At 67.1% G+C, this 57671-nt stretch carries 52 protein-coding genes, 3 tRNA genes and 2 pseudogenes (2 of these 57 running past the window's edge); 33 read left to right on the top strand and 24 right to left on the bottom strand.

Features of this window, described 5'->3' with window-relative positions:
* Both AWB95_RS09600 and AWB95_RS22950 read left to right on the top strand, forming a co-directional pair.
* Positions 1–623, top strand: the 3' portion of a protein-coding gene (locus tag AWB95_RS09600; RefSeq protein WP_062539416.1) for a calpain family cysteine peptidase. It extends 706 nt beyond the left edge of the window; the window shows 623 of its 1329 coding nt (coding positions 707–1329); the start codon falls outside the window, past its left edge; the stop codon is at positions 621–623.
* Positions 624–1502: a hypothetical protein gene (locus AWB95_RS22950; protein ID WP_139818474.1), complete on the top strand. Its 879-nt coding sequence runs from the start codon at positions 624–626 to the stop codon at positions 1500–1502.
* 83 nt (positions 1503–1585) lie between these two features.
* Here the strand turns inward: AWB95_RS22950 and AWB95_RS09595 are convergent.
* A pseudogene (locus AWB95_RS09595) lies at positions 1586–1978 on the bottom strand (FIST C-terminal domain-containing protein); the annotation flags it as partial.
* Positions 1979–2358: 380 nt separating this feature from the next.
* Here AWB95_RS09595 and AWB95_RS09590 point away from each other — a divergent pair.
* The 6 genes and pseudogenes from AWB95_RS09590 to AWB95_RS09570 all read left to right on the top strand — a co-directional run bounded on the left by AWB95_RS09590 (position 2359) and on the right by AWB95_RS09570 (position 7645).
* On the top strand, positions 2359–3408 hold the full coding sequence (locus tag AWB95_RS09590) for a C40 family peptidase (protein ID WP_169714657.1): 1050 nt from the start codon (positions 2359–2361) through the stop codon (positions 3406–3408).
* Positions 3409–3420: 12 nt separating this feature from the next.
* A pseudogene (locus AWB95_RS24090) lies at positions 3421–4140 on the top strand (BadF/BadG/BcrA/BcrD ATPase family protein); the annotation flags it as partial.
* 87 nt (positions 4141–4227) lie between these two features.
* Positions 4228–5130 (top strand): N-acetylmuramic acid 6-phosphate etherase, encoded by a 903-nt coding sequence (locus tag AWB95_RS24085; RefSeq protein WP_169714662.1) that lies wholly within the window; start codon positions 4228–4230, stop codon positions 5128–5130.
* Between the two features lie 75 nt (positions 5131–5205).
* Positions 5206–5757, top strand: a complete 552-nt coding sequence (locus AWB95_RS09580) for a YceI family protein (protein ID WP_085168083.1) — start codon at positions 5206–5208, stop codon at positions 5755–5757.
* A 58-nt stretch (positions 5758–5815) separates the two neighbouring features.
* The gene (locus AWB95_RS09575) at positions 5816–6838 is read left to right on the top strand and encodes an ABC transporter substrate-binding protein (protein WP_085168081.1); all 1023 of its coding nucleotides are present in this window, start codon (positions 5816–5818) and stop codon (positions 6836–6838) included.
* 606 nt (positions 6839–7444) lie between these two features.
* Entirely contained in the window at positions 7445–7645 is a 201-nt protein-coding gene (locus tag AWB95_RS09570) for a hypothetical protein (RefSeq protein WP_085168079.1), read from the top strand.
* A gap of 9 nt (positions 7646–7654) precedes the next feature.
* On the opposite strand, the gene AWB95_RS09565 is transcribed toward AWB95_RS09570, so the two are convergent.
* Entirely contained in the window at positions 7655–9187 is a 1533-nt protein-coding gene (locus tag AWB95_RS09565) for a molybdopterin-dependent oxidoreductase (protein ID WP_085168102.1), read from the bottom strand.
* A gap of 153 nt (positions 9188–9340) precedes the next feature.
* On the bottom strand, positions 9341–10501 hold the full coding sequence (locus tag AWB95_RS09560; protein WP_085168077.1) for an FIST signal transduction protein: 1161 nt from the start codon (positions 10499–10501) through the stop codon (positions 9341–9343).
* Between the two features lie 61 nt (positions 10502–10562).
* Here AWB95_RS09560 and AWB95_RS09555 point away from each other — a divergent pair, with 61 nt between their 5' ends.
* The 3 genes from AWB95_RS09555 to AWB95_RS09545 all read left to right on the top strand — a co-directional run bounded on the left by AWB95_RS09555 (position 10563) and on the right by AWB95_RS09545 (position 14596).
* Positions 10563–10805 (top strand): type II toxin-antitoxin system Phd/YefM family antitoxin, encoded by a 243-nt coding sequence (locus AWB95_RS09555; protein ID WP_062539418.1) that lies wholly within the window; start codon positions 10563–10565, stop codon positions 10803–10805.
* Positions 10806–10832: 27 nt separating this feature from the next.
* A complete protein-coding gene (locus tag AWB95_RS09550; protein WP_238600887.1) occupies positions 10833–11222 on the top strand; it encodes a PIN domain-containing protein in 390 nt (129 codons plus the stop codon).
* Between the two features lie 74 nt (positions 11223–11296).
* Positions 11297–14596: a DEAD/DEAH box helicase gene (locus AWB95_RS09545; protein ID WP_084707033.1), complete on the top strand. Its 3300-nt coding sequence runs from the start codon at positions 11297–11299 to the stop codon at positions 14594–14596.
* An 18-nt stretch (positions 14597–14614) separates the two neighbouring features.
* Here the strand turns inward: AWB95_RS09545 and AWB95_RS09540 are convergent, their stop codons facing one another.
* Positions 14615–15850, bottom strand: coding sequence for an ATP-binding protein (locus AWB95_RS09540; RefSeq protein ID WP_062539420.1), 1236 nt, complete (start codon positions 15848–15850; stop codon positions 14615–14617).
* A 201-nt stretch (positions 15851–16051) separates the two neighbouring features.
* Between AWB95_RS09540 and AWB95_RS09535 the strand changes: the two genes are divergently transcribed.
* On the top strand, positions 16052–17728 hold the full coding sequence (locus AWB95_RS09535) for a patatin-like phospholipase family protein (RefSeq protein ID WP_085168100.1): 1677 nt from the start codon (positions 16052–16054) through the stop codon (positions 17726–17728).
* Positions 17725–19155: a serine hydrolase domain-containing protein gene (locus AWB95_RS09530; protein WP_085168075.1), complete on the top strand. Its 1431-nt coding sequence runs from the start codon at positions 17725–17727 to the stop codon at positions 19153–19155. Before AWB95_RS09535 ends, AWB95_RS09530 begins: the two co-directional genes overlap by 4 nt.
* A 64-nt stretch (positions 19156–19219) precedes the next feature.
* Here the strand turns inward: AWB95_RS09530 and AWB95_RS09525 are convergent, their stop codons facing one another.
* Positions 19220–19654: a hypothetical protein gene (locus AWB95_RS09525; protein ID WP_062540117.1), complete on the bottom strand. Its 435-nt coding sequence runs from the start codon at positions 19652–19654 to the stop codon at positions 19220–19222.
* Between the two features lie 296 nt (positions 19655–19950).
* Entirely contained in the window at positions 19951–22503 is a 2553-nt protein-coding gene (locus AWB95_RS09520) for an SEC-C metal-binding domain-containing protein (protein ID WP_420799425.1), read from the bottom strand.
* A gap of 167 nt (positions 22504–22670) precedes the next feature.
* On the opposite strand from AWB95_RS09520, the gene AWB95_RS09515 reads away from it, so the two are divergent.
* On the top strand, positions 22671–22916 hold the full coding sequence (locus tag AWB95_RS09515; RefSeq protein ID WP_062538662.1) for a type II toxin-antitoxin system VapB family antitoxin: 246 nt from the start codon (positions 22671–22673) through the stop codon (positions 22914–22916).
* Entirely contained in the window at positions 22913–23311 is a 399-nt protein-coding gene (locus AWB95_RS09510; RefSeq protein WP_062538663.1) for a type II toxin-antitoxin system VapC family toxin, read from the top strand. Before AWB95_RS09515 ends, AWB95_RS09510 begins: the two co-directional genes overlap by 4 nt.
* Positions 23312–23320: 9 nt before the next feature.
* Here AWB95_RS09510 and AWB95_RS09505 read toward each other — a convergent pair whose 3' ends face one another.
* Positions 23321–24037, bottom strand: a complete 717-nt coding sequence (locus AWB95_RS09505; RefSeq protein ID WP_062538664.1) for a TVP38/TMEM64 family protein — start codon at positions 24035–24037, stop codon at positions 23321–23323.
* A 31-nt stretch (positions 24038–24068) separates the two neighbouring features.
* On the opposite strand from AWB95_RS09505, the gene AWB95_RS09500 reads away from it, so the two are divergent.
* On the top strand, positions 24069–25004 hold the full coding sequence (locus tag AWB95_RS09500; protein WP_062538665.1) for a class I SAM-dependent methyltransferase: 936 nt from the start codon (positions 24069–24071) through the stop codon (positions 25002–25004).
* On the opposite strand, the gene AWB95_RS09495 is transcribed toward AWB95_RS09500, so the two are convergent.
* The 5 genes from AWB95_RS09495 to recC all read right to left on the bottom strand — a co-directional run bounded on the left by AWB95_RS09495 (position 25001) and on the right by recC (position 35315).
* Entirely contained in the window at positions 25001–25840 is an 840-nt protein-coding gene (locus tag AWB95_RS09495) for an NYN domain-containing protein (protein ID WP_062538666.1), read from the bottom strand. The genes AWB95_RS09500 and AWB95_RS09495 overlap by 4 nt on opposite strands.
* A 158-nt stretch (positions 25841–25998) precedes the next feature.
* Complete coding sequence (locus tag AWB95_RS09490) at positions 25999–26796, bottom strand: SDR family NAD(P)-dependent oxidoreductase (RefSeq protein WP_062538667.1); 798 nt, start codon at positions 26794–26796, stop codon at positions 25999–26001.
* Positions 26797–27100: 304 nt separating this feature from the next.
* Complete coding sequence (gene recD, locus AWB95_RS09485; RefSeq protein ID WP_062538668.1) at positions 27101–28813, bottom strand: exodeoxyribonuclease V subunit alpha; 1713 nt, start codon at positions 28811–28813, stop codon at positions 27101–27103.
* The gene (gene recB, locus AWB95_RS09480; protein WP_062538669.1) at positions 28810–32067 is read right to left on the bottom strand and encodes an exodeoxyribonuclease V subunit beta; all 3258 of its coding nucleotides are present in this window, start codon (positions 32065–32067) and stop codon (positions 28810–28812) included. The genes recD and recB overlap by 4 nt, the downstream gene beginning before the upstream one ends.
* A complete protein-coding gene (recC, locus tag AWB95_RS09475; protein ID WP_062538670.1) occupies positions 32067–35315 on the bottom strand; it encodes an exodeoxyribonuclease V subunit gamma in 3249 nt (1082 codons plus the stop codon). Before recC ends, recB begins: the two co-directional genes overlap by 1 nt.
* A gap of 46 nt (positions 35316–35361) precedes the next feature.
* Here recC and AWB95_RS09470 point away from each other — a divergent pair, with 46 nt between their 5' ends.
* The 3 genes from AWB95_RS09470 to AWB95_RS09460 are packed head-to-tail and all read left to right on the top strand — an operon-like array spanning position 35362 to position 37611.
* A complete protein-coding gene (locus AWB95_RS09470) occupies positions 35362–36144 on the top strand; it encodes a class I SAM-dependent methyltransferase (protein WP_062538671.1) in 783 nt (260 codons plus the stop codon).
* 16 nt (positions 36145–36160) lie between these two features.
* Entirely contained in the window at positions 36161–36619 is a 459-nt protein-coding gene (gene cynS / locus AWB95_RS09465; RefSeq protein WP_444542992.1) for a cyanase, read from the top strand.
* On the top strand, positions 36616–37611 hold the full coding sequence (locus tag AWB95_RS09460; protein ID WP_062538673.1) for a patatin-like phospholipase family protein: 996 nt from the start codon (positions 36616–36618) through the stop codon (positions 37609–37611). The genes cynS and AWB95_RS09460 overlap by 4 nt, the downstream gene beginning before the upstream one ends.
* Positions 37612–37618: 7 nt before the next feature.
* Here the strand turns inward: AWB95_RS09460 and AWB95_RS09455 are convergent, their stop codons facing one another.
* The 3 genes from AWB95_RS09455 to AWB95_RS09445 all read right to left on the bottom strand — a co-directional run bounded on the left by AWB95_RS09455 (position 37619) and on the right by AWB95_RS09445 (position 39948).
* Positions 37619–38314: a crotonase/enoyl-CoA hydratase family protein gene (locus AWB95_RS09455; RefSeq protein WP_062538674.1), complete on the bottom strand. Its 696-nt coding sequence runs from the start codon at positions 38312–38314 to the stop codon at positions 37619–37621.
* Positions 38315–38340: 26 nt separating this feature from the next.
* Positions 38341–39168, bottom strand: coding sequence for a hypothetical protein (locus AWB95_RS09450; protein WP_062538675.1), 828 nt, complete (start codon positions 39166–39168; stop codon positions 38341–38343).
* Positions 39169–39231: 63 nt separating this feature from the next.
* Complete coding sequence (locus AWB95_RS09445) at positions 39232–39948, bottom strand: MBL fold metallo-hydrolase (protein WP_062538676.1); 717 nt, start codon at positions 39946–39948, stop codon at positions 39232–39234.
* Positions 39949–40052: 104 nt separating this feature from the next.
* On the opposite strand from AWB95_RS09445, the gene AWB95_RS09440 reads away from it, so the two are divergent.
* From AWB95_RS09440 to rplA, 12 genes are all read left to right on the top strand, one after another.
* Positions 40053–40271: a type II toxin-antitoxin system VapB family antitoxin gene (locus tag AWB95_RS09440; protein WP_062538677.1), complete on the top strand. Its 219-nt coding sequence runs from the start codon at positions 40053–40055 to the stop codon at positions 40269–40271.
* Positions 40272–40405: 134 nt separating this feature from the next.
* Positions 40406–40478, top strand: a tRNA-Thr gene (locus tag AWB95_RS09435).
* A 30-nt stretch (positions 40479–40508) separates the two neighbouring features.
* Positions 40509–40582: transfer RNA gene (locus tag AWB95_RS09430), tRNA-Met, on the top strand.
* Positions 40583–40617: 35 nt separating this feature from the next.
* A complete protein-coding gene (gene rpmG / locus AWB95_RS09425) occupies positions 40618–40785 on the top strand; it encodes a 50S ribosomal protein L33 (protein ID WP_003898538.1) in 168 nt (55 codons plus the stop codon).
* Between the two features lie 39 nt (positions 40786–40824).
* Complete coding sequence (gene hadA, locus AWB95_RS09420; protein WP_373280749.1) at positions 40825–41274, top strand: (3R)-hydroxyacyl-ACP dehydratase subunit HadA; 450 nt, start codon at positions 40825–40827, stop codon at positions 41272–41274.
* Positions 41261–41689 carry a (3R)-hydroxyacyl-ACP dehydratase subunit HadB gene (gene hadB, locus AWB95_RS09415; protein ID WP_062538679.1) on the top strand — a complete coding sequence of 143 codons (429 nt, stop codon included), beginning with the start codon at positions 41261–41263 and terminating at the stop codon, positions 41687–41689. The genes hadA and hadB overlap by 14 nt, the downstream gene beginning before the upstream one ends.
* A 2-nt stretch (positions 41690–41691) precedes the next feature.
* Entirely contained in the window at positions 41692–42192 is a 501-nt protein-coding gene (gene hadC, locus AWB95_RS09410; protein ID WP_062538680.1) for a (3R)-hydroxyacyl-ACP dehydratase subunit HadC, read from the top strand.
* Between the two features lie 133 nt (positions 42193–42325).
* Positions 42326–42398 (top strand) — tRNA-Trp (locus AWB95_RS09405).
* A 127-nt stretch (positions 42399–42525) separates the two neighbouring features.
* On the top strand, positions 42526–42951 hold the full coding sequence (secE, locus tag AWB95_RS09400) for a preprotein translocase subunit SecE (protein ID WP_062538681.1): 426 nt from the start codon (positions 42526–42528) through the stop codon (positions 42949–42951).
* A 31-nt stretch (positions 42952–42982) separates the two neighbouring features.
* Positions 42983–43714: a transcription termination/antitermination protein NusG gene (gene nusG, locus AWB95_RS09395; protein WP_062538682.1), complete on the top strand. Its 732-nt coding sequence runs from the start codon at positions 42983–42985 to the stop codon at positions 43712–43714.
* An 84-nt stretch (positions 43715–43798) separates the two neighbouring features.
* Positions 43799–44227, top strand: coding sequence for a 50S ribosomal protein L11 (gene rplK / locus AWB95_RS09390; RefSeq protein WP_062538683.1), 429 nt, complete (start codon positions 43799–43801; stop codon positions 44225–44227).
* A 61-nt stretch (positions 44228–44288) separates the two neighbouring features.
* On the top strand, positions 44289–44996 hold the full coding sequence (gene rplA, locus AWB95_RS09385; RefSeq protein ID WP_062538684.1) for a 50S ribosomal protein L1: 708 nt from the start codon (positions 44289–44291) through the stop codon (positions 44994–44996).
* Between the two features lie 75 nt (positions 44997–45071).
* On the opposite strand, the gene AWB95_RS09380 is transcribed toward rplA, so the two are convergent.
* From AWB95_RS09380 to AWB95_RS09340, 9 genes are all read right to left on the bottom strand, one after another.
* Entirely contained in the window at positions 45072–46286 is a 1215-nt protein-coding gene (locus AWB95_RS09380) for an RNA polymerase sigma factor (protein ID WP_085168073.1), read from the bottom strand.
* 3 nt (positions 46287–46289) lie between these two features.
* Positions 46290–46991 (bottom strand): YciI family protein, encoded by a 702-nt coding sequence (locus AWB95_RS09375; protein WP_062540445.1) that lies wholly within the window; start codon positions 46989–46991, stop codon positions 46290–46292.
* A 92-nt stretch (positions 46992–47083) separates the two neighbouring features.
* Positions 47084–48013: a hydroxymycolate synthase MmaA4 gene (gene mmaA4 / locus AWB95_RS09370; protein ID WP_373280784.1), complete on the bottom strand. Its 930-nt coding sequence runs from the start codon at positions 48011–48013 to the stop codon at positions 47084–47086.
* 53 nt (positions 48014–48066) lie between these two features.
* Positions 48067–48930 carry a cyclopropane mycolic acid synthase family methyltransferase gene (locus tag AWB95_RS09365; RefSeq protein ID WP_085168071.1) on the bottom strand — a complete coding sequence of 288 codons (864 nt, stop codon included), beginning with the start codon at positions 48928–48930 and terminating at the stop codon, positions 48067–48069.
* 117 nt (positions 48931–49047) lie between these two features.
* Positions 49048–49947, bottom strand: coding sequence for an alpha/beta fold hydrolase (locus tag AWB95_RS09360; protein ID WP_085168069.1), 900 nt, complete (start codon positions 49945–49947; stop codon positions 49048–49050).
* Positions 49947–51293, bottom strand: a complete 1347-nt coding sequence (locus AWB95_RS09355) for an ABC1 kinase family protein (RefSeq protein ID WP_062540446.1) — start codon at positions 51291–51293, stop codon at positions 49947–49949. The genes AWB95_RS09360 and AWB95_RS09355 overlap by 1 nt, the downstream gene beginning before the upstream one ends.
* Positions 51294–51374: 81 nt before the next feature.
* Entirely contained in the window at positions 51375–52316 is a 942-nt protein-coding gene (locus tag AWB95_RS09350; RefSeq protein ID WP_062540418.1) for an alpha/beta fold hydrolase, read from the bottom strand.
* Positions 52303–52905: a DinB family protein gene (locus AWB95_RS09345; RefSeq protein ID WP_062540419.1), complete on the bottom strand. Its 603-nt coding sequence runs from the start codon at positions 52903–52905 to the stop codon at positions 52303–52305. The genes AWB95_RS09350 and AWB95_RS09345 overlap by 14 nt, the downstream gene beginning before the upstream one ends.
* A 13-nt stretch (positions 52906–52918) precedes the next feature.
* Positions 52919–53488, bottom strand: coding sequence for a nucleotidyltransferase (locus AWB95_RS09340; protein ID WP_062540420.1), 570 nt, complete (start codon positions 53486–53488; stop codon positions 52919–52921).
* 18 nt (positions 53489–53506) lie between these two features.
* Here AWB95_RS09340 and AWB95_RS09335 point away from each other — a divergent pair, with 18 nt between their 5' ends.
* A complete protein-coding gene (locus AWB95_RS09335; RefSeq protein ID WP_062540421.1) occupies positions 53507–54286 on the top strand; it encodes an endonuclease/exonuclease/phosphatase family protein in 780 nt (259 codons plus the stop codon).
* 9 nt (positions 54287–54295) lie between these two features.
* On the top strand, positions 54296–57671 hold the 5' portion of the coding sequence (locus AWB95_RS09330) for a glycoside hydrolase family 38 N-terminal domain-containing protein (protein ID WP_085168067.1). It continues 776 nt past the right edge of the window; only the first 3376 of its 4152 coding nucleotides appear in the window; it begins with the start codon at positions 54296–54298; the stop codon falls past the right edge of the window.

Below are 57671 nucleotides of genomic sequence, written 5' to 3'. Positions count from 1 at the left end.
CAGGAATGATCGAGGCCGGCCCGGATGGGAAATACTATGTAACAGGACTGCAAGACCCGTTAGGCAACACATTAAGTCATTATCCGGTTACGGATAAAGATATACAGGAAGTGTTATCGCATCATCCTGGGCAGAAAGTGCTGTGGCCGGTAGTGCTGGAAGCCGCAGAGGCTAAGGCCCGAGGCGGTGGTGATGTGGCAAGTGGGCTGTCTGCCATGGGTGGGGGCGGCTTTCCTGGGGACGGACTCCAGCAACTGGCAGGTAAGGCTTCCTACAATTGGTTTCCCGGTGGCGGTCGGGATGAGACGGATTTGATCAACGCACTCAATTCGGGAAAACCGGTCGTAATGGCAACGTCACCATCGGCAACGCCGATCGGTATAGATCCCCACCGCGATGGCCTGGTAGGAAGACATGTATACGCATTGAGCAGCGCCCACCGCGATCCCGACGGGACGGTATGGGCAGAGATTATAAACCCGTGGCAATACAACTTGGGGCACGGAGATTCTGGGGTGCCGGGTGTAATTATTGATCCGGCCACCCCTGGACGGGCCTGGTTGAATCTGTCTGGTGCGCTATCGCACCATGGAGTTACAGCGTTTGTTGTTGGTGGCGGATAGATGGGAAGAATCGCAGGACGCTTGGGCAAGTGGCAAAAATTGCTGCTCCTTGCTGGTGTTGCTTTAGTCGCAGTAGTTGTGGCTATACCTTGGCTCTTGAGGACGCATCCTGATGAGAACCCGTTGTCGCATCCGCCAGCGCCCAAAGGCCCGCACACGACCGTGACCGCCGGCGAAGACTGCGGCTCCTACTACCCTCCTGGAGCCAAAAAGGGCAAGGTCGATATTCGCGACACGAAAATAGTTGTCAATCGAGGATCGACTACCTGCGGTGAGGCCACAAGAACCGTGACTAACGCATACAACGATGCCGCCCAGGCGGATGTCGATTTCCCGGTGGGAGATGGGTGGAACTGCGTCTCCTTCGACGGTTCTGAGGCGGCCTTGGCCGGGTACAAGCTGAAATGTGACAAGAATGGGACCGAGATTAGGCTGGTGTTTGTCTTGAACCGCGATGAGAGCAATAGCGTAGATTTTAGGCTATACCGAACCCCGCCCGGCGCGCCCGGCATCCGCGGCGAGGCATACGCATTTTCCTCCCCGGAAAAGAACATCTGGTGCCAGATAAGCCTGGGTGATTCTCGGACCGTCAGAGATGTCGTATGCCAAGGCGCACTTCCGCCCGACGCGCCGTTGGTAAACGGTTCGAAACCAAACTCGGTCGTATTGGAAGCTGCTCCAAGCAACCTCGAAGCCCATTTTGCTGTACTGGATCGAATCATTGATTTTGTCCCGCCGCTACCGATCGGTGCGTCTATCCAGGTCGGAGCTGTGGAGTGCGTTGCTACAGGGCCCGACGAGTTAACATGCACGGCAAATAGGGGCACTTCTTATGAGCACGGCTTCACAATCTCCCCGCATAAATACGCATTCCATTGACGGCATTGAGACGCAAAGTGCGCCTCTGGCTAAACTGCGTTGAACATTAAATGGGTTCCTGGCGCCAGTGCAACGGCAGCGACTCATTCGACGAACAACGCCATCGAAGCGGTAAACCCGTGCAGCGCATTATGTCCCGCGATCGGGCCGATCTCTCCGGCGGCGAAGAAGCCAGCAAGCGGAATCCCGCCCAGAAGGTCGCAGATCGTCGACGCGTCGTGATCGGCGACCCCGAACATCCGCCGGGCCCGCCCGTTGCAGGTGAACAACAATGCGCCCACCGGACGCCCGGGCAGCTCTGCCCCAGCCCGTTCTACAGTCAGGCGCAGGTCCTTGTCCGCCCCAGCTGCATCACGGACCTGAAACTGCACGGTCGCGCCTACTTCGACCACGTCACCGATCTGGATCGCCCCGGTCGACGGGTCGGCGCCAAGCAGCCCGCGAATGATGAAGTCGCCCTGGCCCGGAGCCGCCAAAGCGACAACTGAAGATCCTCCGACGCACCGCCGCAAATTGTCGCTATCAGGCGGGCAATCCGACTAAGCCGAATGCCGAGTGAAGTGTTATGCCGCAAGGCGGGCGGCCCAGGCGTGAACCTGGGCATCGCTACCGATGATTTGGGTCTTGATCGTCATGGAGGGCGCGTAAAGCGTGCCCACCCAACGTCCCATCTCAAAGTCCACCCGCAGCACCCCACCGTCGGGCAATCTGTGATGCCCAATGTGCGTCGCTATGCCCATTGGCCACTCCGATCAGTGTCGCTGCGGCGGTGAGCCGCTCTCATAGAGATATACGTCAGAAAATGCGGGCGAGTTCACCGGAGCAAAGTCAGGTGGCTCGGATAACGTCGACGCACGTGACCGGCACCGCGACCCGAACAGTGCTTGCCGGTGTCTTGTCCATCGGGCTGGCGGCAGTATCCGTAACCGCTGACCCTGCCAACCTCTCCGCGTCGCCGGCGGCGCGCAGCGCTTATGTCGCAGTTTCGGTGGCCACGGTGTGGACCACGCCGCAGAGCCCGCGTCCGGTCGACCATCCCGCCCTGACAAATCCCGTCGATATTCGCGGCTGGCTGTCCGGGATGACGCCGGCCCAGCGGGAGGCGCTCATCTCGGGCAATCTCAGCCAAACGCAGGCCCTCTTCGGCGACCGCGTCCTTGTGGTGGGGGAACAGGGCGACTGGGACCAGGTACTGGTCCCAAGCCAGCCCACACCGAAGAACGCGCTGGGCTATCCCGGCTGGATTCCCAAGGCGCAGTTGGCGACTGACCAGGGCTACGGCGCACTGAGGGAACACGCGCCCTTCGCGCTGGCCGATCGCAGCACCACCACCTGGCTGTACCGCGAATCCGGACTCTCCAATCACGACCTCGAGATCAGCACCAACACCAGGCTTCCCGTCCTGAGCCGCACCGACAAGGCCGTTCAGGTGGCCACCCCCGATCGCGGCCCGAAGTGGCTAAATGCCCGAACGGTCGCGGTCTACGAAAAGCCCACGGACATACCGCATCCCACCGGAGCCGATCTGGTCCGCTACGCCGCCACGTTCGTCAACGTGCCCTACCTGTGGGGCGGGCGTGCCGGCTTCGGGTTCGATTGCTCCGGCTTCACCTCCACCATCTACCAGGTGTACGGCGTCACCCTGCCGCGCGATGCCGGCCCGCAAGCCGCCGACAGCCGGGGCCGCGCGATCGACAAATCCGCTTTGCAACCCGGCGATCTGCTGTTCTACTCGCACGGCGGCAGGGACCCCGCCAATCCCGACGCGATCTACCACGTGGCCATGTATTCCGGGAACGGCGAGATGATCGAGGCATTCGACAAGACGACACCAGTGCGCATCACCCCGGTTCGCCTGGCCACGGACTACTGGGGCGCACGCCGCTACCTCGAGCAACCGCGGTGAAAGGGTGGTGCTGTGATCCTCGCCGTCGATCTCGGCAAGACGTCCTGCCGAGCCGCAGCAGGCGCCCGACGGGCTGAGGGTCCGGGCGCGCCGGGGCTCGCGGCGCCTGGCGGCGTGCGGGCCGCGGAGGCGGCGATCCTTGCCGTCGCGCGCGATCTCGGTCCCCTCGACGAGGTGATCGTGGGCGCCGCCGGGGCGCTGGCGGCGCCCGATGCAGCGCGCGCGCTGGGCCATGCGCTGCTGACTTCGCTGCCCGCCCAACGTATAGCGGTGACCAGCGACGCCGTGATCGCACACGCCGGCGCGCTGAACGGCGAACCGGGCGTCGTGCTGATCGCGGGCACCGGCGTCGCGGCACTGTCGATCGACGCGGACGGCGCGCTACGGACCTTCGATGGCTGGGGCCCGTGGCTGGGCGACGAGGGCGGTGGCGCGTGGATCGGCGCCGCCGGGCTGCGCGCGGCGCTGCGCGCCCACGACGGACGCGGCCCGTCCACCGCGCTGCTCGACGCCGCCCGCGCCCGCTACGGCGCGCCGCAGACCTGGCCCACCCAACTCACCGATGCCGCCGCGCTGGCGTCCTTCGCGCCCGACGTCCTCGCTGCCGACGGCGATGCCGCGGCGCTGGCCATCGTCCGCGCCGCCGCCGAGGCGCTCGCCGCGACCGCCCGCGCGGCTGGGGACGGACCGGTGGCGATGGTCGGCGGCCTGGCGGGCTTCGAGGCGCTGCGTAAGCAGCTCGACCTCGTCCCGGCCGCCGGCGACGCGCTCGACGGCGCGCTGCGGCTGGGGGCGATCCACCAGCCGCACGTGATCCGCGTGCAGGCGGCCCCCAAAACCCTTGCCCCGCAAGCGCTCGACGCGCTGGCCACCGAGGCGGTGCGCTCGGACCTGGACGACCTCGACGCGCGGCCGATCGGCGAGGTCGTCGCGTTGCTAGTCGCCGCCGAGGGTGAGGCGCACCAAGCAGTGGCGGCGGCGGTCCCGCGGATCGCGGCAGCCGCCGAGGCGATCGCCGCACGGCTCGAGAGCGGCGGCCGGCTGATCTACGCCGGCGCCGGAACACCCGGGCGACTCGGCGTGCTCGACGCCGCCGAGTGCGGGCCCACGTTCGGCACCGACCTCGTGCGCGGCGTGATCGCCGGCGGGCCGGCGGCGCTGACCGAGGCGATCGAGGGCGCGGAAGATACTTTCGACCCCACCGATCTCGCCGACCTGACCGCCGCCGACGCGCTCGTCGGGATCACGGCGTCGGGCCGCACGCCGTACGTGCTCGGGGCGCTTGAGCACGCGCGCGCGGCGGGTGCGCTGACCGTCGCGATCGTCAACAACCCCGGCAGCGAGGCGTCGGCCGACCTGATGGTCGAATTACTCACTGGCCCTGAGGTTCTCGCCGGCTCCACCCGGCTGACCGCGGGGACGGCCCAGAAGGTTGTGCTCAACGCGCTGTCGACGAGCGTGATGATCGCGCTCGGCAAGGCCTACGGACCGCGGATGGTCGACGTGCGCCCGACCAGCGCGAAGCTGCGTCGCCGCGCGGTGCGGATCGTCCGCGACGCGGCCGGCGTCGACGAGCAGGCCGCAGCCGCCACGCTGGCCGCCGCGGGCGGTCACGCCAAGACCGCGATCGTCGCGCTCCTCGCGGGTGTCGACGCGGCCGAGGCCGCCGTCCGGCTCGACCGGGCGCGGGGACGCGTGCGGGACGCACTCGGTTGGACATGACCACCGGCGGGAATAATCCGGACTATGGTCCGGTTGCCCGTGGTACTTGGCAGTCCAACTCGAAGGAGATTCAGCATGACCGCAGCCGTGGGGACTCAGAAGCTCAGCGCCGGGACGTGGGCGATCGACCCGGTCCACTCGTCGATCAACTTCTCGGTGCGCCATCTGATGGTCGGCAAGATTCACGGCAGATTCGATCGGTTCAGCGGCGCGATCACGGTCGGTGAAGACGGCACTCCGTCCGTCACCGCCGAGATCGACGTGAACTCGGTCGACACCGGCAACGAGCAGCGTGACGCTCACATCAAGGCCGCCGACTTCTTCGACGTCGCCCAGTTCCCGACCGCGACATTCGTGTCCACCGTAGTGCGGCCCGACGGGGACGACTACGTGCTCGACGGCGATTTCACGCTCAAGGGTGTTACCCGGCCGGTCGCGCTGACGCTGGTGTTCAACGGCGTCAACCCGGGGATGGGACGCGGCGAAGTCGCCGGGTTCGACGCCTCGGTTGTGTTGAGCCGCAAGGACTTCGGAGTTGGCGCCGAGCTGCCACTCGACGGCGGTGGCACCATGGTGGGTGACAAGGTCACGATCACGCTGGCGCTCGAGGCCCTCAAACAGGCCTGACCGGATGGCGGGCGACGTCCGTGAAGGCCGGTGTGCCTGCAGCCGACACGCTTAAGTTGTGAGCGTGGCAGTTCGCGCCGTCCTGGTTACCCCACTGTCGGGGCCGCTGGCCAGATTCGGGAAAGCCGGGGCGAGCGCCCTCGCTCTCTGGGCCGAGCGTTCCGGAGTAAGTCTGGACGTGATCGACGGTTACCCCTCCGTGGCGTCCGCAATACGGGCCGCCGAGGCCAGCCGGCCCAACGTGGTGTTCGGACCCTACGGTTCGGGGCCGGCGCTCGCGGCGGCGGCCGCGGCCAAAGGGGTCGTCTGGAACCACGGTGGCGCTACCGCCCGGCTGTCGCGGCCGACCTATCCGGGTGTCGTCAACGTGGAGTCTCCCGCTTACCGCTATCTCGCCGCGGTGCTCGAAACCCTTGCCGCCGAAGGTCTTCGCGAGGGGTCGGAGGTGGTGATACTCCACGTCGACACGGGGTTCGGCCGCGAGGTGGCCGAAGGGGCGGCGGTGGCGGTCCGGCGACTCGGTCTCCTGCCGCGGTCGGCCAGCTTTCGGCCAGCTCGGGCGAGAGAGGTGCTGACGCAGGTCCCGGCGGGCGATGTGCTGTTATCGGCCGGTTCCTTCGACGATGACGTCGCCATCGCGCAGTGGGCCAGCGAACGCCGTTGGCGCGCAGTGGGATTGGTCGCCGCAGGCGTCGACGAGCTCCGGCACGCCGTCGGTGATCGCGTTGAGGGGCTTTACGGACCGTGCCAGTGGTTCGACGACGGGACAGATGATCCCGCGGACGGACCCAACAGCGAGTGGTTCAGCCACTGCTACCGGGACGCGAACGGTACTGAGCCGCCCTATCCGGCTGCTGCGGCCTTCGCCGCGGGTGTCGTTTGGCAGCGCTGCGTCAAGGAGGCCGGAACGGTTGAACCGTTGCCGGTGCGGGCCGCGTCCCAAGGACTCGACACCACAACCTTATTCGGTCGGTTTCGCGTCGACCCGGTCACCGGCGTGCAAACCGGCCATCAGATTCGCGTCGTTCAGTGGCGAGGTGGACAGCGGGTGCTGGTTGATCGCCAGCTTCGTCGGACGTGAGCGTCGAACCGGGATCAGCCCGTTGAACGCTCGGCCCCAACGGTTTTACTGTTGCTTTACCCGGATAGGCGTAGACTCAAAGAGCGGATCCACGGCAGACCAAGGTCGGACCGGAAGAGAAGATTCCTCCTCTCGGCTGTGGCGCCAGCACGAGCATCAGGCACCCACGCAAGGCAAAGCCCATCAACTGGGCACAGCGTGGTGGGCTTGCGTCAGGCGGCGGAAGTGTCTCCTGACGCCGAGGCCACATTTCACCGCGCGTCATGCACGCTTGTTAACCAGGTGGTTCGTGCTTGGACGGCGCTCCTTTCGTCAGGAGCGCCGTCCGAGTTGTGTAATCGCAGGTCAGTGGGCCGAATTGTGCTACGATGAACACCTACGAGAAACAGGAAAAATGAATAGTCGTCTTGAAAGTTTATGGTACGCAATACAACATCCGCTGGGACCGTCGCGAGAACTGGGTTCATACGCAAACCACCAGACGAGCGTGGAGAAATTGACTCGGGAGATGAACGCAAGACGTCCATCCTGATTACTTCTTCTGTTGCCTGCGCGGTCTGCTGGGTCGAGGCGCGACATCCCCTCTCCGGCGCTTAGGATCCCTATATGCGAAGGGCTTTCGTCGCTACATTCGCGATCGGGTTGATCGTCGCACTGCTCGGTCTGATCTGGGCGCTCCAGGGATTCGGAGTGCTTGGTGGTAGCCCGATGAGCCACACCACGACCTGGTCCATCATTGGTCCGATCACGGTGCTGATCGGCATCGTGATCGCGGTATTCAGTTGGCGGAAACTCTCGTCGAAATAGTGCTCATGGCTACGCCACGGTGAAGTCGACCGTGTGCCAGCCGGTGGCGCCGTCAGGGACGGCACCAACCCGATCCGCCGTTTGGGTAGCTCCGGTGTTGTCGGTGGCGCGCACCGTGATGGTGTGTTTCCCAGGGCTTTTCGCCTGCCAGGGAAAGCTCCACAACCGCCACGTCTGGTTGGAATAGCTCGCGCCCTGTTGCGCGGGCTGCCACCCGCCGTCGTCGATGAGGACCTCCACGGCTCGCACGCCACGATTCTGTGCCCACGCGACACCGCCAAACACGACGGGACCCATCGGCACCTTCTGGCCGCCTTTCGGCACGTCTATCCGCGATTCGGTTTTGACCGGTGCACGCGGCGCCCAACCCTGCCGCGTCCAGTACGCCTTTGCTCTGTCGAAGCGGGTCAGCTCCATGTCGACGACCCACTTGGTGGCCGACACGTACCCGTAGAGCCCGGGCACCACCAGCCGGGCCGGGTAGCCGTGCTCGATCGGCAGCGGCTGCCCGTTGAGGCCGACCGCCAGGAGCGCGTCGCGGCCGTCGGTGAGCGCTTCCACTGGTGTGCCGGCGGTGAACCCGTCGATCGACGTCGAGAGCACCATGTCGGCGTCCGCGTGCACGCCGGCCGCTCCGAGCAGATCAGCCAGCCGGTAGCCGGTCCAGACGCCGGTCGAAATCAAGTTGCCTCCAACGGGATTCGACACGCAGGTCAACGTCGTCACCGTTTCGACGACGTCGAAGTGGGCGAGGTCGTCGAAGCTGTAGGTGGCTTCGCGGTCCACCATGCCGTGAATGCGCAGCCGCCAGTCGCCGCGGCTGAGTTGGGGAACGACGAGCGCGGTGTCCACCCGGTAGAAGTCGGCGCTGGGGGTGATAAAGTTCGGTAGCGCAACGCCTTTCGGTTGAACATCAGCAGGTATCGGTGGCGCCGACGTGCGGAGTTGGGGAAGCGCGAAGCTGTTGCGATCAGCGGCCACCGAATGCACCAACCGCGTGACGACCGCACTCACTACGCCGCTCGCTACTCCGAATCCGAGCAATCCGAACACGACCAATCTGCGCCTGCCGGCATCCGGCTCGTCGTGGTCGGCTTTGTCTCCCGGACCGGCCTGGAACCGGCGGGTGAGCAAGCGCAGGACCGCCACGCCGCAGGCGGCACCGGCGACGGTGGGGATGGTGTCGAGTGCCGTCGCACCCTGCCGCGACAGCACAGCGATGCATCCCAAGACGCCCGCCGCTGCGATCACGGCGCTGCCGAGCGGTCGGCGCCGAGTCTCGAGGGTGCCGGCGATTGCGGCGATCGTCGCGATCACCACGAGCACGACGACGGCCAGGAAGAGTTTGTCCAGAGAGCCCAGGGTCTGAATCGCCCATTCTTTGATGGGCCCCGGTGTCAGGTCGACGGCCACTGAGCCGATGGCAGCACGCGCATCGGCCTGCGCGCCGAACGGGATGCCCACCAGCTGGGCTACCCCGAGCGCGATGGCCGCGGCCGCGACCCCCGCGATCATCCGCTCATTCGATGGAGCGACAGCCATCGGAGCTACTCTACTCGCGTTCCGCTCAACGACCGCAAACACCTTGCCGTGCAGGCGAACCGGCGGCATCGGCACGCTGCCGTCGACCCGCGGCGCGGTACCGGCCATCCAGCGTGCCGCTGCACTGACGCGCCAATACGTCGGCGCACCAGCTCATTTCGTGTCGTCGACAAACAGCGCCATCGACGCGGTAAACCCATGCAAGGCGTTGCGTCCCGCGATCGGGCCGATCTCCCCGGCGGCGAAGAAGCCGGCGAGCGGAATCCCGCCCAGCAGGTCGCAGATCGTCGACGCGTCGTGATCGGCGACCCCGAACATCCGCCGGCCCCGCCCGTTGCAGGTGAACAACAGCGCGCCCACCGGAGGTCCGTGCAGCTCGGCCAAAGCTCGCTCCACGGAAAGCCGCAGGTCCTTATCCGCCCCAGCTGCGTCACGGACCTGAAACTGCACCGTCGCACCAACCTCGACAACCTCGCCGATCTGGATCGCCCCAGTGGAGGGGTCGGCGCCCAGCAGCCCGCGAATGATGAAGTCGCCCTGGCCCGGAGACGCCAAGTGCTCGTCGACGACAATCCCCACCTGCAGGCCACGGCTGACCAGCTCCTGCTCGTCGAGCGGCAGGCCTTCCACGATTTCCCGCAGCCGCACCAGCGGCGGGCGGCCGCCCAGCTCGGTGATCACCGCGCCGTCCGCGCCGGTGACGATATACGGGTGCCCGATCGGCCGGCAGCCTTGCGACACGATCGGCACACACTGCACGCCGGGCAATCGCACGCCCACCAGGCCGGCGCTGAGCACGTCGTGATCGCGGAACAGCCGAGTGTCGCCACGTCCTCGCCCCCCGCTCACCAGGCCGCCCACCGCGGTCGTTCCCGGCAGGTCGCTGTTGAGGTGATCGACGAGCAGATCCGACGGGAATGTGTACGGGTCCGGCAGCAGCAGGTGCAGATCCTGCGCGGTCCGGTCGAATCGGTAACCCGTGATCAGGCCACCCTTGTCTGTGCGCACGAAGTCCATGTGGAATGTCTCGGCGGCCAGGCCCGACGCCAGCCACACCGCCACGGCCGGCTCGTGCTCGATCTCGTGGCGGCCGGCGACGATCCCCTGTGCGACGCAACCGATCAGCGCGGGCGGCTCGATGACCTCCTGCACCCCCTTGAGGATGTGCACCGCCTTGTCGGTGTGCGCTCGCGATCCCAGCAGCACGGCCAGCGACGGCGCCGCACCGGCGAGCCCGTCGCGCGCGTGCGTTGCAGCCTCCACCGCGGCATCCTGTGCGTCAGGCACGGTGGAAACCCCCACTCCGATCCGCACCCTTCCATCATGCGCCGCGCTGGCACAATCAGCTCGGTAGCAATTCTGCTACCATCGCACCATGGCGACCATTCCCCAGAAGGAGCTTCGCAACAACGTCGGTGAGGTGCTGCGCCGAGCGGAAGCGGGCGAGGAGATCACAATCACGGTTGCAGGCCGGCCGGTTGCGCAGCTTGGCCCGGCCATGCCGAGGCGATGGGTCAGCGGGCCTGCATTGCGCGCGGTCTGGCGCGGTCCTGCCCCGAAAACGCTTGGCGCAGATCTCGAACGGTTTCCCGCTTCGATTGCCGACCCGTTCGAGTAGCGGATGCGCGCAGTCCTTGACACCTCCGTGCTTATCGGCGAGGAACCGCCATCGCACGTCGAAGCCGCAATCAGCGTCGCCTCGATAGCCGAACTCCATTTCGGTGTCCTTGTCGCCCGCGATGACGATGAACGGGCAGTTCGTACCGAGAGGCTGGGCGCAATAGAATCCGCGTTTGACCCGTTTCCGATCACGGTTGAGGTCGCCCGGGAGTGGAGTAGGTTATCAGCGGCTGTCAGTAATCGGGGCGGCCAGCCGCGGCGTCGCTCAATCGATCTCGTAATCGCTGCCACCGCAAACGTTTACGACGTGCCGCTGCTCACCCACAACACCGGCGACTTTCACATCATTGGTGATCTCGTCGACGTTCGTCATCCATCGGAGGTCGGGCCGCCTGAGCCGGGCGCGTTCGTGTAACCACGGACGGTCCGGCCACGCGCCGCGCGGCGTGGCTGAGCGCTCTTGTCGGTCCTCGTCGTTACGGTGCGGGCATGCAGTCGCTGATGTATCCGTCGATCGACCTCGACAGCACGTTCGATGAGCTTGACGCCGGTACGTGGCGCCGTGGCGTCTCGTACGCGCGGGAGGGACGGGTGCTGGGCTGCCGGTGGGACCCGAGCCTGCACAACCTTTCCGGCAGTGTTTGCGGCAGCCAAGCCCGCCCCTACACCACCACCGTGCAGCTGGTGCCGGTAGACGCCGACACCTGGTGCTTCGACAGCGGGTTCTGCAGCTGCCCGGTGCACGTGAACTGCAAGCATGTCGCGGCAATCGTCATCGCGGCCGCGGGAACCACCATCATGCCCGCCCAACCTCTGCCGCCGCCGGCTCCTCCGGCATGGCAGCAGTCGCTGGACGCGGTGCTTCCCCCACCCTCGGCGAACGATCGCGTCGAGACACTACTGGCCATCGAGCTCAGCCTGTCGGTGAGCGGGCCCTCAACGACTCTGGACGCGCGGCTGGTGCGGCCGGGCAAGCGCGGCGGCTGGGTGGCTGGTGACCTGAGCTGGGGCAAGTTGCACATGCTGTGCCACAGCGGTTATCCGGCCGCGCAGGTTCGGCTGCTGCAGGAACTCTACGCGACCTACCGGGCGTCGAGCTCGAATTCGACTGGCTACTACAGGTATTCATACGCGGGTTACTCGTACGGCGACGAGAAGACGATTCCGCTGCTGCGATTCGAATCTCCGCAGCTGTGGCCGCTGCTGGACGAGGCGCGTCGAGTCGGATTGCGGCTGCTGCAGGCACGGGAATGGCAGGAGGTGCCGGCGTACGTCCCGGCGCGGCTGTGCCTGGACGTGACTGCCGGCAAGACGGGCGAGCTCACCGTCACGCCCGTGCTTCGTCTCGACGGCGCCGCGACACGACCCGTGGCGTTCGTCGGATCGTCGGGTCATGGTGCGGTGTATGAAAACGACGGGCTAAGGCTCGCGCGACTGGACAAGCCGGTGCCAGAAGCGTTGCAGCGCATGGCGCTCGGTGGTAAGCCGCTGGTCATCCCGGCGGACCAGGAACCGCGGTTCGCCACCGAGTACTATCCGCGGTTGCGCCACATCGCGGCCATCACGTCGTCGGACCAGTCGTTCACGCCGCCCGAGATTGTCGGGCCGATGCTGGTGCTGCTGGCTCACTACCAGGCCGACCATGAGCTCGAGTTGAGCTGGGAATGGCGATATCGATTAGGCAACAACGAGTTTCGCGCACCCGTAGGCACGACGGGGGAGTATGCCGCCTACCGCGACCTGGGGGCGGAGAACATCCTCGCCTCGGGCATCGACGTGCCGTTAAAGCAGTGGGGGCTTCGCGCCGCCGACGGCACGCTCACCGCAACCCGGCTGTCCGGGCTGGACACCATGCGATTCGCCACCGAAGTCCAACCGCTGCTCGCCGCGCTTCCCGATGTCGCGTTGGAAGTGGCCGGCGACCCGGTGGACTACCGGGAGGCGGGCGGCTCGCTCGTTATCGCGGTGAGCACGGACGCAGTGGCCGGCGAGACGGATTGGTTCGACCTGGGCGTCACCATCAGCATTGAAGGCAAACCGGTCCCATTCGTCAGCGTGTTCACCGCGCTCGCGTCCGGCCAGTCGCACCTGCTGCTTGCCGACGGTGCCTACTTCGCGCTAGATAAACCGGAGCTGGTGAAGCTGCGCCGGCTCATCGAAGAGGCCCGCGCGCTCACCGATGCCGATGAGGGGCCACCCCGGATCAGCCGCTTCCAGGTCGGGTTGTTCGACGAACTGGCCGAACTCGGCGTCGTGACGCGCCAGGCCAAGCAATGGCGGCGCCAGGTCGGGGCGCTGCGCGCGTTGCAGGGTCTGGAACCAGCGCCGGTGCCGGCCGGTCTGCGCGCCCAGCTCAGGCCGTACCAGGTCGAGGGGTTCTGCTGGCTGGCGACCCTGCACGCCCACGGGCTCGGTGGGATTCTGGCCGACGACATGGGACTGGGCAAGACCCTCCAGTCGCTGGCGTTGATTTGCCACGTCCGCCAACAGAATCCGGGCATGGCACCATTTCTGGTCGTCGCGCCGGCCAGTGTCGTCACGAACTGGTCCGCCGAAGCTACCCGGTTCGCACCCGAGCTTTCGGTCGTGCCGATCGTCGACACGCTGCGCCGCGCCGGGGCCAACCTCGCCGAGCTGGCAGCGGGCGCCGACATCATTGTCACCTCTTACACGCTGTTTCGGCTGGACTTCGACGCCCACGCAGCCCGAACGTGGTCCGGGCTGATCCTGGACGAAGCCCAATATGTGAAGAACCATCACGCCAAGACCTACCAGTGCGCACGCCGGCTGCCCGCACCGTTCAAACTTGCGATCACCGGGACACCAATGGAGAACAACATCATGGAGCTGTGGTCACTGCTGTCGATCACCGCCCCGGGCCTGTTCCCTCACCCGGTGAAGTTCGCCGAGTTCTTCGCCAAGCCCATCGAAAAGACCGGGGATCCCGAGCTGTTGGCTCTGTTGCGCCGCCGGATCAAGCCGTTGGTCAAGCGGCGCACCAAAGAGCTCGTGGCCGCCGAGCTGCCGGCCAAGCAAGAGCAAATCCTCGATGTCGAGCTGCCGGCGCGGCACCGTGTGCTCTACGACAAGCGGCTGCAACGCGAGCGGCAAAAGGTGCTTGGCCTGTTAGACGACATGCAGCGTAACCGGTTTACGATCCTCAAGTCGCTGACCGTGCTGCGCCAGATGGCGCTGCACCCCGGGCTCGTCGATCCCGCACACGACACGCTGGCCAGCGCGAAGATCGACGCGCTCATTGAGCAGCTGCGCGACGTCATCGACGGCGACCATCGTGCGTTGGTGTTCAGTCAGTTCACTCGTTTCCTCGGCCGGGTTCGCAATCGCCTTGACACCGAGGGAATCGGCTACTGCTATCTCGACGGGCGAACCCGTAACCGCGCCAACGCGATACAGCGATTCAAGGAGGGGAATGCACCGGTTTTCCTGATCAGCCTCAAGGCCGGTGGGTTCGGGCTGAACCTCACCGAGGCCGACTACTGTTTCCTGCTCGACCCGTGGTGGAACCCCGCCGCCGAGGTCCAGGCCATCGACCGTACCCACCGCATCGGCCAGACCCGCAACGTCATGGTGTACCGGCTCATTGCCCACGACACCATCGAGGACAAGGTGCTGGCCCTCAACGCGCGCAAAGCCAAGCTGTTCGCCAGTGTTATCGACGACGGCGACGTGTTCGGCTCGACCCTCACCGCCGACGACATCCGGGGACTGCTCGCCTTAGCGGACCACTATGCCAGCGGCAGCGGTTCATTCCACGACCAGCGCCATTGACGCGGTAAACGTGCAGGGTCAGCGGAGCCAGAGCGTGCTGACAGGCAGCGCCGCAAGCTTTGGGCCGAACGGCGTGGCTTCTGGCGCCGCCGTGAGGAGGACGCCGAACTGGAAACGATCACCGAGCCTTTCGGCGAGATAGCGCAGACCACGAAGATCCTCGGCTCGCGGCGTACTGGTCGCTTTGACTTCGATGCCGCAGACCCGACCGTCGGGATGTTCGAGCACGAGATCAACTTCGGCGCCGCCACGGTCGCGAAAGTGCCAGAGACTCGCGCCCTCGGCTGACCAGGTGAGTTGCTTCCGAATTTCATTGGCCGCGAACGTTTCTAGAAGCGCGCCGAGGGGGCCGCCGGGACGATCCAGTGTTGCGGGGGTAACACCGAGCAGGTGGCAGGCTAGCCCGCTGTCCGACACGACCAGCTTTGGTCTGCGAATGACCTTGCGGCTCAGGTTGGTCGACCAGGCAGGCACTCGGTGGATGAGGAAGGCTGCTTCCAGCAAGGCCAGGTAGCCATCGGTGGTGCGGGCCGGGATCGACAGCTCGTTCGCCAACGCACTCACGTTGAGCTCGTTACCAGTCCGCGCCGCGCATAGCCGAAGTAATCGCGGAATTTCGGCAAGTCGCTCGATCGCCGAGAGCTCGCGGATTACCGACTGTGCCGCCGTGGTGAGGTAGTTGTTGAACCACGCCCGGCGCCTCGACGGCGCGCGGGCGACGATTTCAGGGAAGCCTCCGGTGGCGATTCGTTCGACAAGGTCGGCGCGCCGCATATCGGAGTTATGGATCAGTTCACGTGGTGCGGTGAACAGTAGGTCGACAAAGTTGTCGGCGAATCCGGCGAGTTCGCCTTGTGAGAACGGCCAGAGCTCGATGATCTCGACTCGGCCGACCAGTGCGTTGGCCATGTCGGGGGCTGAGAGAAGCCGCGCCGAACCCGTGAGCAGAAAGCGGCCGGGTCGGTGATCGCGATCAACCTCGGCCTTGATTGCCCGGAACAGTCCCGGTTCGAGCTGTGCCTCGTCGATCACTAGCGTGTCCACCGGCCGCGAGATAAATGCGCGGGGATCGTCGCGAGCAGCATCGCGGCTGGCGGCGTCATCGAGCGAGACGACCTCGCTTGACCCCGGGTAGGTGAGTCGCGCGACGAGGGTCGTCTTCCCGACCTGACGTGCACCGTTCACAACTACGACCGGAGTGTCGCCGAGGGCGGCCAGCACAGAGGGGGCGATCGCGCGAGCGACTACAGCCATTCGGCCACGATACGCTGCGGATCTGTCGGCATGTATATTGCGGATCCGTCTCGCATTGAATTGCCATTTTGTCCATGGCCATGTTGCCGATCTGTCCGCCAGCAATGTGCGGATCTAGGGGCCCCGCAGCTGGAGCTCGGCCTTGTGCGGTCACTGCCGAGCCGTGAGGTCACCGAAGCCGACGCCAGTAGGTTGATCCTCATGCAGATCCCGTTTGCCGACGCGGTGCTCGGCCGCCTCGCCCGCCGCGAGGCCGCGCTCGAGGCCGTCGAGGAGATCGAGGACGAGACCGTCGACGCCGACGTCGCCGAGCTGCCACCGGCCGAGCCGGCCCTGCTGTTGCAGAAAATGGAAAACCGGCTCCTCCGCCACCACCTCGACAACCCCGACGTGCTGAGCGCCGAGGACCTGCGGCGGCTGCGCTACATTCTCAACTTCGCCCGGCTCGCCGACTTCGAACCGGGCGCCGCGGGTCCTGGCGGGAGCCGCGGACGCGGGGACATCTCCGTCGGCGCCGAAATCGCGCCGTGGCGGTCCCGGGTCGGCGACGCGCTGTACGGGCCGCTGCGCGAGGAACCCGATCCCATCACCGCTCTCACGACGGCGCGAGAAGCATTGGAGTGTCTGGCCGCCGATCAAGACGACCAGCGCCGAGTCCTCATCGAGCGCCACGGCAACGACTTCTCGGCCACCGAACTGGACGCCGAGGTCGGCTACAAGAAGCTCGTCACCGTCCTCGGCGGCGGCGGGGGAGCGGGTTTCGTCTACATCGGCGGCATGGAGCGGCTGCTGGAGGCCGGCCAGGTGCCCGACTACCTGATCGGCTCGTCGTTCGGGTCGATCCTGGGCAGCCTGGTGAGTCGCGCCCTGCCGGTGCCGATCGAGGAGTACATCGCCTGGGCGAAAACGGTGTCGTATCGGGCCATCCTCGGGCCCGAGCGGCTGCGCCGCCGTCACGGCCTGGCCGGCCTATTCGCTTTGCGCTTCGACCAATTCGCCGACGCCCTGTTTCGCCGCGAGGACGGCGAACTCATGCGCATGTCGGACCTGGCGATCCCGCTCGACCTCGTGGTCGCCGGGGTGCGCAAACAGCCGTATTCCACGTTGCCGTCGCGGTTTCGTCGTCCCGAATTGGCGGCGCTGCAGTTGCGATCGCTGCCGTTCATGCCGATCGGCATCGGCCCGCGGGTGGCGGCTCGCATGTGGCAGGTGGCCGCGTTCATCGACCTGCGGGTCGTCAAGCCGATCGTCATCGGCGACGACGTCCCGGGCCGCGACATCAACGTCGTCGACGCGGCGTCCTTCTCGTCGGCCATTCCCGGTGTGCTGCACCACGAATCGCGTGATCCGCGCATGCACCCGATGCTCGACGACCTGTGCGCCGACGAGGACGTCGCTGCTCTGGTGGACGGCGGCGCGGCCAGCAACGTGCCCGTCGAACTGGCGTGGAAGCGAGTCCGCGACGGCCGGCTGGGCACCCGCAACGCGTGTTATCTGGCCTTCGATTGCTTTCACCCGCAATGGGATCCGCGACACCTGTGGCTGGTGCCGATCACCCAGGCGGTCCAGCTGCAGATGGTGCGCAACCTGCCGTACGCCGATCACCTGGTCCGGTTCGGGCCGACGCTGTCGCCCGCGAACCTGGCGCCCTCCGTCGCAGCCATCGACCGCGCGTGCCGCTGGGGGCGGCGAAGCGTCGAGAAGGCTCTTCCGGTGACGTCGGCGCTGTTGGAGCCGACCTGGTGGGAAGGCGACGGCCCGCCAGCCGGTGGGCCTGCGAAGCGCGCGAAGTCGGTGGCGTCGCCAATGAGTGCCGTCATGGCGGCGATTCAGGCGCCGACGAGCCGCATTGCACGGTGGCGAAACCGGTTGACATGAAGCTGCGGAAGGCCATTTCTGTTGCGGCTGTTTTGCTTACGCTCGCTGCGGCCGGCTGTGCAGCGCACAAAACAGTAAGCGGCAGCGCACCGGCAACGCCGGCCGGTACTCCTGACTTCGCAGCAGTATCCAAGTTGCTGACTGCTGCGATTGCGGCAGAGCGGCTGCCAGGCGCCGTGGTAGCGATCGGACATGACGGCAAGGTCGTCTTCCGGAAGGCTTTTGGCTCTCGCAGGCTTGCCGGCGAACCGGGGCTGGACGGATCGCCAGCACCTGCAGAGCCGATGACCGAGGACACGATCTTCGACCTGGCGTCGTTGACAAAGTGCCTCGCAACGGCGACCGCCGTCATGCAGCTTTACGAACAAGGCAAGGTTGCGTTCGACGATCCCGTGCAGAATTATCTGCCCGGCTTCAACACGACCAACGACCCGCAGCGCGCAAAGGTGACCGTGCGTATGTTGCTCACGAACACCTCGGGCGAAGGGATAGATGTAAACCTTCAAGACCCGTGGGGACTGGGCCGAGCCGACAAAGCCGAAGGTACTCACCGTGCGCTCACCACGCCGCTGCAGTCGGGCCCCGGCGAGGTTTTCCGCTACTCCGACATCAATTACATTCTGCTGGGCGCGCTGCTCGAGAAGGTCACCGGCGAGACAGAGGATGTGTACGTTCAGCGCAATGTCTTTGCGCCGCTTGGCATGACAGACACCGGTTATCTGCCTTTCGCCAAAGCATGCGGTCCGCACACGGTGCGAGGAGCGGCGATTGCCTGGGCCCCCGGGCCGCAGGGGCACGCTTGCCCGGCCGGTACATGGAGCACGAGTATTTTGCCGCGCGTCGCACCGACTGCCCTTGACGAGGAAAACAGCGGCGATCCGAGCCAGAATCCCGACTACGGATATCTGCTTCGGGGCACCGTGCACGACCCGACGGCGCGCCGCATGGGAGGAGTGGCCGGGCATGCCGGTGCGTTCTCGACGGCGCACGATGTCGGCATCTACGCGCAGGCCCTGCTTGATCGGCTCGCGGGCCGCCCGAGCGAATTTCCGCTGAAGCAAGCGACATTGGAGTTGATGACGACCCCGCAGCAGCCCGGACATACCGCTCAACAGATCGAAGCGGCCCGAGAAGCCCGCGCGAAGTCGGGCGCTCCGCGTTATCCAGCGATCAAGGGGCAAAACCTTTTTGGCTTCGGCTGGGATATCGACACCGCCTATTCCCAGCCGCGAGGCAGGATCTTTCCCGTCGGAAGTTTCGGCAACACAGGCTTTACCGGAACCTCGCTGTGGATTGACCCCGGCTCGGATACCTACGTAATCCTGCTCGCGAACTCAATCCTGGTACGAGGCAGTCCACCGATTTCGGATCTGCGCGGTGAAGTGGCCACGGCGGCAGCCCATGTCTTGCACCTTTACGGCAGCTGACACAGCAACTTCCCATACGAACTATCGACACCCAGTGGCGACAGTGGCATCAACAGGCAGCACGTCAGCCGTAGTAGGCGAAGCTGCACGTGGGCCGCGGTTCGGTCTTGAATGACGCCAGCTTGTCGCCGTCCATGATGATGGAGCAGGTGAGGTCCGTGTCGCCACCGTCGGCGGCTACCTCCGACTCCACTTCGTCGTAGACGGTGTACTGCTTTTCCCACGGCAGCGTCACGTTGGTCTCGGTCTGCTCTGGACCTCCGTTGATCCGGTAGCGGATCGTCACAGGTGCGCTGCTGCCACTGACCTTCATCACTGCCGTGCCAACGGCTTTGCCGGTGGGCGGCGCTGATGCCGAGGTTGTCGTGGTCAGCGAAGTGACCGGAGCGCGATTAGTTTCTGCCACCGGTGTTCCGGCGATCGTGGTGCATCCCGCCGCCACAATAGCAGCCGATACCAAGCTGATGATCACACCGACCGCATAACGGCACGAGCGCATGCCCGTACCCTACGACGTTCGACGCCAATGTCGGGATGGAAATCACTTCTGCCACACGAATCCCTGGCCCGGCCGGCGCACGGTTTGCCCGCCTCACAGCGACAACTCAAGGCGCACAACGATTGTCGCTCGGAGGCGGGCAATTTGCATGGTGGTGGTTCTGCGGCGTGACTATTGAGACTGGTGTGACGCGCGGGCTGGATTCCACTGCCAAGCCCGGCACCCGTCCCTCGCGGGCATTGCTTCGAATCTGGGCGGGCTGAGGGCGGCCGGGTAGCCGGCTGAAAAGCCGCTCGTTACAGCCCGAGCGCGGCGCGCAGCCGGTCGACGTCCATGCACGCGCGGGCCGCTGCACCGGACGGGAAGCTATCCAGCAGCTTGATCAAGTCGCCGCGCCGGGTCGGATCGTCGGCGGCCTGCCGCGGCGTGTGGCCGTCGAGCGCCGGGATGGGCTGATCCAGCCACTTGGTCTCGTAGTCACGGATGAATTCCTGAAGGGCTGCAGCCACTTTCGGATCGTCGTCGTCGAGCTCGTCCTCGTCGTCGACACCAAACTCCTCGGCCAGCTCGGCGGCGTCACGGGCGTCGCGCACCGGGCGGCGAAAGTCGTCGAGCACCTTCATCTCGGGGTCCAGGCGTGCCAGCGTGGCCAGCACGCGGTCCATCCGATTTTCGCTGCTGGTCGCTACGTCCAGCGTGCCGCCCTCGAGGCTCATCGAGGCCCGAAGCCGTTGTAGACCTTGGATTTCCACGTACTCGAACCACTGCGGCGGCTCCTCGCCGTCGACGCGGTCGTAGGTGTCGTCGAGCTGGTCCTGTATCCGATCCGGGTCGCTGACGCGCACGGTGGCCTCGCAGATCGCCAGCGGATCGCCTTCGCTGTTGACCAGCATCGGCGGCGCGAACCGGCGGCTCAGCTCCGCCACCAGCTCGGCGGCGTCGGGTTCGGTGTCGAGCAGGTCGATCAGCCGGTCGCGCTGATGCAGCGCAACGGGTTCCAGCCCACCGAAGAACTGCATGGTGTCGTCCCCGACGGGTATCGGACGTGCGCAGATCAGCTGCCCGGGCTTCAGCTGGCGGCTGGCCGTCCGCTCCTGCACCTCTTGGGTGTCGCCGGTGCGCACGTCGCGCAGCGTGACGGAGCGTCCGGGTTGCACGCCTTCGATCTCGAACACCGACCGCTCCGCCAGCAGCCACTGCTCCGCCAGCAACCGCTCGTCGTCGGGCAGCAACGACCCACGGATCTCCAGAAACTCCTCGAACGCGCCGCCTTCGAACAGCACCGCGTCCAGCACCAGCGGATCCTCCAGCACATCGGGATCATCGTCGGTGTAGCGGCAGCGTTCGTAGCCCACCTTGGCCAGCAGGTCATCCCATCCGCTCAGCAGCACGTGCTGAATAGCCTTGGCGTACAACCACTTCGCTCGCTCGGCCAGCGGCAGCTGCTCACGCCCGAGGTGGCACTTCTTGTACTTGCGGCCAGAGCCGCACCAGCATGGCTCATTTCGGCCGAGGTCGGTTCTAGGCTCGGGCCGGTAGCGCTCGAGCAGCTCCACCAGCGGATGGTCCGGCTCGGCGCCGGCCCGGCGCAACAACGCCAATCCCCGCTCGACGTGGCCGCGGTCGGAGGCAATGCGGGCCAGCTCACGCAGCGGCAGCGGCCACTCCGGATCCATCGACTCTGCGGTCAGCAGCTCACGTTCGGCCGCCTCGATGTCGCCGATGCGCTCCAGCGCCACCGCGCGCAGCCACCGGCACGCCACCCGCGCCGCGCGCGGCACCTTCGGCTCCAGCACGTCGGCGAACAGTCCCAGCGCGGGCGCCCCGGAACTGTCGACGCCGACCGTCTCGGCAACCAGGAGGTCCGCCAGCCGCGGGTCGGCGAGCGCGGCGCCCAGCTCACCCAGGAGATCGGTGAATTCGTCGTCCTCCGGCGTCTCGGCGTCTTCGCCGGCCGCGGCCACGGAATCCGCCGGCAGTTCGTCCTCGGCGGCTTCGACCAGCGCCGATATTTGCTCGTACAGCTTGACCAGCGTGTACAACGCGAACGCGTCGTCGGGATCGAGGTCATGGCGCTCGGCCAGCAACGCGCACCGCAACTCCAAACGCCAACTGTCAAAGTCGAACCCGGCAGGCGCGACCCAATCCAGGCAGCGTGCCAGACCATGGTCGTCGACGATCTCGCACAGCGGCGGCAGCGGCTCGGTGAACCATGCCGGGTCTTCGACGCACGCCGTCCATACCGCCGCGTTGAGGTAGGTGGGCTCGTCGGCGTCGAGCATCGCGACCAGTCGCTCGCCTACCGGGGAATCCGCGGTCTCGCTGACCCGTTCGGCCGCGAGTCCCTGCTCAGTCAGCTGCACGCCGACCAGATCCCCTTCGGCCACGCTCAACCCCGCCAGCGTGCCCGGGGCCAACAGCAGCGCACCGCCCTCGGCGACCGCCTCGTCCGGGATTCCGCGCTCCTCGAGCAGCTCGTCGTCGTAGTCGACCATCACGACTGGTGCCGGCGACCCGTCGGCGAACCGCTGGTACTGCGCGTGCTCGCAGAGCGTGGTGATCGGCTCCAGATCCGGGCACACGTTGAGGATGTCGTGGGCCAACTCGTCTGCGGCGATCCGGTGGGTGAGCACCCGCCCGGTCATCAGCGGCGGGAGCCACACCCATCGCTCGTCGACCAATTGCCGTGCTGGGAAATCGATTTCGTAGTGGAGCTGCTTGAGTACGGCATCCGGGTCGGCGACGCCATTCTCACGCAGGCGTCGCGCGATGTCGTCCTCGTGCAGCGGGCCGTGCTCGGCCAGAATTCCCGCAAGTGTTTCGCCGGGTGCGTCAGCCACGACGACCACCCTATGCCGGGGTTGGCTCAGCGGCGAGGTCCGAAACGAGCCGACCTGTGGTCCGTCCGACGGCGGCCGAGTGGGCACGTTTTGTCGATGCGTGCAACCTGCGACAGACACGACGAGCGGAACCAGCGTGAGTACTGGTACCATCGCAAAGGTAGAAAGGTACCAGCATGGCGTTGAACATCAAGGATCCGTCGATCCACGAAGCGGTCAAGGAGATCGCGAAAATCACCGGTGAGTCCCAGGCGCAGGCCGTGGCGACCGCGGTTAACGAACGTCTCGCCAGATTGCAGAGAGACGATCTCGCAGCCCGTCTCCTGGCCGTTGGCCACCAGACCGCGAGTCGGATGAGCTCAGAGGCGAAGCGCCTGGACCACGCTGACCTTCTCTACGACGAGCGAGGGCTTCCGGCGTGATCGTTGACACGTCGGCAATCATCGCGATCCTCAGCGAAGAGGACGATGCCGCTCTCTATGCCCAGGCCATCGCCGGTGCTAACGTCCGAAGGCTTTCCGCGGCAAGCTATCTCGAGTGTGGGATCGTCCTCGACGCCCAACGGGACCCGATCGTCAGCAGGGGTCTGGACCAGCTTCTCCAGGAAGCAGAGTGCGTGGTGGAACCGGTGACCGAACGTCAGGCACGGCTGGCCCGTCAGGCCTACGCAGATTTCGGCAAGGGCAGCGGTCACCCGGCCGCGTTGAACTTCGGTGACTGCCTGTCATACGCGCTGGCGCTCGACTTTCGCGAGCCGCTGCTGTGGAAGGGCGACGACTTCGGGCATACAGGTATTCAATCCGCGCTCGAGGGATGAGAGCGCTTCTCAGGGCGCCTCGCTCTCTGGCACGTCGTCCCCGGCGGCGCCGGCATGCTCACGCCATTTCCGATATCCGCGGTGCGCAGCGAACGCGCCGACGACGGCCGTCACGCACCACACCGCTATCGCCGCGTAGGCCAGCGGCGCCGATCGGTCCGCGATCGAGGCGCCCAGCGAGGTATAGACGAACGCCCGCGGCACCGAACCGATAAACGCCCCGACGGCCATCTGCCACAACGGAACTCCGAACGCCCCGAACGCATAGGCGGCCAGCGCATCCGAGATGCCGGGAACGAAGCGCTGCCCGACGACCGCCCACAGTCCGCCGCGGTCGATCAGCGCGTCGACGCGGTCGGCGCGTTCGGTCCCCAGCAGAGCCCGCGCGCTGTCGCGGCCGGCCCGACGACCCACGAGGCTCGCGACGACTGCGGTGCCCACCGTCGCGCCCAGCGTCACGGCGATCCCCAGCAGCGGACCGAACAGCAGCCCGCTGCCGGCGGCCAGCACCGGGCCCGGCACGAACAACGCGCCGAGCACGGCCGACATGACGACGTAAGTCAGCGGCGCCGCTGGTCCCGTCGCCGAGATCATGCGCCGCACCTCCTCGACGTCGATGACTCGCCTGACGGCGACCAGATAGAACAGCCCGAGCAGGAAACAAGCGAACACGGCGAGCCGCACAATGTGGCGCCGTCGGGATACCGTCGATGAGGTGTCGTTCATGCTGACCGCGATTCTTCCGTAAGGTCAAAGCGTGGCGAGAACCGACAACGACACCTGGGAAATCACCGAGAGCGTGGGCGCGACGGCGCTGGGCGTGGCCGCGGCCCGTGCGGCGGAAACCGAGAGCGACAATCCGCTGATCAGCGATCCGTTCGCGCGGGTGTTCCTCGACACCGTCGGCGACGGCGTGTGGAACTGGTACGAGGCTCCGGAGCTGCCCGCCGAGGTGGTCGAAGCCGAACCTGAGTTGCCGGCGCGGATGCGGTCGCTGGTCGACTACTTCGCTTCGCGGACAGCCTTTTTCGACACGTTCTTCCTCGACGCCACCCGTGCGGGCATCCGTCAGGCGGTGATCCTGGCCGCGGGCCTGGATGCGCGGTCCTGGCGGCTGCCGTGGCCCGACGGCACGACGGTGTACGAACTCGACCAGCACAGGGTGCTGGAGTTCAAGTCGTCGACGCTGCGGGACCACGAGCCGACGTGCAACCGGGTCGAGGTTGCTGTGGACTTGCGCCACGACTGGCCAACGGCGTTGCTGCAGGCAGGATTTGATGCATCGGCTCCGAGCGCCTGGTCGATTGAGGGGCTGCTGATGTACTTGCCGGCGGCGGCCCAAGACCTGCTGTTCGCCCGCATCCAAAAGCTTGCCGCCGCGGGCAGCCGGATCGGCGTCGAGGCGCTCGCGCCCAACTTCGCCGACCCCGATGCCATCGCGCAGCGCCGTGAGCGCATGGAGCGCGTCCAGGAGTTGATGGCCAAGGTGGATCCGCAGCGCCAGGTCCCCCGCAGCGACCAGCTGTGGTACTTCGAGGAGCGCGAAGACGTCGGCGAGTGGTTGCGCCGCCACGACTGGGACGTCACGGTGACACCGGCCGACGAGCTGATGGCCCGCTACGGCCGCGAACCCGCCAAGGACGTCGAGCAGGCCGCGCCCTGGAACCTGTTCGTGTCCGCGCAGCGGACCTAACGCAGCCGTACCATCCGCGTCGTCGAACTCTCGTCGAGCTCGACGAGATCTGAGCGGGAACGCAGGAAATCGCTGAAAGACTTGAATCCCAGCGACTTTTCGGAAAACGACGGGTCCATCCGCTTCATCTGCGCCTTGACCGCGGAGTTGTGCAGCCATTCGGCGTCGTCTTTTTCCATGCCGATGCGCAGCGCGCGGGTCAACAGACCGGTGGCCGCGGCCTGCGGATCGGGCGGCAGCGGCTCCTCGGCATCCTTGGCCCGTCGCCGGGGTGCTTCCGCGGGCTCGGGCACCGGAACCCCGGGAAGCGCGTCGTAGGTGACGAACTCGTCGCAGGCGGCCGCCAGCGACCGGCTCGACGACCCGGCAACCCCGACGCCCACCACGTAGCGGCCGAGGCGTTTGCAGCGCTGCGCCAGCGGGATGTAGTCGGAGTCGCCGGCCGCGATCACCACATGGGTCAGGTCGGGCAGGCGGAACATGTCCTCGACCGCGTCGACGGCCAGCCGGATGTCGGCGCCGTTTTTGCCGTAGGCGGCCGCCGGGAACAACTGCACCAGATCGACGGCGCGACCGACCAACTGCTCGCGGTAGCCGGTGTTGACCTCGGCCGACCAGTCCGCGTACGCCCGGGTGAGCACCAGCGTGCCGAACGACGACGCGAAGTCGATGATGGCGCCGACGTCGACGGTGGCCCGCGTCAGCCGGTCTTTGTCCAGTCCCTTGGCCTTGTCCTTCTGAAACGAGTTGCGGCCATTGATCTGGTCGTAGCGGGAGATCACGATGTTGTCGAAGTCGAGGTAGACCGCAACACGGCCCGCATCGGGAGCTGTCATGCGCCCAGTCTGTCACCGCTCCAAGCTGCCGCGACACTGATATGTTGCGGCGACACGCCGAAACGCTTCGCAATGAGTTAAGTTTCGGTGACGCGACGCCCACTGCCCGGCTGATGCTTTTTCTCGGGTGCTCAGTCGACCTGCGGCCGAATATGCCTCTAGCGCTTGTACATTCGCGCGACGACCGGCAACGCCAACGGCGTCGGCACGAACCGCGACGATCCGAGGAACGCTCGCACATGCGGCCCGCCAGGGACCACCGATGCGTGTCCATGCTCGGCGGCCTTCAGCGCGTCGGCAACCACCCGCTCGGCCGAAACCCGGACGAAGGACGGCATCCGGTCGACCAGGAAATCGGCGTCGTTGGCGGACTGAAACTCCGTCGGCACCGGGCCGGGGCAGACCGCGGTGACCGTCACACCGCTGCCGGCGACTTCGGCGTTGACGGCCTCCGACAACCACAGCACATAGGCTTTCGCCGCGGCATAGCCAGCGTTGTACGGCGCCGGCTGAAACCCCGACACCGACGACATGTTGATGATCGCGCCGCGACCGCGATCGACCATGCCGGGCAGGTAGCGCAGCATCAGGTCGGCCACCGCCTCGACGTCGACCCGCAACATCTGCAGTTCCTTGTCGCGGCCCTCGGCGCCGAACTTGGTGTAGATGCCCAGCCCCGCATTGTTGACCAGGATGTCGACCTGGGCACCGAGCTCGTCGATCCGCGCGGCCAACCGGTCTCGGTCTTCCGGCACCGCGAGGTCGGTGCCCACCGCGACGGCGTGCTCGTCGCCGCCCAGTTCCGTGCACAGCTTTTGCAGCCGGTCCTCACGGCGGGCAGTGACGACGACGCGGTAGCTGCGCGCCACGAGTTGGCGGGCGAATTGTTCGCCGATGCCGGAGGACGCTCCGGTGACCACGGCGACCGACTCTGCCGACGGCGGAGGAAGTGTCATGGCGGGAGCCTAGGCGCGCTTCAGCGCCAGAGGCAATGGGCAGGCGATCACAGGAGTCTCTAGAAATCCGGATGCTGATGCCCGGCTCTGAGCGACAACCGACCCGTTGTCGCGCGTAGCCGGGCATGGTGAAACACGCGAATTTGCCGTAACGGGTGTGACTAAAAAGACGGCAGTGTCACAAGTGCCCGATCCGGCGTCCGCCCAACCCGAGATTGACCCGGTTGTCGCTGTGAGGCAGGCACATTGGGTCATGCCTCGGAGCGGAGACTCCTGTGGCAGATGTGGTTAAACGAGCGAAGCACTAGACCGCCCTCAGTCGCTTCGCCAATCCGCCCGCTCGCGCCACCCGCCGCTCGATCGCAGCACGGATGGACGCCTCTGAGCCCACCACGCGCACCCTTCGCTTCGCGCGAGTCACCGCGGTATAGAACAACTCTCGTGTCAACAGCCGCGAATCCTCCGACGGGATCAGCGCCGTGACTTCGTCGACCTGACTGCCCTGGGATTTGTGGATCGTCATCGCGTGCATCGTGTCGACGTCGGCCAGTCGGCTGGTCGAAAAGTCAAGCGGCCCAGCGGCGCCGGAGATGACGGCCCGCAGGCCATCCGGACCCGACACCACCACGCCGCTGTCACCGTTGTTGATCTTCAATGCATAGTCGTTGGCCGTCACCAGCAGTGGCCGTCCGGCGTACCACTCCGACCACGGCGGCAGGCCGGTTTCTTCGGACAGCCATTGCTCCACCTGCCGGTTCCAGTGCCGGACGCCAAACGGCCCCTGCCGGTGCGCGCATAGCAGCCGGTGCTCGTCCAGCGTCGCCAGCGCAACCGTATCCGCCCCCAACGTGGCGGCCTCGCGCAGCCGGATGGCATGCGGGACCAGTATGGACCGCAACCGCGCCGTCGGGTCCGCATCGTCGATCCACTCGATGTGCTCGTCGCCCGCCCGCAGCAGCTCGACCACGCGGTCGCCGTCGCCACCGCGGATCGCGTCCGCCAACGCGCCGATCGACGCGCCGAACCGATGCGACGTCCGCAGCGCCGCCACCCGTACGTCGGCGCGCGCCGAAAGACCGTCCACCAGGTCCGCCAACACGGCCCCGGCTTCCACCGACGCCAACTGGTCCGGGTCGCCGACCAGGATCAGCCGGGCATCCGGGCGCACCGCTTCCAGCAGCCGGGCCATCATGGTCAGCGACACCATCGACGTTTCGTCGACGACGATCACCGCGTGCGGCAGCCGGTTGCCGCGATTGTGCTTGAACCGCACCGACGTATCGGCCCGGCTACCCAACAGCCGGTGCAGGGTCACCGCCTGCAGGCCGGTCAGGCGGTCACGGTCGACGTCGTCGAGTCTGTCGACTTCGGCCTTCACCGCTTCGGTCAATCGTGCCGCTGCCTTACCGGTCGGCGCCGCCAGCGCGATCCGGAAGCCCGCCCGACCGGAGAGCTCCGCCTGGTCCGCGAGCAGTGCCAGCAGCCGCGCGATCGTCGTCGTCTTCCCGGTGCCCGGACCGCCGGTCAGCACCGTAACCGACTGCGCCAGAGCGATTTCGGCTGCGGCCCGCTGCTCCTCGTAGCCTGCCGGGAAAAGCCGTGCGACGGCGGGGCTTTCGACTGCTTCTCCGGATGCCAGGAGGCCAAGTACGTCCGTGCAGACCTGCTCCTCCTCGCGCCAATACCGGTCAAGGTACAGGAGCCGGTCGTCATCGAGCCGCAACAGCGTGCCCACCAAGCCGGACGTGCGCACGGCGTTCAGCCAGTCCGAAGGCGACGGCCACGGAAGATCCCCGGAATCGGCCGCCACCGTCGTCAAGTCCACGCACACCGATCCGCCCCGCAGCGCCCGAACCGCCAAAGCCACCGCCAAAGCCACCGTTTCGTCAGACCCGTTGGCCAGCTCGGTAACCCGTTGGGCCACATGGACGTCGGCGATCTCGAGCAAGCCTGCTTCGTGGAATTCGCGCAACAGCCCGGACGCTCCGATGGCCATCTCGATGTCGGTCACCGTCATGCGGGCTGCCGCCCCTCGTCGAGCAGATCCGACAGCGCCGGCACCAGCCCGGCCGGCGGCTGCCAGCTGAACACCCCGGCCCCCGGTGAATCCACACCGCACATGCCCCGCACAAACAAGTACAAGACCCCGCCGAGGTGCGCCGACGGGTCATAGCCCGGCTGCCGCCATCGCAAAAACCGGTGCAGCACAACCAGGTACAGCAGGGCCTGTAACGGGTAGTCGGAATGCAGCATCGCCTCGGTCAGCCGCGGCGGGCTGTAATCCGCTGCGGTCACGCCGAGGAAGTTGGTCTTGTAGTCGACTATCAGATAGCGGTGCCCGGGCAACCGCAGGACGACGTCGATCGACCCGGACAGATAGCCCCGCAGCAACTGGCCGCCGAGGCCGTCGGAGACCAGCCGCTCCCCGTAGCGCGCGAACGGGTCGTCGGCGGGCAGGTAGTCGCGCAGCAGTGCGCCGACGTCGCAGAGCCGAACGTCCAACCTCGGGTCCCGTGCATCGCCGCCGGCCACCGGAATCTCGAAGTCCAACTCCCGCAAGCGGTCTGCCACCTCGATCTGGCGCAGCGTCAGACCGGCGGCCAGCGGACCCAACTGTGTGTCGTGCATCGGCACCAGCGCAGCGGCCAACGCAGCGGGTTCGGCGTCGACCGGCCACCACGTCGAGTGCAGCCGCACCTGCGCTTCGAGCTCGGCGGCCAGATCGACAGCGGACGGGTCGGCGTTTTCTAGCACCGCATGCACCAGCGACCCGAACGTTGCCCCCGACGGCAGCTCGGCCATCGGCGACGGCACGCCCGCGTCGCCCGGCGCACCGGCAGGGACCACCTCCACCTCGTCGTCGCGGGCGGTGACCTCGGCCTCGCTGCTCACCCCGGTCGCCTCGACGCCCCGGATCAGCGCCGAATACGAGGTGCGCCGCCACGTGGTATCGATCGACCGGTGAAAATGCCGCACCTCAAGGTCGGTCGGCGGTGCAGGGGGAGGAACCGGCGCGACGCCGGTAACCGACGGCTCCTCGATCACCGGCCCTCCCGCGGCTTCCCATTCGCGCATCAGCGCCAGGGCGGCGTCGTCGGAAATCGTCTTGGGCTCACAGGAATCCGGCACCTGCGCCTCGCCGATCCGCCGTCCTCGCAACAGCCGCGACAGGCCACCATTCGGTTCGTCCCAGGCCGGGGCCCACCACGTCACCACCTGCGATTGCGCCCGCGTCAGCGCCACATAGGTGAGCCGGATGTCGTTGCGCGCCGCCTCCGCCCGGCTGAGCGCTGCGATGTCCAAGCGGTCGGCGCTCTCGGGGCCACCGACGTGCAGGCGGCGAACACCGTCGTCGTGAAACAGCGGAATCTCGTCGACGAACACGTGCCGGTTGAAGGCGAACGGCAGATAGACGATCGGGAACTGCAGGCCCTTGGCGCCCCAGACCGTCATGATCTGTACCGCGGCGGCGTCGCTGTCGATGCGACGGTTGCGTTCCTGCGGGCCGTCGCGCTCCTCGCGCTGCCGGCGCAGCCAATCACGCAGTGCGGGAAGGGTTAACCGCTGCCGATGCGCCACCTCGTGCAGCAACTGGGCGATATGTGCGAGGTCCGTCATCGTCCGCTCGCCGCCCGGCTCGCCGAGCACCCGACGGCCCAGCCCGGCAATTTGGGCCGCCTCGAAGACCGCGGCCGGTCCGCGTGCCCGCAGATGGTCGGCCCAGTCCCGCAGGGTGGCGGCCAGCCGCTCGGTCAGCTCGTCGCCGCCGGCAGCGAGGTCGTCGGCGGTGTGGCCGAAGAAGACCGTCGCCCCGGCCGCACGGACCAGGCCGTCGCGGTGCGTCTGGTCGAACGCCTCGAGCAGGCATAGCCAGTCTTTGGCCGCGTCGGAGGCGAACACGTCGGCGTCTCCGGTGTAGACCGCTTGAATCCCGGCTGCTGCCAACGCTTTCTGGCACGCCAGGGCGTCGTCGCTCCTCTCGACGATCACCGCGACGTCGCCGGCTTGCACCGGATTGCCGTCGAAGGTGGCGTCGCTGGCCAGCAGCGCCCCGATGTCGGCGGCGAGATCAGCCGGGATGTAGTCCCGCAGCGCGGCGATCGGAATCGTCGCGGTGCCCGAACGGCCGAACATCGCGCGGGTGAGCAGCCGAAGCCGAAACGGCGCATTCCGTGGCGCGTTGTGCAGTCGGTGTTCGGTGACGTGTGCCTCGACGTCGCGCACGACGATGTCCGGGTCGCCGAGCGCGGCGCCGCGCAGCACGGTCTGCAGGGAATCGACGAGAACCTTGTCGCTGCGCCAGTTCACGCTCAGCGTGCACTGCTGGGCGGCCGTGCGGGCGGCCCTCAGATAGGTGTAGATGTCGCCGCCGCGGAACCCGTAGATCGCCTGCTTGGGATCGCCGATCAGCACCAGCGTGCAGTGACCGTTGAAAGCGCGGTCGATGACCTGCCACTGAATGGGGTCGGTGTCCTGGAACTCGTCGACCATCACGATCGGCCAGCGGGTGCGCATCCGGTCGCGGGCGTCAGAGTCGTCGTCTTCGAGCGCGTCGGCGAGTCGGGTCAGCAGATCGTCGTAGCTGAGAATGCCCAGCCGACGTTTGCGTACCTTGAGTTGGTCGAGCACATCGCGGGCGAACCGCAACCGCACTGCCGCAACGGATTCCGGATCCGGATCCTCGGGTCGCAGCTCGGCGCACGGATCGGCGACAACCGCGCGGGCCAGCTTCAGCGCGTCGGCGTGGGTCAGAGCTGCCTCGTCGCGGTCGGATCCGAAGTGCACCAGATACAGGTCGTCGACGATTCGCGTGACCAGGTCGTCGAGGCTCTCCACCAAGGTCACGCCGGCGTCGGTGTCTCCGGCAACCCCGAGCGAGCGCAACACCAGCTGACAGAACTGGTGCGTGGTGGCGATCGTGGCCGCGTCGAAGTTGGCCAGCGCGTCACGCAGCCTATTGCAGCGTTGGTCTCGTTCGGCGGCGCTGCCGCGGCACAGATAGGCCACGAACGTGTTGGGCGCATCGTCGGGCGAACCACACAGCGCTGCAACGATTTCCACGATCTGGCCGCGGACCCGTTCGCGTAGCTCCCGGCTGGCGGCGCGGCTGAAGGTGATCAGCAGCATCTCGTCGAGGGTTGCGATGCCCTCGGCGATGTAGCGGGTGACCAGCCCGGCCAGCGCGAACGTCTTGCCGGTGCCGGCGCTGGCCTCCAGCACTGTCGTGGTTCCGGGCGCGGGGAGCGGGCCAAGGAGGTCGAAGCTGTCCATCAGTCCGGTTCCCGTTCGGCCCGAATCAGCGGCAGCCACAGCCGCGCGGCCAGCGCACCCAGCCGGGTGTTCTCGCCGTCGGTCTCCTCACCGGGACGCGGTGTGCCCAGGATGTCCTCGAGCCGGCGATGCGGCCACACGTACTTGTGGGCCTCGTCCTCGGCTTCCCCCTTGTAGTAGTTGGTCGATTTCCACCGCCGCAGCGCGGCATCGAACGGGTCGTTGCCGCACGCACGGGCGTCGGCCCACGCGTGTGAGGTGCGCAGCGGCAGCGGCAGTGGCTCACGCCGGCCGTTGTCGTAGAGCAGCACCAAGTCGCGCAGCACCCCGACCGGGTCCGGCGGCGGAACCAGGACGCGGTGCAGGATCCGGTTGGCTCGCCTGTCGCGGCCGATGCACGACGCCCGCCACGGCCGGTCCGGTTGGTGCGCCGCCAACGCCACCAACGGAATCCAGGCCTGCAGCAGGTGCTTGCAGTTGAGTTTGGAATACGTCACCGACACCGTTCGGTCGCCGAAGACCTCCGCCACGGTGCCGGTGAGCCGACGCCCGCCGTCCAGGCCGATGTCGACATCGTGCGCGTCTGGGTCGTCCTGGCGAAGCCTCAGGGCAGCCGCGGCGAGTTGCTTTGCCTCGTCGCGGATTTCGCACGCCTTGCGCTTCCCGAGCTGGCCGGGCGGCAGCGCTCCGCGACGCCACTCGCGGTGCGCTGCGGTGTCGGGGTGCAGACCGCGCAACATGTCGCGCAGCATCCGGTCGCCCACCGTCCACGTTTCCAGGGCATTGATGTCGACGGGCATGTCGTCTTTGACCTCGTCGACGTCCCACGGCAGGGTGAAATCGAGCGCGCGGAAGAAACCCTTGACCGGGTCCTTGAAGAACGTGAGAAGGTCGGCCAGCACGACATCGTCTTGCGGTGGCTCCGCCAGCGGACGCGCCAGGAACGGGCGTTTGGGATGTCGTTGTCCGGCGGCGGCTTTCGCCGCTACCAGCGCGGTGGGGTCGAACGTGAACGGCTTCTCCGGCACCAGGGCGCCGGGCGTGACGTTGCGAAGGTCGAACGGCTGCAACGGATGCTCGACGACGATACGTCCGCGCACGGGTTGCTCGGTGGTCTGGTCCAGCGCGTCGAGCAATTCGACCAGCGGCACCGCCGGCGGGCGGTGGTGACCGGTGTGTTCGTCGGCGCCGGTGTAGGTGATCACCAGGGTCTGGCCGGCCGCGCAGACGGCGTCGAGCAGCAATTGCCGGTCCTCGGAGCGAATGTCGCGCTCACCCGTCATCGGACAGCGGGCCAGCGCGTCGTCGCCGTCGGGCAGGTGAACCCGCGGGAAGACCCCGTCGTCGAGCCCGACCAGGCACACCACCCGGTGCGGGACCGATCGCATCGGCACCATGGTGCACACCGTCAGTGTGCCGGTGCGGAAGTTGGCCCGGGTGGGCCGTCCGGCCAGATGCCCGGCCAGCAGCGCACGCACGTCGGGCAGCCGCAAAAGTGTGTCACCCCGAGAACCAGCCTCCTGCAACACGTTTGCGAACTCGCGCTGCAGCTGGCCGGCCTGCCACGCTTCCTCCGAGCTGGTCAGTCTCGCTACCCCATCGCGCAGCGCGTCCAGCCACTCGGTCAACGGCCGCAGCCCGCTGAGCGCGTCGACGGCCGATTGCAGCCGGGCCACGAACTCGGCGAGCCGGCCGGCGAGCTCCACTTTGTTGCTGCCGACGTCGTCGAGCGGCAGCGCGGTGTCCAGCCAGTCCGGGGAGTCGTCGGACATCGCCACGCCCACCAGAATGCGGTCGAGCCCGAACCGCCACGTGTTGTGCACGATGTGGTCGAGGCCGTAGGGCGCGCGATGGTCGCGGTCGAAGCCCCACCGGATGTTGGAGTCGCGGACCCAATCGGTGATGGCCTCGAGGTCGTCGTCGGTGAACCTGAATCGCGCACGCACCGGCGGGGTTTGGGCAAGGTTGAGCACCTGGCTGGCGGTGGCCCGGGTGCCCGCGATGGCGAGCAGTTCCGCCGCCGTCGCAAGCAACGGGTTGGTCTGGGTGAGCGCACGGTCGGCGAGCCGAACCCGCAGACGGTGCGCCGGGTGGCTGCCGCCGGCGCTCTCACCGAGCCCGAAGCTGGCGACAATCAACGGCGCATAGGTTTCGATGTCCGGGCACATCACCACGATGTCCCGCGGCTCCAGCGTCGGGTCGTCTTCCAGCAGGCCGAGCAGCACCTCGCGCAGCACGTCCACCTGCCGGGCCGGTCCGTGGCAGCTGTGCACCTGCACCGAGCGATCGCCGGCGGCAAGGACGCGGCCTTCTGGCTGCACGGCGTTGGCCGCGATGTCGGACTGCAGCCAGCCCAACAGTGTGCCGGGTTTGGTTGCGCCGCTGAGGTATTCGTCGGTCGCAGGGTGAGCCGGCAGGCCGCGTTGCAGCTCGCGCAGATCCCGGCCGAGAGTTTCGAGCAGCGGATGCCGCGCCGCGTGCCGGCTGGTGTCCTCACCGCGGGGCACCGCGCCGTGCACGTCCTGCAATGCCCGCCACAGCTCGTCGCTGGGATGTGGCAGCCACAGGTGCAGGTCGTGGTGGGTGGCCAGCGCGTCGAGCAGCTCCACCTCTGTGCAGGCCAGCCGAGTGTGCCCGAACAACGACAGCCGCGCCGGCAGGTCGGTCGGGCCCTCGCGCAGCCGGGCGACGGTCTTGTGGTGCCGGATGTGCGGCGGGTCGGCGGGTACCGCCGCCACCAGCGCCCGCCACAATTTCGGTTGCCAGGCGAGGTCGGCATCAAGGTCCGCGGTGCGCCCGTCGAGCCAGTCGACGAGCAGCCGCGGACGCTGCCGGGCGTACGAGGCGAACAGTCCCGCGAGCCGTCGCGCCACCGAATAGCGCCGGCCGCGGCGCAGGTCGTCGTCGTCCCAGTGGCCCAGATGCGTTGCCAGCGTGCGACACCACGGCTCGTCGAGCGAGCAGTCGATGACCTCCAGCAGCGGCCACGTCAGGGCCTCCGGCGACCACGGATCGTCGTCGACCGTCCCGGTGATCTCGGCGATCAGCGAAGCCGGGCTGCGGAATGTCACCCCCGCGCACACCCCGAGCCTCTGCGCGAGCCGCTGGCTCAGCCACCGCTCGACCCCGCGCGCCGGGACCAGCACCAGTTCCTCGGCGAACGGGTCGGGCAGCGGGTCGGCCAGCAGGGCACCGAGCCCGTCGGCGAGCAAATCGGTACGTTCGGCACGGTGAAGATGAAGCGCCATTGGGGTGCCACCCTAGACGGCCGGGGCGGACGAGGGAGCGATTGAGATGGAAACCTGGGATGCGATTCGCGCGCGGCGCACTGTGCGCCACAAGGGCGAGTACGGGATCGACGGATCGTTCAAGACCGTGCCGGCGGGCGTGCAGTTCGGTGGTCTGGCTGTCCAAGCCGTTGCGCTGCTGCTGTGGGCCGCGGTCAGCTGGGCGAAGGGCAAGCGGCACAAGGCAGCGCTGGCCGGCGCCGGGGGGCTTGGAATCGCCGCCCACACAACGCTTTACCTCTACGCCACGCGGGCCGGCAAGTTCGTGGTGTGGGAACGGATTCTCGACGAGCTGCAGCTGCGGGGCGACGAGACGGTGCTCGACCTCGGCTGCGGTCGCGGCGCCGTACTGCTGGCGGCGGCCAAGCGGCTTCCGCGCGGTCACGCGATCGGCATCGACCTGTGGCGCGCCGACCAGACCGACAACTCGCCGTCGGCCACGCTGAAAAACGCGGACCTGGAGAAGGTGGGAGACCGCGTCGAGGTCCGCACCGCCGACATGACCGTGCTTCCCTTCGACGACAACAGTTTCGACGTGATCGTGAGCAGCCTTGCGATCCACAACATTCCGACGCGCGACGGTCGGCGGCAGGCGCTGCGCGAGGCGGTCAGGGTGCTGCGCCCGAGTGGTCGTCTCGCGATCGCGGACCTGTGGGAGACCCGGCGCCACGCCGCTCATTTACGCGAACTCGGGTGGTGCGACGTGCAACGCCGCAATCTCGGCTGGCGGATGTGGTACGGCGGCCCCTGGGCCGCGACGCGTCTGGTGACGGCGACCAAGCCGGGCTAGGAGCATGCTGGTAGGCATGACCAGAAACGAGATCACCGAACAGATCGTCGTCGCGCGCCTGGCCAAAGGGTTGACCTGGCAGGAGCTGGCCGACGCCATCGGCCGGCCGGTGGTGTGGACCACGTCCGCGCTGCTGGGACAGCATCCCATTCCCACCGAACTGGGCAAGGTGCTCGTCGACATGCTGGGGCTCGACGAGTCGGCCGTCGCGGTGTTGGCCGCAGTGCCGATGCGCGGCGGCCTGCCCACCGCGGTGCCCACCGACCCGACCATCTACCGCTTCTACGAAGCCCTTCAGGTTTACGGGCCCGCAATCAAGGAGCTGATCCACGAGCAGTTCGGCGACGGGATCATGAGCGCGATCAACTTCAGCGTCGAGGTGGAGAAGAAGCCGCACCCGACGGGTGATCGGGTGGTGGTGACGTTCGACGGGAAATTCCTTCCCTACGACTGGGTTTCGGGAGGGGCTCAGTGAACAACACCACAGACCTTGTGCTGTCCGGTGGCGGTGTCAAGGGCATCGGCCTGGTGGGCGCCGTCGTCGCACTGATGGAGGCCGGCTACCAAATCCCGCGCGTCTCGGGCACATCGGCCGGCTCGATCGTCGGCGCGATCCTGGCCGCCGGCTACGACCAGCTGACTCCGGAAGAAGTCAGGCACCTGACGATGACGGTGCCCTACCGCAAATTCCTCGACGCGGGACCGATCGAACGAATCCCGCTGCTGGGCCCGGCCTGGGGCCTGCTCAGCGAAGAAGGGATCTACAAAGGCGATTTCGCGCACGAGTGGATCCGCTCCGAGCTGAAGAACCTCGGGGTCAGCACTTTCGGGGATCTGGCCTTCGACGACGATTACGTGCTGCCGGAGCGGCGCTACCGGTTGGTGGTCACCGTGGCCGACGTGACCACCGGCCAGTTGGTCCGGCTGCCGTGGGACTACCGCCGGCTCTACGGGCTGGACCCCGACGAGCAGCAGGTCGCCGACGCGGTGCGGGCCTCGATGTCGATCCCGTTCTTCTTCCGCACGGTGAAACTCAAAAGCGCCGGCGGCCTGACGTCGACGCTGGTCGACGGGGGCATGCTGTCGAACTTCCCGATCGATTCGTTCGACCGGCCCGACGGCAAACCGCCGCGCTGGCCCACCTTCGGCATCACCGTGCTCCCGAACCTGCCGCAGGGCAACGACAAAGTGATCCCCGCGCTGAAACCCCTGCACTGGCTCGGCGGCCCGACGCTGCTCGAGGACCTGATCACCACGATGATCGTCGGTCGTGATCAGGCCTACCTCAACCAGCCGTGGGTCAGCGCCCGCGCGATCCGGGTGGACTCCACCAACGTCGGCTTCCTGGACTTCGACATCTCGCGGGAACAGATGGAAGCGCTCTACCAGAAAGGCTACGAGGCGGCGCAGGCGTTCCTGTCCACCTGGAACTGGACGCAGTACCGGGAAAGCTATCGACGGCCCTAGCTGGTCGTTACAGCCCGAACTCCGCCGCCATGCCGTCGATTCCGGCGCGGATGCCGGTCAACGCGTCGGCCCTGGTCCGCAACTTCGTCGCGGCGTGGGCCTTCTGGTTCAGGGTGGCGAATTCGCGCGCGGCTTCCACGGCGCGGTCGCGCACCATGTCGGGCATCACGATCTCGTCGACAAAGCCGGCGGCGACGGCGGTTTCGCCGAAGAACGTCTTGGCCAGCCCGGCGGCCTGCTGATACGCCGACGGCGTCAGCCGCAGCTTCATGATCTCCAGGGCCGCATAGGGAATCGTCATGCCGATCGCGACCTCGTTGGCCTGAATGTTGTAGGCCGGCGCGGCAATCCGATGATCGCCGCTGGACAGCAGGAACGCGCCCATCGCGATCGCGTGGCCGGTACAGGCCATCACCACCGGCTTGGGGTAGGACAGCAGCCGGTGGCTCAGCTCGAATCCGCCCTGGAGCATGTCGATCGCCGGCTGCGCCTCGCGGGACGTCATGATCTTCAGGTCGAACCCGGCGGAAAACACCCGGTCGTTTCCGGTGATCACCACGGCGCCGACGTCGTCGCGGTCGGCGTTGTCGAGCGCGTCGTTCAGCGCCTGCTGCATGGCAGGGCCCAGCGCGTTGACCTTGCCGTCGTCCATCGTGATGACCGCGATGGCTTCGTCGTGGCGATAACTGACCGGGCTGCCCATGGGAGTCGATTGAACCACGGCGCCAGTCAGACCCGGTGCTTGCCGACCGCCTGTTCGGGCTGGCCCCAGCGCAGGTGGACGTCTGTCGGGTCGTCGAGCTGCTGGCGGGCGCGCCACCGTCGCTGGTTTTCGTCCGCCGCGCGATTGATCCGTTCGATCTCGCTGCGGAACACGTCGGGGCGGGGCTCGGTGCTGGCGTAGTGGAAGTACCTCAGCACGCCGCGCAGCAGTTCCAGCTTCTGCTTTTCCCGCTTGGCCAAATCGTGCGTCGACATCAGCTCGACCCGCTGAACCGGCGGCAGCGCACCCCAATCCAGCACCACCTGCGTCTCGAACTGGCGCCGGGCGGGCCGCCAGAACTTCCAGCGCGGCCGCGCGTCCGGGCGGTCGTAGTAGGTCACCGTGCCGGTGAAACGGGACTCGATGTCGTCGCCGAGTTCGGCACGCTCGATCGCCGAATCCCACACCGTGCGCCATTCCTGGTTCGGCGCCAGCGTCGCCAACTCGTCGGGCAGGTGCAGTTCGACGACGTCCGCGTAGCCGTCGGAGGTGTTCTCGTAGGCGGCGACGGTGGGCGGGTGCGGAAACGCGAAGCGGATGTTGTAGGCCGCGGTCCTGCCGAAGTTGCGCACCACCAGTTCCATCACGTGCCAATCCGCGGCGTGCGGCTCCATGAACATCCCGACGTGCGGACGGGTCTCCTCGACGGACAGCTCGCGGTCGCGCCGGACCTGCCGATTGGCCCAGAACAGCGCGAACACCCCGACCGCGAGCACGGCCCAGGTACCCAACGCCAACCAGGTTGTCGAGCCCGCCGTGACCAGCTCATGCCAGCGGTCCTGGATCCAGCTCAAGAGAATCCACCCTCCGCCTTGGCCGCCGTGTGGTCCTACGTTGGTGCGATCTTAAAGGCCCGCTCAGCCGCCCATCAGCATGCGCCACTGATCGAGGTTGGCGGGCCGGTACACGTAGTTGGTGCGTTTGACCTCCGACAGCGACGCGCTCGGCTCGGCCGAATACCAGTGCCCGGGAAACACCGTCGGGTCGCCGGGAAGCTGCGCGAGCTGTTGCAGGCTGCGATACATCTCGTCGGAGTCCCCGCCGGGAAAGTCGGTGCGTCCGCAGCCTTCCAGAAACAGCGTGTCACCGGCGACCAGCCGGCCGTCGAGCAAGAAACACTGGCTGCCCGGCGTGTGACCGGGGGTGTGCAGAAGCTCGATCTCGATGTCGCCGACGCTGACCTTGTCGCCATGCTGATGTGCGGTCAGATCTCCCATGGAGATCCCGGTGATCCGCGAAACCCACTGCGCCTCATGGGAATTGACGTGAACGGGCACGCTGGCGCGTTCCAGCAGCTCGGCCAGCCCCTTGAGTTCGAAGCCCATCATCGACCCGCCGACATGATCCGGGTGGTGATGGGTGACCAGCACCCCGAACAGATGCATGCCGTCGGCCTCGAGCGCGTCGAGCAGATCCCCGGCCGCATAGGCCGGGTCGACCACCACGGCGTCGCCGGTCTGGCGGTCGCCGATCAGGTAGGCGAAGTTGCGCATCTGCGATGCGAACATGTCGCCGGCGGCGAAATCGCGTCCGGAAAGCAGTTGGCGAAAGTACAAGCGGTCCGAGTCAGCCACGCCCCCAGACTACGACGCGCTGTGTGCTGCCTCACGGGGCCTGCCTGCGGGTTTGGGCCGAATTTTGCTGGTTGGCGAGCCGGTCGACTGGGTATCGTTGAATTATGTCGTTTGCCAAGGTTGAGATCGAGATTGATCAGACCCTGGTCGACGAGGTGATACGCCGGTATCACCTTCGGAGTGCCCGGGAAGCGGTCAATCTTGCGCTTCGGACCCTCGTCAATAGCTCTGCCGCCCCAGAACCGTCGCCGGACGCCCAGGAAGAGGAAGACCCGTTCGACCTCGGCGCCTTGAACCCCCGGGGATCCCGGAGTACCGGGTAGTCCCGATCCCGGGTAGTTCTGCGGTTCTGCGCGACACGTCCGCGTGAGCGCCACGCGGTTTGGTCGCGTTGCGGCCCGGGCTGTACCCTCTTTTAGGCCCGCGGCACGACCTGACCTGGTCGCTACGGGTGAGCGCCCCCTTAGCTCAGTCGGCAGAGCGTTTCCATGGTAAGGAAAAGGTCAACGGTTCGATTCCGTTAGGGGGCTCGGCGGACGCCGAGCAGGCTGGCGGCGCAAGGCGATGTAGCTCAGTCGGTTAGAGCGAACGACTCATAATCGTTAGGTCGCCGGTTCGAGTCCGGCCATCGCTACAAGACAACAACGAGATCTGTGAAAGAGAACTGACGTGGCCTCCAGTACCGACGTACGGCCGAAGATCACTTTGGCGTGCGAGGTGTGCAAGCACCGCAACTACATCACCAAGAAGAACCGCCGTAACGACCCCGACCGGTTGGAGCTGAAGAAGTTCTGCCCCAACTGCGGCAAGCATCAGGCGCACCGCGAAACCCGTTAGGTTCGAACAGCAGTGTCTTTGGGCGACAAGATCGTCGGGATGCACTACCGCTATCCCGACCATTACGAAGTGGAACGGGAGAAGATCCGGGAATACGCGGTCGCCGTGAAAAACGACGACCCGGGGTTCTTCGAGGAAAAGGCGGCCCTTGAACTGGGCTATGACGGCCTGGTGGCACCGCTGACGTTCATCTCGGTGTTCGGCTACAGGGCGCAGGCGGCTTTTTTCGAGCACGCCAACATCGCGACCAACGACGCGCAGATCGTGCAGGTGGATCAGGTACTGAAGTTCTTCAAACCGATCCAGGTGGGCGACAAGCTCTACTGCGACGTCTACGTGGACTCGGTGCGACGGGCGCACGGCACCGACATCATCGTCACCAAGAACATCGTCACCAACGAAGCAGGCGAAGTAGTACAGGAGACTTACACGACCCTGGCGGGTCGTGCCGGCGAAGGGGAAGAGGGTTTCAGCGATGCCACTGCGTGAGTTCAGTTCCGTGAAGGTGGGTGACCAGCTTCCCGAGAGGGTGTACGCATTGACCCGGCAGGATTTGGTGAACTATGCCGGCGTCTCGGGCGACCTCAACCCGATTCACTGGGACGACGAGATGGCCAAGGCCGTCGGCCTGGACACCGCGATCGCACACGGCATGCTGACCATGGGCCTGGGCGGCGGCTACGTCACCTCGTGGGTCGGCGACCCGGGGGCGGTGACCGAGTACAACGTGCGGTTCACCGCGGTCGTGCCGGTCCCCAACGACGGCAAGGGCGCCGAGCTGGTGTTCAGCGGCAAGGTGAAGTCGGTCGATCCTGAGAGCAAATCGGTGACGATCGCGTTGACGGCCACCACCGGCGGCAAGAAAATCTTCGGTCGTGCGGTCGCGTCGGCGAAGCTGGCGTAGGGATGGCGATCAAGACAGACATCCGCGGGATGGTCTGGCGGTATCCGGACACCTACGAGGTAGGCAGAGAGAAGATCCGGGAATTCGCCAGGGCGATCAAGGCCGACGACCCGGCCAGCCTGGACGACGAGGCCGCCGCCGAACAGGGGTATGACGGCCTCGTCGCACCTCTGACGTTCGCGACGATCTTCGCCAAGCTGGTCCAGAGCGATTTCATGCGCAGCGTCGACACCGGCTACGAGACCATGCAGATCGTCCAGGTCGACCAGAAGTTCATCTTCCACAAGCCGATCCTTGCCGGCGACGTGCTGCACGCCGAGATGCAGGTCCAGTCGGTCGACGAGCGGTTCGGCGCCGACATCGTCGTCACCAGGAACATCTGCACCAACGCCGCCGGCGAGGTGGTGCTGGAGGCCTACACCACGATGATGGGCAACGAGGCCACCGACTCGGTTGCCCTCAAGTGGGACATGGACTCCGGGCAGGTCATCCGAACCGCGTGATTAGTACCTAGCCGCGGCGCCGATGTACACTCGGACCTCGGGGTTTTCCCATCATCAGCACGCTTTCCGGGTTTGACCAAGCGGACGCGCGCGTCATGTGAGGCCCCGTGCGGGTTGGCCTGCCAACCGGCGAAGGGGCGTAGCTCAACTGGCAGAGCAGCGGTCTCCAAAACCGCAGGTTGCAGGTTCAAGTCCTGTCGCCCCTGCTGAGGGAACCGTGCGGCGACGACGCGGGCCGGGATGGCCTGCGGAAAAGCCGGACCACAAAACAGCGCAGCAGTGCAATGGTGGACACTGGAAGGCGACCACCTAGTCGAACTTAAGGAGCATGCGGTGAGCGACGAGCGCGACGGTGCCGACGCAGCCGACGCCAACGAAACCGAGGAACAGCGCGGCGGCCGGACGGCGGTGGTGACGCGACCGCAACGTCCCACCGGCAAGCGGTCCCGTCAGCGGGCCGAGGCCGACGAGACCTCGGGGGCGATCGAGCTCACCGGGGACGAGGCCGACGCCAAGGCCAAGAAGGCGAAGAAAGCCAAGAAGGCAGGGGCGTCGCGAGGTCCCAACCCCTTCGTCTACGTCTACAACTACCTCAAGCAGGTGGTCGCCGAGCTGCGCAAGGTGATCTGGCCGAACCGCAAGCAGATGATCACCTACACCTCGGTGGTGCTGGCGTTCCTGGTGTTCATGGTGGCGCTGATCGGGCTGACCGACTTCGGCCTGGCCAAGCTGGTAATGCTCGCGTTCGGCAATCGCTGAGCGAGCAGAAGTTATAGAGAGGACTGAACCCGTGACTACCTTCGAGGGCGATACGCCCGCGGGTGAAGCGGTCGACCTGGAAAATGCCGACGTAGAGACCAGCCCGGAGGCCGCTGCCCCGGAGGAGCTGGCCGAAGAGGTCGACCCCGCCGCTGCGCTCAAGGCCGAGCTGCGCACCAAGCCCGGCGACTGGTACGTCATCCACTCCTACGCCGGATACGAGAACAAGGTCAAAGCCAACCTCGAGACCCGTGTGCAGAACCTCGATGTCGGCGACTACATCTTCCAGGTGGAAGTGCCCACCGAAGAGGTCACCGAGATCAAGAACGGTCAGCGCAAGCAGGTCAACCGCAAGGTGCTGCCGGGCTACATCCTGGTGCGCATGGACCTGACCGACGAGTCGTGGGCCGCGGTGCGCAACACGCCGGGCGTGACCGGGTTCGTCGGAGCGACGTCGCGCCCGTCGCCGCTGTCGCTGGACGACGTGGTGAAGTTCCTGCTGCCGCAGGGCGCGGCGAAGAAGCCGGCCAAGGGTGCGGCCAGCACTGCGGCCGCCGCTGCCGAGGGCGGGCTGGAACGGGCGCCCGTCGAGGTCGACTACGAAGTCGGCGAATCGGTCACCGTCATGGACGGCCCGTTCGCGACGCTGCCGGCCTCGATCAGCGAGGTCAACGCCGAACAACAGAAGCTCAAGGTGCTGGTGTCCATCTTCGGCCGCGAAACACCTGTCGAACTTGGCTTCGGCCAGGTCTCCAAGATCTAACCGGGCGATTTCGGCGCGCTAATCGTCGCTCAGCGACGAAAACCGCGCCGAATTCGCTGGAAGGCAAGAAAGGAATCAACACCCATGGCCCCGAAGAAGAAGGTCGCCGGGCTGATCAAACTCCAGATCGAGGCCGGTCAGGCCAATCCCGCGCCGCCGGTCGGTCCGGCGCTCGGCCAGCACGGCGTCAACATCATGGAGTTCTGCAAGGCCTACAACGCCGCGACGGAAAACCAACGCGGCAATGTGATCCCGGTGGAGATCACCGTTTACGAGGACCGCAGCTTCACGTTCGCGCTGAAGACGCCGCCGGCCGCCAAGCTGCTGCTCAAGGCCGCAGGCGTGGGCAAGGGCTCGTCCGAGCCGCACAAGAACAAGGTCGCCAAGGTCACCTGGGACCAGGTCCGCGAGATCGCCGAGACCAAGAAGGCCGACCTGAACTCCAACGACGTCGAGGCCGGCGCCAAGATCATCGCCGGCACCGCCCGATCGATGGGCATCACGGTCGAGTAGCTTGCTCGACCGGTGGGAGGGCCAGCTTCGGCCCGCTTTCTAACCACAGATAGGAAAACGAATGAGCAAGAACAGCAAGGCATATCGCGCCGCCGCCGAGAAGGTGGACCGCACCAAGCTCTACACCCCGCTGGAAGCGGCGAAGCTTGCCAAGGAGACGTCGTCGACCAAACAGGACGCGACGGTCGAGGTGGCCATCCGGCTCGGCGTCGACCCGCGCAAGGCCGACCAGATGGTCCGCGGCACGGTCAACCTGCCGCACGGCACCGGTAAGACCGCGCGGGTCGCGGTGTTCGCGGTGGGGGAGAAGGCCGCCGAAGCTGAGGCCGCCGGCGCCGACATCGTCGGCAGCGACGACCTGATCGAGAAGATCCAGGGCGGGTTTTTGGACTTCGACGCCGCGATCGCCACACCCGACCAGATGGCCAAGGTCGGCCGCATCGCCCGGGTGCTGGGGCCGCGTGGTTTGATGCCCAACCCGAAGACCGGCACCGTCACCCCGGACGTCGCCAAGGCCATCGCCGACATCAAGGGCGGCAAGATCAACTTCCGGGTGGACAAGCAGGCCAACCTGCACTTCGTCATCGGCAAGGCGTCGTTCGACGAGAAGCAGCTGGCGGAGAACTACGGCGCGGCGATCGACGAAGTGCTGCGGCTCAAGCCGTCGTCGTCGAAGGGGCGTTACCTGAAGAAGGTCACCGTCTCGACGACCACCGGCCCGGGCATCCCGGTCGACCCGTCGATCACCCGCAACTTCGCCGCGGAGTAGCTTTTCCCCTCGCGAGCAGACGCAGAATCGCACGAAAACCCCTCAGGTAACGCGATTCTCTGTCTGCTCGCGGTGCTACTGGCACTCGGCTATCCGGCGTTGCAGGAACGCCCGGGCCGGCTCGGAGCCGGTGTAAGTCAACGCCTTTCGATACCAGATAGCCGCCTCCGCGGTCTGGCCGTCGCGGCGTAACAGATCCGCGCGGATCGACGGCACCAAGGCCGAGCGGGCCAGCCGCGGGTCGTCGGCCACCACGTCCAGTGCGGCCAGGCCGGCGCCATACCCGTCCCGAAAGCCCACGGCCAGAGCACGATTGGCGCGCGTTACCGGCGACTCGGCGATCTCGAGCAACCGGTCGTAGGCCGTGCAGATCGTCGGCCAGTCGGTCTGCTCCCAGCTCGGCGCCGTCGCATGCACGGCCGCGATCACCGCCTGCGGCAGATACGGCCCGGTCGATCCCTCCGCCTGCCGCAACCGCTCCAGGCCCCGGGCGATGCGGCCGCGGTCCCAGCGGCTGCGGTCCTGCTCGTCCAGCGGGACCACCGCCCCGGCCGCGTCGACGCGGGTTGACCGCCGCGAATCATGAAGCAGCACAAGGGCCGCCAGCGCCTGGGCCTCGCGGTCGGAAGGCATCAGCGCGCACAGCTCGCCGGCCAGCCGGACCCCCTCGTCGCACAGCTCATCGCGGATGGCCGACGGGCCCGCCGTCGACCAGTACCCCTCGGTGAACACCAAGTAGATGCAGCCCAGCACGTGCGGTACCCGCTCAGCCAGCAGCTCGGCCGGCGGCACCCGCAGCGGGATGTTGGCGTGCCGAACCTTGTTCTTGGCACGGGTGATTCGCTGCCCCACCGCGGACTCCGTCTGCAGCAGCGCCCGCGCGATCTCGGCGACGGTGAGCCCGGAGACCAGCCGCAGGGTGAGCGCCAGCTGCGAGACCCGGTCGAGTGCCGGGTGGGCGCACGTGAACATCATCCGCAGCTCGTCGTCGCGGACTGGGTGCGGGTCGGCACCGTCGGTGCGCGCCACGATCTCCTCCACCACTGCAGCCAATTCTTTTCCGGGACGGATGGATTCGCGACGCAGCCGATCGCGGGCGCGGTTGCGCGCCACCGTCAGCAGCCATGCGCCCGGGTTGTCGGGCATGCCGTTGCGCGGCCACACCCGCAGCGCCTCGGCGCAGGCTTCCTGAACGGCGTCTTCGGCGACGGACAGGTCTCCCGACCAACGGGCCAGCGCGGCCACGGTCGAGCCCCATTCCCGTCGGAAGACGCCGTCCAGGTTGGCCATGCGCTACAGGTGGGAGACTCCCGCCAGCTGGCGTAGCTCCACGGTCGAGGCGGGGATCATCGAGGCCAGTTTGACGGCCTTGTCGCGGTCGGCGGCCGACAGCAGGTAGAAGCCGGTGGCGATCTCGGCGCTTTCCGCGAACGGCCCGTCGGTCAACAGCACCTCGCCGTCGCGGACCCGCACCGTTGTCGCCGTCGCCGGCTCGTGCAGCGCCGCGCCGGCCACGATGTGATCGCCTGCGCCGGCAGCGAATTCGCCGTGCCGTGCGGCCTCGACCTCCCACTCGGGCGTTCCGGGCGAGTTGACCGATCCCGGCGGCTCCAGCAGAAGCGCCAACCACTGGGCGCCGCCGGAGCGCGACCACTCCGGGTCGAACGTGTGGTAGGTGGGCCGCACTTCGATCGCACCGTGAGCGGCGACGGGGACGTCGCGGGCAAGTGCCAGCGCCTCGTCGAGGTTGTCGGCTTCGAATACGTAGTAGCCGCACGCGACTTCGGCGCCTTCGGCGAAGGGGCCGTCGGTGACCACCGGGGCATCCGGGCCGCCGGTGATGCGCACCCCGGCTGCCTGCCGCGTCAACGCGTCACCGGCCCGGATTGCCGAGGCCGATTTGGCGTGGAAGTTCTCGAACGCCGCCATCAGGGCCGCCCCCTCGTCGGGGGTGTAGTCCCGTTCCTTGCTCATCAACAGGGCCAGGTACTGCATGTCGTGGTCTCCTCCGGTAGTGAGCGGAACCCTGTGCTCCACTCGCTACCTGTCCGACGAATGAGGCGACGCCAATCCGACAGGTGCTCGCGCTACGCGGCGGCGCCCGGCTTGAGATAGGTGACCAGGCTGCAGTCGAGCATGTCCTCGCTGAAATAGTGTTCGGCGCCGCGCAGGTACTTCATGTAGCGCTCGTAGACCACTTCGGAGGTGATCTCGATGGCCTTGTCTTTGTTGGCCTGCAGCGCGTCGCCCCAGATGCGCAGCGTCTTGATGTAGTGCGGGCGCAGCGAAAGCGGTTCGGGGACAATGAAACCGGCCTTCTCGCCGTGCTCGACCATCATGCCAGTGGTCGGCAGCCGCCCGCCCGGGAAGATCTCGGTGACGATGAACTTGATGAACCGCGCCGTCTCGAAGGTCAGCTTCTTGCCACGTGCGTGCAGGTCGTACGGGTGATAGCTCACGCTGCTCTGCACGGTCATCCGCCCGTCGTCGGGCAAAATGTTGAAGCAGTTCTTGAAGAAGGCGTCGTAGTTCTCGTGGCCGAAGTGCTCGAACGCCTCGATGGACACAATCCGGTCGACGGGATCGCTGAAGTCCTCCCAGCCCCGCAGCAGCACCTGCCGGGAGCGGTCGGTGTCGATGCCGTCCAGCACCTGCTGTGCGCGGGCATGCTGGTTTTTCGACAGGGTCAGGCCGATGACGTTGACGTCGTATTTTTCCACCGCGCGCTTCATCGTGGTGCCCCAGCCGCAGCCGATGTCCAGCAGCGTCATGCCGGGCCGCAGGTCCAGCTTGTCGAGGTTCAGGTCGACCTTGGCGATCTGGGCTTCCTCGAGGGTCAGGTCGGGCGGCTCGAAGTAGGCGCAACTGTAGGTCCGGGTAGGGTCCTGGAACAGCGCAAAGAAGTCGTCGGACAGGTCGTAATGCGCCTGGATGTCCTCGAAGCGCGTCCGCGTGTTCACGGGACTGATCTGCTTGTCAGGCATCAGTGTGTCGTCGCCCTTCTTGCCGCATGTCATTGACTGGTGAAAGCACCATACCCGGCTTGGAGGGCGCGCCTGGTATTCCCCACCTACTTTGCCAGGGTGAATTGGTTGACGTCGATGTAGCCGACCCGGAATGCATTGGCGCAGCCGGTCAGGTACCGCATGTAGCGCTCGTAGACTTCTTCGGACTGGATTTCGATGGCCTTGTCCTTGTTGGCCTCCAGCGCCGCGGCCCAGTGGTCGAGGGTCTTGGCGTAGTGCGGCTGCAGGGACTGCCTGCGGGTCAGCGTGAAGCCCGCCTTCGACGAGTGGTCCTGCACCTTCTCGATCGACGGCAGCCGACCGCCGGGGAAGATCTCGGTGACGATGAACTTGATGAAGCGGGCCATCTCGAACGTCAGTGGGATGCCCCGCTCGATGCACTGCGGCCCTGTCAAGCCGGTGATGGTGTGCAGCAGCATCACCCCGTCGTCGGGCAGCACGTCGTGGGCCATCGTGAAGAAGTCGTCGTAGCGGTCGTGGCCGAAGTGCTCGAACGCGCCGATGGACACGATCCGGTCGACGGGCTCGTCCCACTGTTCCCAGCCCTGCAGCAGCACCCGCCGGCTGCGCTGGGTGTCCATCTCGTCGAACATCTTCTGCACGTGGGCGGCCTGGTTCTTGCTCAACGTCAGCCCGACGACGTTGACGCCATACTTCTCGATCGCCCGGCGCATGGTCGCACCCCAGCCGCAGCCGACGTCGAGCAGCGTCATGCCCGGCTGAAGGCCCAGCTTGCCCAACGCCAGGTCGATCTTGGCGATCTGTGCCTCTTCCAGCGTCATGTCGTCGCGTTCGAAGTAGGCGCAGCTGTAGGTCCGGGTGGGGTCGAGAAACAGCGCGAAGAACTCGTCGGACAGGTCGTAATGGGCCTGCACGTCTTCAAAATGCGGTTGAAGTTTTTCCGCCATGTCGGCAGCGCCTTTCCTCGGTTTCACGCGTTCACCGCTTCGACTAGCGGCACGACCCCCCCATACCCGCCAGACATGCTAGTGGATCGGCGCTGGCCGAGTCGCAAACTACCTCGATCAGCCCTCGGCGAACGTTGTCGTCAGCTCGCCGATCACTTGGTCCCAGAGCTGCTCGGGCAGCTCGTGGCCCATGCCCTCGAAGGTCACCAATCGTGCGCCGCGGATGGCCCGCGCCACTGCGCGGCCGCCCGAGGGCCGCATCAGCTTGTCGGCCAGGCCGTGGATGACCACCGTGGGCGCGGTGATCTGGCGGTCGTAGCGGACCAGGCTGCCGCTGGCCAGGACCGCGCTGAAATGCCGGGCGATCCCCCACGGGTAGTAGCAGCGTTCGTAGCCTTCGATGGCTTCTTCGCGGATCCGCTGTTCGGGCGCCGGGTAGGCGGGGCTGCCGATGATCCGGGTGACCCGCACGGCGTTGTCGACGATGACGTCGCGCGGCGAGTCCGGCGGCGGCCCCTGGATGACGGCCAGCAGCGCTCGCGGTGCCGGTGGCGGCAGGAACGCCCGGTTGTTGCTGGAGAAGATCACCGCCAGCGACCGGGTTCTTGCGCTGTATCGGGCGGCGACGATCTGGGCGATCATCCCGCCCATCGAGGCGCCGACGACGTGGGCCCGCTCGATGCCGAGGTGGTCGAGCACCGCGACGGCGTCGTCGGCCATGTCCTCCAGGGCGTAGGTCGACTTGCCGGGCAGGCCGAACCAGAACCGGATCATCCGGGGGAGCTTGCGGCCGGCCTTGACGCGCTCGGTCTTGGTGGACAGGCCGACGTCGCGGTTGTCGTACCGGATGACGCGGTAGCCCTCGGCGACCAGCTTTTCGCAGAACGCGGTGCGCCACAGCAGCAGCTGCGCGCCCAGGCCCATGATGAGCAACACCGCGGGGTCGTTCGGGTCGCCCATGTCCTCGTAGTAGAGGTCCACATCGCCGGACCGGGCGGTGCCTTTGCGGACCTGCACTAGACCTCCACGTCGCTTTGGTGCTCGCGGCTGACCTCGACCATGAAGTTGGCGAAGTAGCCGGTGAGCTGCGGATCGGACATCATCTGCCATTTCGGCGCCAGCAGCTTCATGTACCGCTCGACGTAGAGGAACTGCTTGCCGATCAGCACCAGCTCGCGCGGCAGCTTGACGTCGTAGGCGTCGGCCAGCGCCGAGAGCTGCCGGCCGATGTCCGCGTACGACATCTCGCCCAGCGTCTGCATGGTCAGCGGGGTGGAGAACTTCTCCAGGTCCTTGGCGGCCTGCGCCTCGGGTTTGACCGTGCCCACGGCGCCCATCAGCACCACGATCTTGCCGGCCGCCGCGTGGTCCTTCTTGACCAGCAGCGCGTACACAAGCTCGCGCAGCAGCCAGCGGGTGCGCGGGTCGATGCGCCCCATGATGCCGAAGTCGAAGAACACGATCTTGCCGTCGGCATCGACGTAGAGGTTGCCGGCGTGCAGGTCGCCGTGGAACAGCCCGTGCCGAAGGCCGCCCTCGAAGAGGCTGAAGATCAGCGCTTTGACCAGCTCGGTGCCGTCGAACCCGGCCTTGCGGAGCTCGGCGACGTTGTCGATGCGGATGCCGCGCACCCGCTCCATCGTCAGCACCTTCTCGGTGGTGCAGTTCCAGTACACCTGGGGGACCCGGATGTTGCGGCCCAGCGGGGAGGTGTGCAGGTGCGAGACCCACGCCTCCATGGACTGCGCCTCGAGGCGGAAGTCCAGTTCCTCGGCCAGGTTGTCGGAGAAGTCGGCGACGACGTCCTGGGCAGATAAGCGCCGGCCCAGCTTGGCCAGCTCGACGGCCTGCGCGAAGCGTTTGAGGATTTGCAGGTCGGCGGCGACCCGGCGGCGGATCCCCGGCCGCTGGATCTTGACGACGACCTCCTCGCCGCTGTGCAGGGTCGCGTAGTGCACCTGCGCGATGGACGCCGACGCGAACGGCTCGTCCTCGAAGCTGGCGAACAGCTCCTTCGGGTCCGCGCCGAGTTCGTCGACGAAGAGTTTGTGCACCTCTTTCGGGTCAGCCGGCGGCACCCGGTCGAGCAGCCCGCGGAATTCCCGGGACAGCGTTTCGCCGAACGCACCCGGGCTCGAGGCGATGATCTGCCCGAACTTGACGTAGGTGGGGCCCAGGTCGGAGAAGGTCTGCGGGAGCTGCTTGATCACCTTCTGCTGCCAGGGGCCGCGGCCGGGGAGCTTGGTGACGACGCGGGCGGCGGTGCGTGTGAGCTGCCAACCTGTCACGCCGATGCGGGCCGCTTCGACCGGCAACGGCACCCGGTCAAGCTTGGCTAGCTCGCGATGGTTGTTGGAACTCATCAGTGCAGTGTGCCAAATTGCGCAGGTCGGTATCGAATCGCGGCCACTCCGCTTTGCCGCGAGCGTGCGCAAACCCGGGAATTATGTCGGCGTGTCGGCCGGCGACACGCACGCTCGCGGCAGGAGGGAGCGGGCGAAGTTCTCCTGCAGCGTCTCGGCGATCGGGCGCCACACCGGTTCGGGCAGGTCGTGGCCCATCCCGTCGACCACGACGAACCGGGCGTCCGGGATGGCCGTGGCCAACGCCCGGCCGTTGCGCGGCCGCACCATCGGGTCGTGCGAACCGTGGATCACGACCGTCGGCGCGGTGATCGCCTTGCTATAAGCCAGCAGGCTGCCGGTGCCCAGCAACGCGTCGACCTGGCGCAGCCGGCCGGGCGGGTACGTGCAGCGCTCGGCGAGCTGCTCGACGCGCTTGCGCAGGTCGGCCTGGGACGGCAGGAAGTGGGGGCCGTTGAAGACCGCGACGTTGCGCACCTCGTAGGCCAGCTTTTCCTCGTCGGAGGCGTCCTTGCCCGGCGCGTCGAACGCCAGCCTGATGACCCGCCAGGCCGGCAGCGCGGACAGCGGTTTGCCGGTGGCGGACATGATGAGGCCCAGCGACGCCACCCGCTGCGGCTCCGTGGCGGCGAGGATCTGGGCGATCATGCCGCCCATCGACGCTCCGACGACGTGCGCGCGCTCGATGCCGAGGTGCTCGAGCAGCCCGACGACGTCGTGCGTCATGTCGACCAGCGTGTAGGGCACTCGGCTGGTCCGGCCGAGGACATAGCGCCACGCCCGCCGGTACACCGAGCCTTCCGCGCGCAGCCCGTGCATCTTGGCCGACAGCCCGGTGTCGCGGTGGTCGAACCGGATCACCCGGTATCCGGCGTCGACCAGCCGCGCGCAGAAGCCGTCCGGCCACATCGGCAGCTGGGCGCCCAGCCCCATGATCAGCAGCACCGGCGGATCGGCCGGGTCGCCGAGGTCCTCGTAGTAGAGGTCGACGGCGCCTTGAGCGATGCCGCTACGGGTCAGCACGCTTTCTCCAAGGCGTGACCCATGGTCGGGGCTCCCAATTCTCCAGGCCGGCGATCAGCTCGTACATCGTTGCGCCGTCGATAGTCTCCCGGATGATGTCGGCGTGCCCGGCGTGGCGGGCCAGCTCGTTGAGCACGTGCAGGATCACCCAGCGCACCGACCACGCCTCGATGCCTTTGGGGAACCACGGAATGTCTTCGGGCACAGGCACTTTCGCGTCAAGATCGGTGGTCTCCACGAGCCGCAGCGATTCGGTGTTCTGCGCCTCGAAGGCGGCCAGCAGGCCCGTCAGCGTCTCGTCGGGGCGCATCACATGCTGGTCGGCGAAGTCCCTGGCGATCTCTTCGAACGGGCGAGGATCTTTCGGCGGCGCGCCCGGCGCGGCGGCCACCCGCGCCATCCAGGTCCGCTGCATGCCGGTCGCGTGCTTGATCAGCCCGCCGATCGACAGCGCGCTGTGCGTCGGGGTGGATCGAGCTTGTTCGTCGGTCAGTCCGTAGGACACCGCGAAGTAGGCACTTTGGTGGTAGGCCAGAAATTCGCGCAGCGCGCTGCGCTCGTCGGCGACGGGTGGGGCGAGAGCGGGCATGGGTCAGTGCTTATCACGCCGTGATCCCGAGCCGCTCGACGAGCACCAAAAACGCCGCCGCGAAGTCGTTTCCCGCGGTGTCGGCGCGCACCCGATCCCAATCCACCTGCTCGCGAACCGCACGCACCGACGGCAGCAGCGACGCGAAGTCGCAATGGTGCTCGGTCAGCGCGCACAGCTTCTGAATCACCACCTGCGTCGGCGCCAGCACCGGCATCCGGATGGCCAACACGTCGCGCTCCTCGCCCGACCCGATCAGCTCCGCATCGACCGGCACGCCGTTGATGCGGTGCAGCACGTCGACGACGGCGTCGTCGACGCACGCCTTGAACAGCCAGTCCTCCGGCGTGCGGTCGATCGTGAACCTGGCCTCGGCGAGTGTCTTGACGGCCACCTCGACCTCGGGCTCGGCGACCACTAGGTCCACGTCGTGCACCGGTTCGGGCGCCCCGTACACCCACAGCGCGTAGCTGCCGGCCAGCGCGAACTGCGGCCCGTGCGCCTTGAGCGCCGAGGCCGCGCGTCGCAGCGCCTCACGCAATTCGTCGTTGCGTGCGAACAGCGGTGATCCGGGGGCACTCATGCTGGGTAGGTAATACCCATGCGGATGGCGACCTTCAACATCCTGCACGGCCGCAGCATGCACGACGGCGAAGTCGACGTTGACCGGCTCGCCGACTGCGTGCGGCGGTTGGACGCGGGCGTGCTGGCCCTGCAGGAGGTGGACTGCGATCAGCCCCGTTCGGCGATGGCCGATCTCACCGCCGTCGCGGCCGAAGCGATGGGCGCGGTCAGCCACCGGTTCGTCGCGGCGATCGCCGGCACGCCCGGGGCCACTTGGATGGCCGCAACCGGCGACGAGCAGCCCGGCACCGCCGCGTACGGCATCGCGTTGCTGTCGCGGTATCCGGCGCTGAGCTGGCAGGTGCTGCGGCTGCCGCGGATTCCGCTGAAGTTTCCGATGTATCTGCCCGGGACCGGCCGGGTCCAGGTCGTCGACGAGGAGCCGCGGGCGGCGGTGGTGGCCCGGCTCGACACCGCTTTGGGCGAGCTGACCGTCGCCAACACCCACCTGTCTTTCGTGCCGGGGTGGAACCGGGTGCAGCTGCGCCGGCTGATCCGCGATCTGCGCGGCTTCCCGGGTCCGCGGGTCTTGATGGGTGACCTCAACATGAGCCCCCCCGCGCCGCGGCGCTGGACGGGCATGCGCCCGCTGGCCGAAGCCAAGACCTTTCCGGTCGAGGCTCCCGACCGCCAGCTCGACCACATCCTCACCGACGACGCCCGTCTGGTCGTCGATTCCTGTGCGACGCCCGCGTTACCGGTTTCGGATCACCTGCCGGTCGTCGTCGACGTGACGAGGGCGCGCACAACCTCGTAGGGTGCGGGAGTGCAGGTCATCGCTGCGGAGTCGACGGAACTGTTCGTCGGCCCGCCGGACGCACCGCTGCAACTGGCCCGGGTTACCGTCAGCGGCTGCGCGGAGCCGACACAGCTCCGGGTCGACGGCGACGGGCTCGCCGGGCAAGCGGGCCTCGAGACCGGGCAGGACGTCGTCGAAGTGCCTGTCGCGGTCGAATATCCGGTGATCGGCCAGCGACGGACCGCAACGGTTTCCGTCGCCGGCGCCTCGATGCGGTTCCCGTTCACGGTGGCCGAGCCCGGCTGGACGATGTTCATGATCAGCCACTTCCACTACGACCCGGTGTGGTGGAACACCCAGGCCGCCTACACCAGCGTGTGGCGCGAGGATCCGCCCGGCAGGTGCCGGCAGGCCAACGGCTTCGAGCTGGTGCATGCGCATCTGGAGATGGCCCGCCGCGAGCCCGAGTACAAATTCGTGCTGGCCGAAGTGGACTACCTCAAGCCGTACTGGGACACCCACCCCGAGGACCGTGCCGACCTGCGGCGCTTCATCGCCGACGGCCGCGTCGAGATCATGGGCGGCACCTACAACGAGCCCAACACCAACCTCACCAGCCCGGAAACCACGATCCGAAACCTGGTGCACGGCATGGGTTTCCAACGCGACGTGGTGGGCAGCGACCCGGCCACCGCGTGGCAGCTCGACGTGTTCGGCCACGACCCGCAGTTCCCCGGGCTGGCCGCCGACGCCGGCCTGACGTCGAGCTCGTGGGCCCGCGGACCGCACCACCAATGGGGCCCGATGCACAGCGACGGCGGCCTTTCCGGCATGCAGTTCTGCAGCGAGTTCGAGTGGATCGCCCCGTCCGGGCGCGGCCTGCTCACCCATTACATGCCGGCGCACTATTCGGCCGGCTGGTGGATGGACGAATCCACCTCGCTGGCCGAGGCCGAACAAGCAACTTACCGGCTGTTCGACGACCTGAAGAAGGTGGCGCTGACCCGCAACGTGCTGCTGCCGGTCGGCACGGATTACACGCCACCGAACAAGTGGGTCACCGAGATTCACCGCGACTGGGCCGCCCGCTACACCTGGCCGCGGTTCGTGTGCGCGCTGCCGCGGGAGTTCTTCGCCGCCGTGCGCGCCGAGTTGAACGCCCGCGGCCTGGCGCCGTCGCCGCAGACCCGCGACATGAACCCGATCTACACCGGCAAGGACGTGTCGTTCATTGACACCAAGCAGGCCAACCGGGCCGCCGAGCACGCTGTCCTGGAAGCGGAGCGATTCGCGGTGTTCGCAGGCGTTTTGGGCGGTGCTGAATACCCGCAGGCGGCGTTGGCCAAGGCGTGGGTGCAACTGGCTTACGGCGCTCACCACGACGCCATCACCGGCTCGGAATCCGATCAGGTCTACCTCGACCTGTTGACCGGCTGGCGCGACGCGTGGGAACTCGGTCGCGCCGCGCGCGGCACGTCGCTGGCGGTGCTGTCCCGACTAGTGGGCGGCGACGTTGTCGTGTGGAACCCGTTGGCGCACAACCGGACCGACGTGGTCACGGTCCGGCTCGGCACCGGAGCGCGAATTGTAGACGCCGACGGCGCCGAAGTGCCCTATGTCTCTCACGACGACTCGGTTACCTTCCTGGCGCGCGACGTGCCGTCACTGGGCTGGCGCGCCTACCGAGTGGGCGCCGGCGAGCCACGTCCCTGGGAGCCGTTGGCGGGCAACATGATTGTCAACGAACACTACCGGCTGGTGGTCGACCCGGCGCGCGGCGGCGGGGTCTCGTCGCTGCGGGTCGACGGGCGGGAGCTGATCGCCGACGGCCGGGTGGGCAACGAGCTGGCCGTCTACGAGGAATACCCCGCGCACCCGACCGGCGGCGAGGGCCCGTGGCACCTGCTGCCCAAGGGGCTGGTGGTGGGCTCGGCGGAAACGTCGGCCGAAGTGCAGGCGTATCGCACGCCGGTCGGCCAGCGGCTCGTCGTGCGCGGCCGGATCGGCAACCTGCTGCGCTACACCCAGACTCTCACGTTGTGGCACGGGATTTCGCGGGTGGACTGCCGCACTACCATTGACGAGTTCACCGGCTCCGACCGGCTGCTGCGGCTGCGCTGGCCCTGCCCGGTGCCGGGCGCGACGCCGGTCAGCGAGGTCGGCGACGCCGTTGTCGGGCGCGGTTTCGCGTTGCTGCACGACGGCGATCGGTCGGTCGACACCGCACAGCACCCGTGGACACTGGACAACCCCGCCTACGGCTGGTTCGGGCTGTCGTCGGCCGTGCGGGTTCGCCTCGGCGACCGCGGCGATCGAAAGCGCGGCGATTCGGTGCACGCGGTGTCCGTCGCGGAGGTGGTGTCGCCCACCGAGACCGTGTCTGGCCCGCTGGCCCGTGACCTGATGGTGGCCCTGGCTCGTGCCGGCGTCACGGCCACCTGCAGCAGCGCCGACAAGCCCCGCTACGGCTACCTCAACGTCGACTCCAACCTCCCCGACACCCGGATCGCGCTCGGTGGGCCGGGCCAGAATGCGTTCACCAAAGCTGTTCTGGCCGCAGCCGATCCGGTGTACAGCATCGAGCTGGACCGCCAGCTCGCGGAGACCGGCCGCGCCCGGCTGTGGGTGCCGGCGGCGGCGCCGCTCGCGACGACCTGGGTGCCCGGCGCCGACCTGCGCGACCCGCGGGCACTGCCGGTGCTGGTGATCGCCGGGCGTGACGACGCCGACCTCGGCCCGGCGATCGCATCGGTGACCGACGACCTCGCCGACGCCGAAATCGTTGTCGCCCAACAGGCCCCGTCGGGGATGCAACGGTTCGACTCGCACACCGTCGCGTTGCTCAACCGCGGGGTGCCCAGTTTCGCCGTCGACACCGACGGCACGCTGCACACCGCGCTGATGCGCTCGTGTACCGGCTGGCCGTCCGGTGTATGGACCGACGAACCGCGCCGCACCGCACCCGACGGGTCCAACTTCCAGCTGCAGCACTGGACCCACACCTTCGACTACGCGCTGATCTCCGGCAGCGGCGATTGGCGACAGGCCGAAATACCCGCTCGCAGCGCAGAATTCGGGCACCCGCTGCTGGCGGCTGTTGGGGGAACCGATGAGCTGCCCGCCGGCGGTTCCCTGTTGCGCATCGAGCCCGCCCGTGCGGTACAGCTGGGCGCCGTGAAAGCCGCGGGCAACCCGCTGGCCCGCGGCAGCGCCCAACCCGTCGACCCGCATTCGATCGCCCTGCGGCTGGTCGAAATGCACGGCGCTGCAACCGAAGTAGACGTTCGCTCGCCGCTCGGCACGCTGTCGAAGATCCGGCCGGCCGACCTGCTGGAAACACCCCAGCAGCATCGACAACCCGCCACGCTGCACGGCTACCAGATCGCCACCACGCTGGCCCAAC

This window comes from Mycobacterium celatum, assembly GCF_002101595.1.
Lineage (GTDB): Bacteria > Actinomycetota > Actinomycetes > Mycobacteriales > Mycobacteriaceae > Mycobacterium > Mycobacterium celatum.
This window is presented reverse-complemented; position numbering and strand designations above follow the sequence as displayed.

Bases quoted from the DNA above. Each gene is read 5' to 3' on its own strand.
- AWB95_RS22950 (WP_139818474.1), top strand. From the start codon at position 624: ATGGGAAGAATCGCAGGACGCTTGGGCAAGTGGCAAAAATTGCTGCTC.
- AWB95_RS09580 (WP_085168083.1), top strand. From the start codon at position 5,206: ATGACCGCAGCCGTGGGGACTCAGAAGCTCAGCGCCGGGACGTGGGCG.
- AWB95_RS09570 (WP_085168079.1), top strand. From the start codon at position 7,445: ATGCGAAGGGCTTTCGTCGCTACATTCGCGATCGGGTTGATCGTCGCA.
- AWB95_RS09565 (WP_085168102.1), bottom strand. From the start codon at position 9,187: ATGGCTGTCGCTCCATCGAATGAGCGGATGATCGCGGGGGTCGCGGCC.
- AWB95_RS09555 (WP_062539418.1), top strand. From the start codon at position 10,563: ATGGCGACCATTCCCCAGAAGGAGCTTCGCAACAACGTCGGTGAGGTG.
- AWB95_RS09545 (WP_084707033.1), top strand. From the start codon at position 11,297: ATGCAGTCGCTGATGTATCCGTCGATCGACCTCGACAGCACGTTCGAT.
- AWB95_RS09540 (WP_062539420.1), bottom strand. From the start codon at position 15,850: ATGGCTGTAGTCGCTCGCGCGATCGCCCCCTCTGTGCTGGCCGCCCTC.
- AWB95_RS09535 (WP_085168100.1), top strand. From the start codon at position 16,052: ATGCAGATCCCGTTTGCCGACGCGGTGCTCGGCCGCCTCGCCCGCCGC.
- AWB95_RS09530 (WP_085168075.1), top strand. From the start codon at position 17,725: ATGAAGCTGCGGAAGGCCATTTCTGTTGCGGCTGTTTTGCTTACGCTC.
- AWB95_RS09525 (WP_062540117.1), bottom strand. From the start codon at position 19,654: ATGCGCTCGTGCCGTTATGCGGTCGGTGTGATCATCAGCTTGGTATCG.
- AWB95_RS09515 (WP_062538662.1), top strand. From the start codon at position 22,671: ATGGCGTTGAACATCAAGGATCCGTCGATCCACGAAGCGGTCAAGGAG.
- AWB95_RS09505 (WP_062538664.1), bottom strand. From the start codon at position 24,037: ATGAACGACACCTCATCGACGGTATCCCGACGGCGCCACATTGTGCGG.
- AWB95_RS09495 (WP_062538666.1), bottom strand. From the start codon at position 25,840: ATGACAGCTCCCGATGCGGGCCGTGTTGCGGTCTACCTCGACTTCGAC.
- AWB95_RS09490 (WP_062538667.1), bottom strand. From the start codon at position 26,796: ATGACACTTCCTCCGCCGTCGGCAGAGTCGGTCGCCGTGGTCACCGGA.
- recD (WP_062538668.1), bottom strand. From the start codon at position 28,813: ATGACGGTGACCGACATCGAGATGGCCATCGGAGCGTCCGGGCTGTTG.
- recB (WP_062538669.1), bottom strand. From the start codon at position 32,067: ATGGACAGCTTCGACCTCCTTGGCCCGCTCCCCGCGCCCGGAACCACG.
- recC (WP_062538670.1), bottom strand. From the start codon at position 35,315: ATGGCGCTTCATCTTCACCGTGCCGAACGTACCGATTTGCTCGCCGAC.
- AWB95_RS09470 (WP_062538671.1), top strand. From the start codon at position 35,362: ATGGAAACCTGGGATGCGATTCGCGCGCGGCGCACTGTGCGCCACAAG.
- cynS (WP_444542992.1), top strand. From the start codon at position 36,161: ATGACCAGAAACGAGATCACCGAACAGATCGTCGTCGCGCGCCTGGCC.
- AWB95_RS09455 (WP_062538674.1), bottom strand. From the start codon at position 38,314: ATGGGCAGCCCGGTCAGTTATCGCCACGACGAAGCCATCGCGGTCATC.
- AWB95_RS09440 (WP_062538677.1), top strand. From the start codon at position 40,053: ATGTCGTTTGCCAAGGTTGAGATCGAGATTGATCAGACCCTGGTCGAC.
- hadA (WP_373280749.1), top strand. From the start codon at position 40,825: ATGCACTACCGCTATCCCGACCATTACGAAGTGGAACGGGAGAAGATC.
- hadB (WP_062538679.1), top strand. From the start codon at position 41,261: ATGCCACTGCGTGAGTTCAGTTCCGTGAAGGTGGGTGACCAGCTTCCC.
- hadC (WP_062538680.1), top strand. From the start codon at position 41,692: ATGGCGATCAAGACAGACATCCGCGGGATGGTCTGGCGGTATCCGGAC.
- rplK (WP_062538683.1), top strand. From the start codon at position 43,799: ATGGCCCCGAAGAAGAAGGTCGCCGGGCTGATCAAACTCCAGATCGAG.
- rplA (WP_062538684.1), top strand. From the start codon at position 44,289: ATGAGCAAGAACAGCAAGGCATATCGCGCCGCCGCCGAGAAGGTGGAC.
- AWB95_RS09380 (WP_085168073.1), bottom strand. From the start codon at position 46,286: ATGGCCAACCTGGACGGCGTCTTCCGACGGGAATGGGGCTCGACCGTG.
- AWB95_RS09375 (WP_062540445.1), bottom strand. From the start codon at position 46,991: ATGCAGTACCTGGCCCTGTTGATGAGCAAGGAACGGGACTACACCCCC.
- mmaA4 (WP_373280784.1), bottom strand. From the start codon at position 48,013: ATGACATGCGGCAAGAAGGGCGACGACACACTGATGCCTGACAAGCAG.
- AWB95_RS09365 (WP_085168071.1), bottom strand. From the start codon at position 48,930: ATGGCGGAAAAACTTCAACCGCATTTTGAAGACGTGCAGGCCCATTAC.
- AWB95_RS09355 (WP_062540446.1), bottom strand. From the start codon at position 51,293: ATGAGTTCCAACAACCATCGCGAGCTAGCCAAGCTTGACCGGGTGCCG.
- AWB95_RS09345 (WP_062540419.1), bottom strand. From the start codon at position 52,905: ATGCCCGCTCTCGCCCCACCCGTCGCCGACGAGCGCAGCGCGCTGCGC.
- AWB95_RS09340 (WP_062540420.1), bottom strand. From the start codon at position 53,488: ATGAGTGCCCCCGGATCACCGCTGTTCGCACGCAACGACGAATTGCGT.
- AWB95_RS09335 (WP_062540421.1), top strand. From the start codon at position 53,507: ATGCGGATGGCGACCTTCAACATCCTGCACGGCCGCAGCATGCACGAC.